Annotated in this window: 52 protein-coding genes (1 of these 52 running past the window's edge); 33 read left to right on the top strand and 19 right to left on the bottom strand. The window is 44.1% G+C overall.

Annotation, left to right across the window (positions count from 1 at the left end; translation table 11 throughout):
* On the bottom strand, nt 1–22 hold the 5' portion of the coding sequence (locus ACTWP7_RS11595) for a DsbA family oxidoreductase (protein WP_443123320.1). 746 nt of this gene lie to the left of the window's left edge; 22 of the gene's 768 nt are visible here — the first part of the coding sequence; its start codon is at nt 20–22; its stop codon lies off the left edge, out of view.
* Nucleotides 23–73: 51 nt separating this feature from the next.
* Here ACTWP7_RS11595 and ACTWP7_RS11590 point away from each other — a divergent pair, with 51 nt between their 5' ends.
* The 3 genes from ACTWP7_RS11590 to ACTWP7_RS11580 all read left to right on the top strand — a co-directional run bounded on the left by ACTWP7_RS11590 (nt 74) and on the right by ACTWP7_RS11580 (nt 2,963).
* Nucleotides 74–454, top strand: a complete 381-nt coding sequence (locus tag ACTWP7_RS11590) for a cbb3-type cytochrome c oxidase subunit I (RefSeq protein WP_443123439.1) — start codon at nt 74–76, stop codon at nt 452–454.
* Nucleotides 455–570: 116 nt separating this feature from the next.
* Nucleotides 571–1,965, top strand: coding sequence for an FAD-binding oxidoreductase (locus tag ACTWP7_RS11585; RefSeq protein WP_443123319.1), 1,395 nt, complete (start codon nt 571–573; stop codon nt 1,963–1,965).
* Nucleotides 1,965–2,963 (top strand): bile acid:sodium symporter family protein, encoded by a 999-nt coding sequence (locus ACTWP7_RS11580; protein ID WP_443123318.1) that lies wholly within the window; start codon nt 1,965–1,967, stop codon nt 2,961–2,963. Before ACTWP7_RS11585 ends, ACTWP7_RS11580 begins: the two co-directional genes overlap by 1 nt.
* A 679-nt stretch (nt 2,964–3,642) precedes the next feature.
* Here ACTWP7_RS11580 and ACTWP7_RS11575 read toward each other — a convergent pair.
* The 4 genes from ACTWP7_RS11575 to ACTWP7_RS11560 form a co-directional block, all read right to left on the bottom strand.
* Nucleotides 3,643–4,560 (bottom strand): ArsR/SmtB family transcription factor, encoded by a 918-nt coding sequence (locus ACTWP7_RS11575; RefSeq protein ID WP_443123317.1) that lies wholly within the window; start codon nt 4,558–4,560, stop codon nt 3,643–3,645.
* A gap of 94 nt (nt 4,561–4,654) precedes the next feature.
* Entirely contained in the window at nt 4,655–6,049 is a 1,395-nt protein-coding gene (locus tag ACTWP7_RS11570) for an MFS transporter (RefSeq protein WP_443123316.1), read from the bottom strand.
* 19 nt (nt 6,050–6,068) lie between these two features.
* Entirely contained in the window at nt 6,069–7,883 is a 1,815-nt protein-coding gene (locus ACTWP7_RS11565; RefSeq protein ID WP_443123315.1) for a glycoside hydrolase family 2 protein, read from the bottom strand.
* A 325-nt stretch (nt 7,884–8,208) separates the two neighbouring features.
* Entirely contained in the window at nt 8,209–9,093 is an 885-nt protein-coding gene (locus tag ACTWP7_RS11560; RefSeq protein WP_443123314.1) for a hypothetical protein, read from the bottom strand.
* Nucleotides 9,094–9,153: 60 nt separating this feature from the next.
* On the opposite strand from ACTWP7_RS11560, the gene ACTWP7_RS11555 reads away from it, so the two are divergent.
* From ACTWP7_RS11555 to ACTWP7_RS11540, 4 genes are all read left to right on the top strand, one after another.
* Nucleotides 9,154–10,008 (top strand): peptidoglycan-binding protein, encoded by an 855-nt coding sequence (locus ACTWP7_RS11555; protein ID WP_443123313.1) that lies wholly within the window; start codon nt 9,154–9,156, stop codon nt 10,006–10,008.
* A gap of 316 nt (nt 10,009–10,324) precedes the next feature.
* Nucleotides 10,325–10,510, top strand: coding sequence for a hypothetical protein (locus tag ACTWP7_RS11550; RefSeq protein ID WP_443123312.1), 186 nt, complete (start codon nt 10,325–10,327; stop codon nt 10,508–10,510).
* Between the two features lie 31 nt (nt 10,511–10,541).
* Nucleotides 10,542–10,844, top strand: coding sequence for a DUF4212 domain-containing protein (locus ACTWP7_RS11545; RefSeq protein WP_443123311.1), 303 nt, complete (start codon nt 10,542–10,544; stop codon nt 10,842–10,844).
* A gap of 15 nt (nt 10,845–10,859) precedes the next feature.
* A complete protein-coding gene (locus ACTWP7_RS11540; protein ID WP_443123310.1) occupies nt 10,860–12,518 on the top strand; it encodes a sodium:solute symporter family protein in 1,659 nt (552 codons plus the stop codon).
* Nucleotides 12,519–12,753: 235 nt separating this feature from the next.
* On the opposite strand, the gene ACTWP7_RS11535 is transcribed toward ACTWP7_RS11540, so the two are convergent.
* Nucleotides 12,754–13,611 (bottom strand): MurR/RpiR family transcriptional regulator, encoded by an 858-nt coding sequence (locus ACTWP7_RS11535; RefSeq protein WP_443123309.1) that lies wholly within the window; start codon nt 13,609–13,611, stop codon nt 12,754–12,756.
* Between the two features lie 189 nt (nt 13,612–13,800).
* Between ACTWP7_RS11535 and gnd the strand changes: the two genes are divergently transcribed.
* Nucleotides 13,801–14,697: a phosphogluconate dehydrogenase (NAD(+)-dependent, decarboxylating) gene (gnd, locus tag ACTWP7_RS11530; protein WP_014644736.1), complete on the top strand. Its 897-nt coding sequence runs from the start codon at nt 13,801–13,803 to the stop codon at nt 14,695–14,697.
* A gap of 29 nt (nt 14,698–14,726) precedes the next feature.
* On the opposite strand, the gene ACTWP7_RS11525 is transcribed toward gnd, so the two are convergent.
* A complete protein-coding gene (locus tag ACTWP7_RS11525) occupies nt 14,727–15,284 on the bottom strand; it encodes a transposase (protein WP_443123308.1) in 558 nt (185 codons plus the stop codon).
* A gap of 220 nt (nt 15,285–15,504) precedes the next feature.
* Between ACTWP7_RS11525 and ACTWP7_RS11520 the strand changes: the two genes are divergently transcribed.
* On the top strand, nt 15,505–16,401 hold the full coding sequence (locus ACTWP7_RS11520) for an AEC family transporter (protein WP_443123307.1): 897 nt from the start codon (nt 15,505–15,507) through the stop codon (nt 16,399–16,401).
* 35 nt (nt 16,402–16,436) lie between these two features.
* On the opposite strand, the gene ACTWP7_RS11515 is transcribed toward ACTWP7_RS11520, so the two are convergent.
* Both ACTWP7_RS11515 and ACTWP7_RS11510 read right to left on the bottom strand, forming a co-directional pair.
* On the bottom strand, nt 16,437–16,607 hold the full coding sequence (locus ACTWP7_RS11515) for a hypothetical protein (RefSeq protein ID WP_443123306.1): 171 nt from the start codon (nt 16,605–16,607) through the stop codon (nt 16,437–16,439).
* 87 nt (nt 16,608–16,694) lie between these two features.
* Complete coding sequence (locus ACTWP7_RS11510) at nt 16,695–16,976, bottom strand: hypothetical protein (RefSeq protein WP_443123305.1); 282 nt, start codon at nt 16,974–16,976, stop codon at nt 16,695–16,697.
* 232 nt (nt 16,977–17,208) lie between these two features.
* On the opposite strand from ACTWP7_RS11510, the gene ACTWP7_RS11505 reads away from it, so the two are divergent.
* The gene (locus ACTWP7_RS11505) at nt 17,209–17,733 is read left to right on the top strand and encodes a sigma-70 family RNA polymerase sigma factor (RefSeq protein WP_443123304.1); all 525 of its coding nucleotides are present in this window, start codon (nt 17,209–17,211) and stop codon (nt 17,731–17,733) included.
* Between the two features lie 7 nt (nt 17,734–17,740).
* On the opposite strand, the gene ACTWP7_RS11500 is transcribed toward ACTWP7_RS11505, so the two are convergent.
* On the bottom strand, nt 17,741–18,115 hold the full coding sequence (locus ACTWP7_RS11500) for a hypothetical protein (protein WP_014644729.1): 375 nt from the start codon (nt 18,113–18,115) through the stop codon (nt 17,741–17,743).
* 153 nt (nt 18,116–18,268) lie between these two features.
* On the opposite strand from ACTWP7_RS11500, the gene ACTWP7_RS11495 reads away from it, so the two are divergent.
* Nucleotides 18,269–18,751 carry a VanZ family protein gene (locus ACTWP7_RS11495; RefSeq protein ID WP_443123303.1) on the top strand — a complete coding sequence of 161 codons (483 nt, stop codon included), beginning with the start codon at nt 18,269–18,271 and terminating at the stop codon, nt 18,749–18,751.
* Between the two features lie 704 nt (nt 18,752–19,455).
* Here the strand turns inward: ACTWP7_RS11495 and thrB are convergent.
* From thrB to ACTWP7_RS11480, 3 genes are read right to left on the bottom strand one after another with little or no spacing between them, the layout of a single operon-like run.
* Complete coding sequence (thrB, locus tag ACTWP7_RS11490) at nt 19,456–20,379, bottom strand: homoserine kinase (protein WP_443123302.1); 924 nt, start codon at nt 20,377–20,379, stop codon at nt 19,456–19,458.
* Nucleotides 20,376–21,431, bottom strand: a complete 1,056-nt coding sequence (gene thrC / locus ACTWP7_RS11485; protein WP_443123301.1) for a threonine synthase — start codon at nt 21,429–21,431, stop codon at nt 20,376–20,378. Before thrC ends, thrB begins: the two co-directional genes overlap by 4 nt.
* Nucleotide 21,432: 1 nt before the next feature.
* On the bottom strand, nt 21,433–22,728 hold the full coding sequence (locus tag ACTWP7_RS11480; RefSeq protein WP_443123300.1) for a homoserine dehydrogenase: 1,296 nt from the start codon (nt 22,726–22,728) through the stop codon (nt 21,433–21,435).
* A 362-nt stretch (nt 22,729–23,090) separates the two neighbouring features.
* Between ACTWP7_RS11480 and ACTWP7_RS11475 the strand changes: the two genes are divergently transcribed.
* From ACTWP7_RS11475 to ACTWP7_RS11420, 12 genes are all read left to right on the top strand, one after another.
* Nucleotides 23,091–23,327, top strand: a complete 237-nt coding sequence (locus tag ACTWP7_RS11475) for a hypothetical protein (protein WP_443123299.1) — start codon at nt 23,091–23,093, stop codon at nt 23,325–23,327.
* Nucleotides 23,328–23,503: 176 nt separating this feature from the next.
* The gene (locus ACTWP7_RS11470; protein WP_443123298.1) at nt 23,504–24,493 is read left to right on the top strand and encodes a LacI family DNA-binding transcriptional regulator; all 990 of its coding nucleotides are present in this window, start codon (nt 23,504–23,506) and stop codon (nt 24,491–24,493) included.
* 177 nt (nt 24,494–24,670) lie between these two features.
* Nucleotides 24,671–26,077 (top strand): sucrose-specific PTS transporter subunit IIBC, encoded by a 1,407-nt coding sequence (locus ACTWP7_RS11465; protein WP_443123297.1) that lies wholly within the window; start codon nt 24,671–24,673, stop codon nt 26,075–26,077.
* 192 nt (nt 26,078–26,269) lie between these two features.
* Nucleotides 26,270–27,229: a mannose-6-phosphate isomerase, class I gene (gene manA, locus ACTWP7_RS11460; RefSeq protein WP_443123296.1), complete on the top strand. Its 960-nt coding sequence runs from the start codon at nt 26,270–26,272 to the stop codon at nt 27,227–27,229.
* 33 nt (nt 27,230–27,262) lie between these two features.
* Nucleotides 27,263–28,969 (top strand): phospho-sugar mutase, encoded by a 1,707-nt coding sequence (locus ACTWP7_RS11455; RefSeq protein ID WP_443123295.1) that lies wholly within the window; start codon nt 27,263–27,265, stop codon nt 28,967–28,969.
* 229 nt (nt 28,970–29,198) lie between these two features.
* The gene (locus ACTWP7_RS11450) at nt 29,199–29,657 is read left to right on the top strand and encodes an IDEAL domain-containing protein (protein WP_443123294.1); all 459 of its coding nucleotides are present in this window, start codon (nt 29,199–29,201) and stop codon (nt 29,655–29,657) included.
* A 269-nt stretch (nt 29,658–29,926) separates the two neighbouring features.
* Complete coding sequence (locus ACTWP7_RS11445; protein WP_443123293.1) at nt 29,927–30,067, top strand: anti-repressor SinI family protein; 141 nt, start codon at nt 29,927–29,929, stop codon at nt 30,065–30,067.
* Nucleotides 30,068–30,150: 83 nt separating this feature from the next.
* Nucleotides 30,151–31,356, top strand: coding sequence for a helix-turn-helix domain-containing protein (locus ACTWP7_RS11440; protein ID WP_443123292.1), 1,206 nt, complete (start codon nt 30,151–30,153; stop codon nt 31,354–31,356).
* Between the two features lie 238 nt (nt 31,357–31,594).
* Nucleotides 31,595–31,828, top strand: coding sequence for a helix-turn-helix domain-containing protein (locus ACTWP7_RS11435; RefSeq protein WP_443123291.1), 234 nt, complete (start codon nt 31,595–31,597; stop codon nt 31,826–31,828).
* Nucleotides 31,829–31,981, top strand: coding sequence for an anti-repressor SinI family protein (locus ACTWP7_RS11430; RefSeq protein WP_443123290.1), 153 nt, complete (start codon nt 31,829–31,831; stop codon nt 31,979–31,981).
* 18 nt (nt 31,982–31,999) lie between these two features.
* Nucleotides 32,000–32,590: a hypothetical protein gene (locus ACTWP7_RS11425; RefSeq protein ID WP_443123289.1), complete on the top strand. Its 591-nt coding sequence runs from the start codon at nt 32,000–32,002 to the stop codon at nt 32,588–32,590.
* Nucleotides 32,591–33,478: 888 nt separating this feature from the next.
* Complete coding sequence (locus ACTWP7_RS11420) at nt 33,479–34,582, top strand: glycosyltransferase family 4 protein (RefSeq protein WP_443123288.1); 1,104 nt, start codon at nt 33,479–33,481, stop codon at nt 34,580–34,582.
* A gap of 126 nt (nt 34,583–34,708) precedes the next feature.
* Here ACTWP7_RS11420 and ACTWP7_RS11415 read toward each other — a convergent pair whose 3' ends face one another.
* Nucleotides 34,709–35,950: an MFS transporter gene (locus tag ACTWP7_RS11415; protein WP_443123287.1), complete on the bottom strand. Its 1,242-nt coding sequence runs from the start codon at nt 35,948–35,950 to the stop codon at nt 34,709–34,711.
* A gap of 334 nt (nt 35,951–36,284) precedes the next feature.
* On the opposite strand from ACTWP7_RS11415, the gene ACTWP7_RS11410 reads away from it, so the two are divergent.
* From ACTWP7_RS11410 to ACTWP7_RS11375, 8 genes are all read left to right on the top strand, one after another.
* The gene (locus ACTWP7_RS11410; protein WP_014644707.1) at nt 36,285–36,590 is read left to right on the top strand and encodes a PadR family transcriptional regulator; all 306 of its coding nucleotides are present in this window, start codon (nt 36,285–36,287) and stop codon (nt 36,588–36,590) included.
* Nucleotides 36,591–36,605: 15 nt separating this feature from the next.
* Nucleotides 36,606–37,805, top strand: coding sequence for a chromate efflux transporter (gene chrA / locus ACTWP7_RS11405; protein ID WP_443123286.1), 1,200 nt, complete (start codon nt 36,606–36,608; stop codon nt 37,803–37,805).
* Between the two features lie 912 nt (nt 37,806–38,717).
* Nucleotides 38,718–41,795 (top strand): GNAT family N-acetyltransferase, encoded by a 3,078-nt coding sequence (locus ACTWP7_RS11400; protein WP_443123285.1) that lies wholly within the window; start codon nt 38,718–38,720, stop codon nt 41,793–41,795.
* Nucleotides 41,796–41,805: 10 nt separating this feature from the next.
* Nucleotides 41,806–42,657 carry an amidohydrolase family protein gene (locus ACTWP7_RS11395; protein ID WP_443123438.1) on the top strand — a complete coding sequence of 284 codons (852 nt, stop codon included), beginning with the start codon at nt 41,806–41,808 and terminating at the stop codon, nt 42,655–42,657.
* 804 nt (nt 42,658–43,461) lie between these two features.
* A complete protein-coding gene (locus ACTWP7_RS11390) occupies nt 43,462–43,659 on the top strand; it encodes a gamma-type small acid-soluble spore protein (protein ID WP_443123447.1) in 198 nt (65 codons plus the stop codon).
* A 175-nt stretch (nt 43,660–43,834) separates the two neighbouring features.
* Entirely contained in the window at nt 43,835–47,254 is a 3,420-nt protein-coding gene (locus tag ACTWP7_RS11385; protein ID WP_443123284.1) for a hypothetical protein, read from the top strand.
* Between the two features lie 45 nt (nt 47,255–47,299).
* Nucleotides 47,300–47,467: a hypothetical protein gene (locus tag ACTWP7_RS11380; RefSeq protein WP_443123283.1), complete on the top strand. Its 168-nt coding sequence runs from the start codon at nt 47,300–47,302 to the stop codon at nt 47,465–47,467.
* 52 nt (nt 47,468–47,519) lie between these two features.
* Nucleotides 47,520–47,744, top strand: a complete 225-nt coding sequence (locus ACTWP7_RS11375) for a hypothetical protein (protein ID WP_443123282.1) — start codon at nt 47,520–47,522, stop codon at nt 47,742–47,744.
* Between the two features lie 113 nt (nt 47,745–47,857).
* Here ACTWP7_RS11375 and ACTWP7_RS11370 read toward each other — a convergent pair whose 3' ends face one another.
* The 5 genes from ACTWP7_RS11370 to ACTWP7_RS11350 form a co-directional block, all read right to left on the bottom strand.
* A complete protein-coding gene (locus ACTWP7_RS11370; RefSeq protein ID WP_443123281.1) occupies nt 47,858–48,733 on the bottom strand; it encodes a PIG-L deacetylase family protein in 876 nt (291 codons plus the stop codon).
* A gap of 16 nt (nt 48,734–48,749) precedes the next feature.
* Nucleotides 48,750–49,772 (bottom strand): GNAT family N-acetyltransferase, encoded by a 1,023-nt coding sequence (locus tag ACTWP7_RS11365; RefSeq protein ID WP_443123280.1) that lies wholly within the window; start codon nt 49,770–49,772, stop codon nt 48,750–48,752.
* A gap of 116 nt (nt 49,773–49,888) precedes the next feature.
* Entirely contained in the window at nt 49,889–50,977 is a 1,089-nt protein-coding gene (locus tag ACTWP7_RS11360; protein WP_443123279.1) for a glycosyltransferase, read from the bottom strand.
* A 25-nt stretch (nt 50,978–51,002) separates the two neighbouring features.
* The gene (gene murJ / locus ACTWP7_RS11355) at nt 51,003–52,526 is read right to left on the bottom strand and encodes a murein biosynthesis integral membrane protein MurJ (RefSeq protein WP_443123278.1); all 1,524 of its coding nucleotides are present in this window, start codon (nt 52,524–52,526) and stop codon (nt 51,003–51,005) included.
* 836 nt (nt 52,527–53,362) lie between these two features.
* Complete coding sequence (locus ACTWP7_RS11350) at nt 53,363–54,835, bottom strand: O-antigen ligase family protein (RefSeq protein ID WP_443123277.1); 1,473 nt, start codon at nt 54,833–54,835, stop codon at nt 53,363–53,365.
* A gap of 529 nt (nt 54,836–55,364) precedes the next feature.
* Here ACTWP7_RS11350 and ACTWP7_RS11345 point away from each other — a divergent pair.
* Both ACTWP7_RS11345 and ACTWP7_RS11340 read left to right on the top strand, forming a co-directional pair.
* The gene (locus tag ACTWP7_RS11345; RefSeq protein WP_014644694.1) at nt 55,365–56,642 is read left to right on the top strand and encodes a nucleotide sugar dehydrogenase; all 1,278 of its coding nucleotides are present in this window, start codon (nt 55,365–55,367) and stop codon (nt 56,640–56,642) included.
* Nucleotides 56,643–56,658: 16 nt separating this feature from the next.
* Nucleotides 56,659–57,372 carry a WecB/TagA/CpsF family glycosyltransferase gene (locus ACTWP7_RS11340; RefSeq protein ID WP_014644693.1) on the top strand — a complete coding sequence of 238 codons (714 nt, stop codon included), beginning with the start codon at nt 56,659–56,661 and terminating at the stop codon, nt 57,370–57,372.
* Nucleotides 57,373–57,671: the final 299 nt, after the last annotated feature.

Below are 57,671 nucleotides of genomic sequence, written 5' to 3'. Positions count from 1 at the left end.
GCTCTCTAAGCGGGAAATCCATTATTCTGATTGAATGTGGACGTACATAGAGTGAAGGTGGGAGGTGAGTCCAATCGGAAAAACATTGATAAAAATCTCAACGATTTATTTTGTGATTGGTACCTTGATCGGTTACTACATGTCCATCGTGCACAATTATGATTTAACACCTGTTCATGTTCATATCAACTTATTAGGGTGGACGGCTTTAACGCTCGCTGGTATTTTATATCATTTATTTCCTCAGCTTGCTGCTTCAACGTTAGGAAAAGTTCACTTCTGGCTTCATAATATCGGCTTGCCGCTCATGATGGCTGGACTGTTTCTAATGATTGCTTTTCAGCTGGAGTCGCTGACCGCCGTTATTGCAGGTGGATCGACGCTTACAACGACGGGGATTTTGATTTTCGCACTGAATGTATGGATTAATCTTAAGGAAGAGGACGCAGTTTAAAACTGTGTCCTCTTTTCTTTATGAGTAGACTACTTTAATCCGTTGTAGTTTTCAGATAATTGTGATAACATAATCCAACAGTTTAACCCTGTAAATGAAGAAAGGAGTCGAATGCCATGAATACAGACAGAGCCATTTTACAAGAGGAGCTGCTTCAATTTTTGAAAGAGAATCAAGTGAGTACCAACGAGACGATTCTCACCAACCATAGTAAGGATGAGTCCTATCATGAAGGAAGTCTGCCTGATCTGGTGGTTTTTCCGGAAAGCGCGGAGGAGATCAGTAAAATAATTAAAGTAGCTGATGCGTCTGGTACCCCGGTTATTCCATTTGGATTGGGATCCAGCCTGGAAGGACATGTAATCGCTTACGATAAAGGGATCACGATTGATTTTTCCTCCATGAACAAGGTTACAGAAATACGGGATAAAGACTTCTTAGTAAAAGTGCAGCCTGGAGTAACCAGGTCCCAGTTAAACAAAGCCTTGAAAAAGCACGGTCTATTTTTCTCAGTAGATCCTGGAGCTGATGCTACGCTCGGGGGAATGGCCGCTACAAATGCGAGTGGGACAACTTCTGTGAAATATGGCGTCATGAAAGACCAGGTACAGGATCTAGAAATTGTTTTACCGAGTGGGGAAATTATCCACACGGGCAGCCTCGCAAGGAAATCGTCTTCTGGATATGACCTGACCAGTCTCTATGTAGGTTCTGAAGGGACGCTCGGCTGTATAACAGAGTTAACATTAAAGGTTTATGGTATTCCGGAACATGTTATGGCGGCGAGAGCCTCGTTCCCAACCATAGATCACGCGGTAGAGGCTGTGATTTCGATGCTGCAGGCAGGCGTTCCGGTAGCCCGTGTAGAGCTGCTGGATGAAGCCTCGATTCGAAGAGTAAATCAGTTTAATGGGACGGATTACATAGAAAAAGCAACACTGTTTCTAGAATTTCACGGCAATGAAGCAGGACTTCAGGAGGACGTCGCTTTTATGGAAGAAATCGTGAAGACTCATGAGTGTGAAGTGATTCATTTTGAAAAAGATAATGCGGCCCGCATGAAGCTGTGGGAAGCTCGTCACAATTTAGCCTATGCCTACATTCATGGCAGTCCCGGTAAAAAGATGATGGTAACAGACGTCTGCGTGCCGATCTCGGAACTTGCGGGGGCGATTCGACATGGGCGAGAAAAAATTGCTGAGCTGAACCTTGAGTCGGGGATTCTGGGCCATGTTGGGGACGGGAACTACCACGCGCTCCTTATGATCGATATGGAAAGTGAAGAGGAGCTTAAAAAGGCTGAGAAATTCAATGAAGAAATTGTAGAATATGCACTTGCTCGTGGAGGAACCTGCACCGGAGAGCATGGAGTCGGCAAAGGAAAAATGAAGTATCAGAAGCGGGAACATGGAAAAGCCCTGCCTGTGATGGAGGCAGTGAAGGCAGCCATTGACCCTAAAGGAATCATGAATCCTGGTAAACTTGTTCAAACAGAGAGGAGCAGCGGTTAATGAAGGTGATCGAATCCATCAGTCGAATTGCTGGAAAATATTTCGCTCTGTGGGTCATAGCAGCAGCTCTCATAGCTTTCTTTCTACCAGATGCATTTCTCGGTCTAGGAGCCTATATTACCATTCTGCTCGGAGTCGTCATGTTTGGGATGGGGCTTACCTTGAAGCCCGTAGACTTTAAACTGGTAGTCAAAAAACCGCTTCCTGTGGTGGCCGGAGTAGCGGCTCAATATTTACTTATGCCTCTGATCGCTTTTGGTATCGCTTATCTGCTTAATTTGCCAGCAGAACTTGCGGCTGGTCTGGTCCTGCTTGGATCCGTACCAGGGGGCACAGCTTCCAATGTGATGGTTTATCTTGCTAAGGGTAATCTGGCGCTGTCTGTAGCGATGACCTCCTTTTCTACTTTGCTCGCTCCGATTCTGACGCCGGTTATTTTACTAATGCTTGCGGGACAGTGGCTTCCGGTGGATCCCGTTTCGATGTTTCTATCGATTGTCCAGGTCATTATTGTACCGATCACGCTTGGGGTCCTGATCAGAAAGCTATTTCCGCAAACGGTGGATAAAAGTGCCACGGCGATCCCGCTCATTTCAGTCCTGGCAATTATTATTATCGTCTGCGCTGTTGTGGCTGCGAATGTGGAGAGCATTACGAGCTCCGGCCTGCAAATCTTTACAGCTGTAGCTCTACACAATCTGTTAGGTCTTTTGCTTGGTTATGGAGCTGCGATGATGATGAAGCTGGATGAAAGTAAACGGCGTGCGATTTCCATTGAGGTAGGTATGCAGAACTCAGGTCTGGGGGTAGCACTTGCAACGGCACACTTCGGCCCTCTCGCTGCCTTGCCGAATGTGGTCGCGGCGGTATGGCATAATATATCAGGACCAATTCTGGCTACTTTCTGGTCCAAGAAACCGGTGAAGGAAGAGGAAGAGTTGGAGTCGGAGTCGGAGAAAGAAGAGGTGGAGAGTAGAGTTCAAAGGACAGGAAATTGAATATCTTTTTTATCTAAGCCTTTGGCAAACTTCCATGTTGATATTAAGGAAAAGCTCCCTATTCTGGAAGACTCAGTTTCGAGATAAATGGGTCCGTTACTAAAATGGGGAGAAGGGTTGGTGGGGAAATAATTCGCTTTCCTGTGGGGGAACTGGTGAGCCTCCTCCGTCGTTTCACTCCCTGCGGGGTCTCATCTAGATCCTTCTCCCACGGGAGTCTCATCATTTCCCCACCAACCCCACTCTATTATGAGGAACGGACCCTTCATTAGTAGAGTAAGCGTTGGAGTTGATCCTTTCTAAATTCAGTAGTATCAGGCTTTTTCTAACATTACCTAGAGAAAACGGGGACTCATGGCATGATTTCTATATTTCCTATCCAAGTGATTTTTGCCAATGTTTCGAGCCTCTCATTTCAGCAAGGTCCGGAGGGGGACGGTGAAGACTCCTGTGGGAAGAACATGATCGGTAAGATCCCGGAAGGCGAAGCCTGAGGAAGCTTACCACATGCCCACGGAAAGCGAAATCGTCCCCCGGAGGACCTTCACGGCAAACCAATATCTCGAAACTGAGTCTTCAATTAACCGGCCCTATTGCGTAATAAGCTTTTTGCGAAAAAACAATAATAAACTATAACAAAAGAGCTTCCCTACTAGTAGGGAAGCTCTTTCTAAGGAAATTAAGATTTCTCATATTTAATAGTCATCATAATCCCCTGATCGTAGTTTCCGAAGTTAGGACCGAATAAATTCATGCCGCCTTTGTTTACGGCTTCCTCCTTGATGCCAAGCTTAAAAGCTACATATGGATAATCATGGAGCTTGAGATCGTCAATGGAAAGGTCAGAGACTTTTTCATTATCAATGTAACAGCCGTCCTCTTTAACTCTCCATTGTTTCAGCAGTCCGTATTGGGTTAAGCTGGTCCGCCACCATTCAGGTGTATGAATGCCGCGCTCGCCTCCAAAATCTCCCGGCGATGTCCATGTCCCGGCTTCCTTATGATTGACCCAGGCGGTGATATCCGAAGGCCAATCCAGTTTATAGTTCGGTGCTTCAGAGCATACTTCTGCACTGAAAATAATTTCTTTTATGCTCCAATCGTAAGGAGTGCGGTTAGGGAAACGGTATTCCACGTACCCATCTCTGAAATAAAGCAGCTGTGCAAGCTTCCGGTCCGTTTCGTAAAAAGAGCGCGGATCATCCTGGTGTCCAATATACTCATCTGTACCTACCAGACCGCAGTTAGGAACAGCGTAACAATCCAGGTAATCTCCAATATTCATCTCCAGCGTAAGTTCCTGTTCATTCGATTGCTCTTCTTTATTAAATAGGTCCATAATAATCCGGTCATAGTTGATGGCACTTACTTTTTGGGTTCCTCTTCCCGGAACCAGTTCCGTCACAATTAATTCGACTTCTTCCAGTTTATTAATATGAGAGGCGGTCGTAGAAAAAGGGAGTTCCAGCTTTTCTGCTAATTCATTTACGTTATGCGGCTTTTCACTTAATAGATTTAAGATATTAATTCTAGTAGGATTCGATAAAACTTTGCTGATCGGCAGCATATTTTCAAAGCTAAGGGACAGTTTTTTCAATGCTTCGGCCTCCGTGTCTAAATAGAATCTTTTCCATAGTATAACAAATTTAATAAAGGAGAAGGATACGAATCGTATTCCTTCTCCTTCCCATTTAGCTTTGAGGGGAAGCCTCAGCTTCCTGTTTTCTAAGATTAATTTTTTCCACCGTTTCTTTATACTCTGTTTCCGTATAAGAGTAGAAGTACATGATGATAAAACGGACGATTGAGCCTAGAGCAGGCAATAAAGCAATGACGAAAAACAGCATGTCGAGCGTAAATTCACTCTGCGCCTGATTGGACTGATAGTTGATGGCTGTCAGAATTAATCCGGTAGCTCCTCCGGAAACGGCTACAGACAATTTGCCGGTAAAGGTTTGCCCGGAGAAAATGACCGCTTCGTTTCGTTTTCCAGTCTTGAGCTCGGTATATTCAATCGTTTCTGCAAGCATCCCTGAGATTAAAGGACCAGTGGTGGTATAAAGCAGCATCGTAATTCCGATAAAGATAAAGGATACTACCACACTGGAATAACCAAGGCTGAACCAGACGATTCGAATCAAAACATCCGCCGCAACGATCACCATAAGCATATGCTTTTTCTTATATTTATGGGCAAGCTTTGGAATAATAAAGAATCCGATACAGCTGGCAAAGCTGATAATTCCGAAAATCGTCATTAAGGAAGCGTTTCCAAGATTGTACGTAAAAAAGTAAATGTTCAAAGCCTGGGTAATATTCATAAACACATTACAGAAGAAGACGACCAGCACCGCAAACATCGGTTTATTGGCTCTAATAGCCCGAACTCCGTCTGAAAACTTCACCTTAGCCTTAGGCGGTTTTACTCGTTCTTTCGTGTTTCGGAAGCCATTTAACATAATCGGCAGAGCAATCGCCATCAATACAATGGTGGCAAGCAGGTAGCCTTGTCCCATGTCACCCCCGCCCAGCCATTCGGTCAGCGGAATGAAAATCGTAGGAGACAAAGCAATCCCTGTAAACACTCCCATATTGGCAAACGTGATCAATTTTGTTCGTTGTTGGGCGTCCTGACTCATAACGGAGGACAGGGACCAGAACGGAACGTCAGAAGCGGTATAAACCATGCCCCAGATGATGTAAGTAGCACCGGCATAAATGACTTTGGTGGTCATGCTTAAGCCATCCAGCGGAATAAAACAGGCAATAGTAGATAGAACGATTAAAAACGGCATGTATTTCAGATAAGGGCGGAACTTCCCGTGCTTAGAATGAAGGGTGTCCATAATGGAAGCCATTAAAGGATCATTGATCGCATCCCACGTTCGTGCAATCAGGAAGATCAGACTGGCGGCTGCCGCTGATATTCCTAAAATATCGGTGTAAAAAAAGAGTACATACGAACCTAATAGACCAAAGCTGATACACTGGGCAAATCCGTAACCGAAATAGGAAGCAATCTCTTTTTTCCGGATATCTTCCTTATACGTTCCCTCTGTCTGCGAATGCTGTTTAGCTGTTTCCACACTTCTCTCCTCCTTCATGTTATTCAAAAATAAACCCATCGGACTGAACGGAAGATAAAATGGAGCGGATTTCCCGCTGATCAAATTTATCGTTATGCTCGTGGTTCAGTAACCCATTAACTTCCTGCTCCACGTCTGTCAACTGTGTATAGCAGAACCCCTGAAATGAATCGGTTTCCATAACCGCTTTCATCAGTTTCTCAAATCTTGCTAACGCTTCCTTTTCCGTTTGAGGTCGTGCGCCGTATCCCCACGTATTGGCGTCTTCCTGAGGACTAAAGGCAATGCCTCCAAACTCGCTCATAATAATAGGCTGTCCCGTGTATCGATAACCGCTGGCAAAGTTCTGCTTTTTACTGGTCTTAGAAGGGCTTTCATCTACATAGGAAGCTTTATCTTTATAAGTTGCCGCTATATCTTCCGCAGAAGAGTTATAGTCGTGAATCGTTAGGATATCCGTAGCGGTATGTTCCCAACCGTCATTGCCAACGATCAGACGGGTTGGATCCTGAGCTTTAGTCTGATAATAGAGAGCGTTTACAAAATTCTGCTGATCGCTGCGGTGATAAATTTCGTTCACGCCCCACGATTCGTTCATAAGTGTATAGACAATGACAGAGGGGTGGTTATAGTGTTTCGTTACCATTTCCCGTGTTTCGTTCTGCATGGCCTGCATGGATGAATCGGAAAACTTAAATATACTTGGCATTTCAGCCCACATGACAAGCCCCAGCTGATCGCAAAGCGTCATATATCTGCGGTCGGCAATTGTCTGATGACGCCTGACCCCGTTGAATCCCATTGCTTTTACTTTCGTTAAATCCGAATGCATCTGCTCGTAGCTGGCCGTCATTAATGAATCTTCATAATAGCCTTGATCGAGAATTAACTTTTGATAAAAGAATTCCTGGTTCAGCAGGATTTTGTCATCTTTCACTTCCATGCTCCGCATGCCGAAATAGCTTTCCGCCTGATCCACGATCTCGTCGTCGACTTTTAAAGAAAAGTAAATATCATACAATTGTGGCTGGTCCGGCGTCCAATAGTAAACTCGAAAATCAGCCTGGTCGGACTCGGCATCTATTTGGAAATCCACTTTTGTTTGATTGGGTTTAATCCAGGCTCCTGATGAATGGATCCATTCATCTTTGAAATAAACGTGTGCTTCCAAATAAGCCTTCGACTGATGAATCGGAAGTTCAGCTTCCACTTGCAGATTGGAATGGGCCAAATCAGGTGTCATCTTCACACCTTTTATATGCAGGGACGATACTTCTTCGAGCCATACCGGCTGCCAAATACCCGTTGTCCGTGTGTACCAGCATAGGAAGTTATCTGATTTCCAGGACTGCTTCCCAAGGGGCTGTTCCACTCCATTATGGTCTTCCGCCCGGACGGTGATCACATTGTTTCCATCCTGTACAACAGAGCCAATTGAAAAGCTGAAGGGCGTATGACCACCTGCATGATCTCCGACAAACTGGCCGTTCACCCATACTTTTGTATAGTAATCTACAGCTTCAAAATGCAGGAGAAGCTCAAAGCCATCTCTTTTTCCCCAGTGAAAATGGAGTTTATACCAGACTACATCGTGCGGTTCCTGTGAATCGATACCAGAATTTTTACTTTGATACGCGTAAGGAACGTGAATCTGCTGGGGGAGGCTTTCCTCCGATTGAGCCCAGCCTTCCTGTTCGCCTTTGTTTTCATCATCCCATGCGAATTGCCAGGTTCCGCTCAAGTCGTACCAATGATTTCTTTTAAATTGAGGTCGAGGGTACTCGACACTGTTGCTCGACTTCTTCTCAAGGCGAGAAATAGAACTCACCACCATTACAACCTCTCCCGTTCTGTATTTAAGTAAGGGCTTTCATAAGTTGTTTTTATTATTACATATATAGTTGTTTTATTACAAGTATTTTAGTAATAAAAATGATTAGATAATTTTTGGATGGCTTTATGAAGGGGTCTCGTTGACTGTAGATGCAGATGGAGAAGTAGAGAGGGGGCTGACCTTGACCAGGTCATAAAGTAAAACATAAAGAAATCTTAACTAATCACAAAAAAGAAGAGCTGAATTTTTATCAGCTCTTCTAATGAGATCTAAAGGTCTAACTCTATTTTAGAAAGAAATAACAATAGAGGATCAGGTATGGAGATTATAGGCTGTTTCCAACATTGACGATTTGGGTTAGAAATTCTAATACAAAGGTACGGACAATTAAATAAGACACAATCATGGATACAGCAGATGTTCCGATGCTCCAGTAGAATGAGCGGGTGGATGCTGTTCGGTGCAGCCCATGATGATAGATAAAAAGGGCAGGAAGGATCGAGATGGTAAAGAATAAAGATAATCCAGCCGTGAATAAGGTAAGTGTGGTATAGCCTGCCAGCCCGAATACGATAGCGAGCAAGTTAAGACAAGAGAAAGGAAGTACTACACTTCCATACTGGGCTATGAGCCTCTTAAAGGACATGCCTTTACCCATCAACAGATTCGCCGTGTACATACAGACTACGGCTGAGCCGACGAATAAGAGAACGAAAAAGAAAATGGATGAGGTAAAATTAATAAAAGGAAGAGCCTGTTGGCTGCCTTGTTCAGAAAATAGGGTTGAGAGCCCGCCAAGCATTGCGGTGTAAATTTTGTTAGCGAGAAAATAGAAACTTAACGCAAAGGTTGCCATGTAAATTCCAACCGATAGCATTCCATAGTAAAAGTGATTATGATCGGATGCTAAAGCCTGCGAGGGGTTTTTAATTATCCGTTGAAAATAGTCCGTGTAGCCACTGAGCCGTTTCGGTTCATTCGCGTTTCTGGAAACGCGGGTTAATAGGGCGCTTTCTGCGGGGGCGTATGATTCAGCAACAGGAATAACCTCATAAATCGCATCATCATACGTTTCCGACTCTCGAAAAGAGCTTCCACAGACCGAGCAGAAGTTCCCGGCTGCTTGTTCACAATGACAGGAGGGGCATAACATAGTATCGCATCCTTTCTTAAGATGAGGACGTGCCTTTTCTATATGTGTATCGTTCATTTCCAAAAACATGACACGTAATCAACGATCCAGACGATTAGTAAAGGGAGGGGGGATTATATGATAGAGGTTCAGAAGCTTAAAGAACGCAGTATTCGCAACATGGGAAACGTACAGGCGGAAGTGAGAAAGCGTGCTCTGGAGTTCATTGAACTAGCTTATAAAAAAAGCATTCCGGTTCAAATATCTTCAGGGTATCGGTCGATGGAGGAGCAGGCCAGGCTTTACGGGCAGGGGCGTCCTAATTATGTCTGGCAGGGGAAGAAATACGGAAGTACGGGGAACATTGTAACGAAAGCTCAGCCCGGGCAGAGCAATCATAATAAAGGCTGGGCGATTGATTACTTCATTGTTTCAGAGGATGGTACAAAAGCATTGTGGAAGGTAGATGAAAAGTGGAGGCAGGCAGCGTCCATTGCTAAAAGCCTAGGATTTTCCTGGGGCGGAGATTGGAAGTCCTTCCCTGACTATCCGCATTTGGAACTCGTGCCGGGGACTGCTCCAATTACAGGGAGCGTATTGAGAAGAGGGATGAGCAGTCCTTCCGTGAAAGAGGTACAACGTGTACTAATGGCACGGGGATATCAATTGGGGAGTACAGGTGCTGATGGACATTTTGGGCCACGAACAGAATCCGCGGTAAGGGAGTTTCAGAGAGACTGGCTGTTTCGTGTTGATGGCGTAGTGGGGAGTGAGACGTCGCGTGCTTTAGAGACAAGTGGCTATCCGGGTTTTCCATTGAAAAGAGGGAGATCAGGGAAGTATGTCAGACAAATTCAAAGAGTGCTCGGTATAGACGTGGATGGAAGTTACGGAAGACAGACTGAATCTTCCGTCCGCAAATTTCAAACGAAGCACAAACTTCAAATGGACGGCATAACAGGCCCCGCAACCTGGCGAAAACTATTTCCATAACCATCCACCTCAGGTCATCCAGAATTTGGATGACCTGAGGTGGAATTTTTATCCTCTTTTTTTCGTTCATTGTTTTATTGGGAGGTTTACAAAAATTTAATCTTTTCCTATGTAGGGCCTGACGAGTTCCCTGTTCCCACTACTGAACGGTTAGTATCTTCATAGGCGATTTCCTTCTAACCGGTTGACATTAATGGATATATTTAGAATAATATCACTTATAATATTCAGTTTATTCAAACTTTTCAAATTAAGGATGGGGGGTCTTTTTTTAGGTCAATTATGAAACCGCATACATAGTAAAGGAGGAACCGATGTGTTGATCCCAATTATATTAGCTCTAATTACGATTCTATCTGTGGTGATGGCTTTAAAAAAGAAGCGGCCTATCTTATTTGCCTTACCGATTGCTTCCATTTTTGTCATCGCAGTTGTGAAGATTATGATGGTGCCTCTCCCGTTTTGGGAAACGGTGCAGTTTATTTTTAATTTAAGAGGCTGAGACAAAGAAACGTGAAAGGAGGTGAAATCACTTGAGAAAAATGGATCCGGATAAAGCAAAGTCTTACGTACGTTTACGAACGATATTGGTTATTATTTATTTATTGATTGGAGTGACCGTTTCCTATGGAGTCGTTCTCTTTACCCAGCAGCTTTCGTCCTTTAGCGTAATGGGGATTCCACTCCCTTACTACATGGGAGCTCAGGGAGCAGTAGTCACATTCATTGCTCTGTTATTTGTGAATGCCATTGTAAGTGACGCTGTCGATCGGAAATACGGCATCAATCCTAAGCATGTGAGCAGCCAGGACGAAGACCAGGCAGCGAATCAATAGGGAAGGGGGAGAAGGATGAACGAACAATTTGTAGTATCTCTAATATTAATTTTAGCAACGTTTGGACTATATATAGGAATTGCCGTATTTAATATGGCACGGGCCACCTCGGACTTTTACGTAGCAGGACGCGGTGTCCCACCCGTGTTTAACGGAATGGCGATTGGCGCCGATTGGATGAGTGCAGCTTCATTCATTGGAATGGCGGGTACGGTAATGGTGCTCGGTTATGATGGTCTGGCATACATAATGGGGTGGACAGGCGGGTATCTGCTGTTAACCTTCCTATTGGCACCTCAGTTGAGAAAATTTGGACGCTATACGGTGCCAGAATTCATTGGGGATCGTTATAAAAGTAATGCGGCCCGGCTGATTGCCGCTGTCGCAACAATTATTATCAGCTTCACCTATTCGGTGGGTCAGCTTTCCGGGTCAGGTGTAGTCATTGGGCGGCTGCTTGAAGTCAACACGGTAATCGGAACACTGATTGGTGTGGTTCTCATTGCTTTTTATTCAGCTTTAGGTGGAATGAAAGGGATCACATGGACGCAGGTCGCACAGTACATAGTGTTGATTATCGCTTACTTAATCCCGGTTATTTTTATGTCGATGCAACTCACGCAGAACCCAATTCCGTGGCTTTCGTACGGGGATGTTATTTCGGAAATGAGGGTGCTGGATCAGGAGCTCGGTATTTCTGAGTATGTGGTTCCTTTTACAGAAGCGACGAAGTGGCAGTTTATGGCTCTCATGTTTACGCTGATGGCCGGTACAGCTGGTCTGCCTCACGTCATTGTGAGGTTTTACACGGTGGCTACCATGAAAGCGGCTCGCTGGAGCGGAGCTTGGGCGCTATTATTTATAGGATTGCTTTACTTGTCTGCTCCTGCTTACGCTGCCTTTTCCCGGTTTATATTAATGACCGAAGTGGCCGGATCTTCTCTCAATAATCTGCCCGGCTGGACGGAAGCCTGGGTGGACACTGGACGGCTTTCGCTTGCGGATGGCAACAGTGATGGAGTTCTGCAGTGGTCCGAGCTTGTCATTAGTAACGACATTGTCGTCATGGCGACACCGGAAATTGCAGACCTGGGAATCTTCGTTATTGGTCTTATGGCGGCAGGTGCTATGGCAGCTGCTCTATCCACCGCGGGTGGTCTGATGATCGCCATTTCAGCCGCTTTGTCCCACGATATTTATTATCGTTCTATTAATCCAAAAGCGACCGAGCAGAAGCGGCTTGCTGTCGGTCGGATCTCTATTGTCGCCGCTACAATAGTGGCAGGTCTAGTGGCACTGAATCCGCCAGGAGCGATTACCCAAATTGTAGCATGGGCCTTTGCACTTGCCTCCGGTTCATTTTTCCCGGCACTTATACTCGGGGTATGGTGGAAGAGGGCCAATGGACCAGGTGTGGTAGCGGGCATGCTCGTAGGGCTGTCGGTCACGCTGGGTTACATTTTCGCTGCCAAATATGGTGGTTTCACGATTCTCGGAATTATTGATACTGGAGCTGGAGTGTTTGGTGCCTCGGCTGCTCTGATCACAAACATCGTAGTCTCGCTCCTGACGCCTCCACCATCGCAGAAATTGCAGGAGGAAGTTCAGGATATGCATTACCCAGAGCAAATCCAATATAAAGACGGAGAAGCCTGGATCAAAGACGCCAAATAGCATAACGGGAGAAGGAAGAAAGTTACCACCTCAGGTCATCCAGATTCTGGATGACCTGAGGTGGATTTATTTTCCATGTAGGGGTGAGGGCGTTGTGATTAAGGATCTGTGCAGAATGCGATATAAAACTAAGGATTCATCATATTCAATGTACTTTCATCCATCTACATTCATCCATATTATTCCACCTCAAGTCCTCCATATATTAGGAAAGGGTGGGGGTGTAGCAGATGGTTTACATCCGCTTTCTGGAGATAGCGTTTCTCATTTTCTGGGTGGATGCTTTCGCTTGTTCCTTCTTTTTGATGCTGTAATTGACAAACAGAGAGTCGATCAGCGTCAAACCGGCGATTCTGGAAGCCAGCGCTTCGGAACGGAATTCTGTTTCTTGTGCAACCGTATAGAGGCTTAAGTCGACCGATTTGGTTAAGGGGGATTTAGCAAAGTTGGTAATGGCCATCACGCGTGCGCCGTTTGATTTGGCGACATCCACAATATCCAGGATATCTTTATTGGACCCTGTATGTGAAATCACGACCGCTAAATCACCTTCTCTCAGCTGTGAAGCCGACATTAACTGCAGGTGAGAGTCTGTATAAGCGTGGGTTTCCATACCTGTGCGTAAAAACTTATGATGAGCATCCATTGCAAGAATGCCGGAGCCGCCGCTGCCATAAAAGAAGACACGTTCAGCTGAAAGCAGATCATCCATAGCTTTTGCTAAGCTTTCATAATTCTGAATGTCGCGCGAGGCTTCCAGAGCTCGGATGTTAGCTTGAAATACTTTTTCTGTGATCTCAAGATCCGTATCGTTTTCTGTAATGGTTTCATGTATATCCTGAATAGGGTTTACGGTTTCTGAGGCGAGAGCAATTTTCATCGCCTGGTAGCCTTTGAACCCGAGTCTTTTACAAAATCTGAAAACGGTTGCATCTGCGACCATAAGATCATCTGCTACTTGATTAATCGTAGAATGGACAATTTGATCCCTGTTTTCTAAAATGTAATCGGCTATTAACTTTTCTTTTTCACTAAATTGACTATAGGATGAACGAATTCGATTGATTACGTGTTTGGTTGGGGCTTCTGCCATGAGTCTTCCTCCTGTCCTGCATCTTCTATTATTACCATTGTAAATGAAAAAAATTTCAAAATAAAGTTATGAAGTGTAAAATATTTTTCAGAAACCCCATTGTGTTAAAAAAATATTATTGTATAATCTTAATTATAGAAAAAAATTTTCAAAAAGAAAATTGTGCGTGATAGAGAAAGGGGTAAAACAATGAAGATTGGATTAATAGGTCTTGGAAAAATGGGTTACAACCTGGGGTTGAACCTGATGGATCATGGACATGAAGTAGTAGCGAACGATGTGAACGCCGATCAAATAAAAGAGATTGCCAATGCGGGAGCAGTTCCTGCCAACAGTTTGAAAGAGCTTGTTGAAAATCTGGAAGCACCTCGCACGGTCTGGGTCATGGTTCCAGCAGGAGAAATTACGCAGTCTGTCCTGGACGAGCTTTCTGGTTTACTTGAAGCAGGTGATCGTGTCATTGATGGAGGAAACTCGAATTATAAAGACAGCTTGCGACGCGCGGAACAGTTTAAAGAGAAGGACATGTTCTTCTTTGATGTAGGAACAAGCGGCGGAACAGAAGGAGCCCGTCACGGCGGCTGCTTTATGATCGGTGGAGACGAAGAGCAGTTTAAAGAAATTGAGCCTATTTTTGCAGATACATCTGTTGAGAACGGTTACCACTATGCTGGACGTGCCGCTAGTGGCCACTTCCTGAAAATGGTCCACAACGGTATTGAATATGGAATGATGCAATCCATTGCAGAAGGCTATGAGATCTTGGAAAAAAGTCCATTTGATTATGATTACGAAGCGGTATCCAAGGTGTGGAACAATGGGTCTGTCATCCGCTCCTGGTTAATCGAACTCATGGAGAGTGCCTTCTCGAAGGATGCGAAGCTTGAAGATATCCGCGGAGTGATGAACTCTTCCGGTGAAGGAAAATGGACACTGGAAACCGCCATTGAGTATGAAATGGCAGCGCCGGTTATCGCTATGTCCCTGATGACGCGCTATCGTTCGCAGGAAGATGATACCTTCTCAGGCAAAGTCGTTGCAGCACTCAGAAACGAATTCGGCGGCCACGCCGTCGTGAAAAAATAACCTATTTCTTCCACCTCAGGTCATCCAGATTATGGATGACCTGAGGTGGTTTTATTTTCCAAATTCACAAAGAAGGCGTATTCTTCAGGATTTTTGAAGTAGGAGAGGATGGTGGAAGTGGTAACGATAGAAGAAGGGTACGGCAGGAGAGATAGGTAGTGAGGGTAGCTGCTCCATTTGTACGTTTCCGGTTTTGAAGTGATTAAAGCCCGGCATGGATTTAAATGAATGTACCGGCTTACTTGAAGAAGGGCGTTTACATCGCCTTGAAGATCTGCTTTATAAGGACCTTGAAAAAGATGACCCACATAGTCATATTTCTTATTAAAATACATGGCATATTTGGAGTGGACGTCTTTCATGAAAGTACCAGGGGGATGGTTAATGGTTTCAACCAGCAGGTGGATGTGATTGGTCATGAGACAGTAAGCGTGGATTTTAAAAGGGTAACTCTGTTTAGCTTCTGTTAAGAACTGCAAGTAACGATAGCGATCACTCGGTTCATAAAAGATATCCGTTTTTCTGTTACCGCGCGCTGTAATGTGAAAACAAGCACGAGGATACCAGATTCGTTTAGGGTTTGGCATACTGATCTTCCTTTCAAATATATTTCCAATACTTTTTATTCGCTGTACATCCGAAATAATCCTTCTTCCATCAAATGTAAAAACCTGTCACCTCAGGTCATCCAGATTATGGGTGACCTGAGGTGACAGGTTTTGGTTAATCGTAAGGTTATGGAATCTGTGATTTTTCTGGTAAACTAATTAAATTGTAATCTAGTTTGTCGTAGCAGGAGGTTGAAAAATGACGATATTCTTCCAGGTTGTTCTTCCTGTCATTCTCGTATTTTTCGCAGGATACGCCTTGCAAAAAATATTACATTTAGAAATTAAATCGATATCTACTGTCACCCTATATATCATGCTTCCCTGCCTGGTATTCAAAACCTTTTATGAAGCAGAATTTAATCAGAGTTATTTAATGATGGTCATCTTTTCTGTTTTATTATTGTTCTCCATTTTGGCTCTGAACAAAATCGCTGCCAAGGTATTTAGATTTGATACGCCTACGGAAAGTGGATTGATACTTTCCACCGCGTTTATGAATGCGGGGAATTACGGAGCTCCTATTGTCCTGTTCGCTTTTGGTGATGCCGGCTTCGTGTATTCCGTGTCGTTTATGGTTCTCCAGCAGATCGTCATGAATTTCTTCGGGGTCTATTATGCGGCAAAAGGCGGGGCTGGCATTGGGATGGCTCTTAAAACCGTCCTGAAAATGCCTCCGACGCATGCTGTCTGGATTGCGCTGCTATTTAAGTATGCATCGATCCCGGTCTCGGATAATCTCATGTCCAGCATCCAGCTGGTGGGGGACGCGACGATCCCTTCCATTATGATTCTTCTTGGTATGCAGCTTGCGAACATAACCGTTAAAAATTTAGACTGGAGTAAAATTTCGTATGCGGCTGTGCTGAGGTTAGCAGGTTCTCCGCTGATCGCCTGGGCGTTAACAATCCTATTGCCTATGAACGACATGATGGCAAGCGTACTTATCGTTTCAGCAGCTATGCCCTCAGCAGCCACGACGACGATGTATGCTGTACAGTTTGACTCAAAACCCGAGCTCGTTTCAAGCATTACGTTAATCACAACACTGCTAAGTGTAGTTACCATTCCGATTACTCTCACAATATTAACGTAAAAAAAGTCCTGCCAGTTGCTGGCGGGACTTTTTGTTTATGTTTCTTCTTTATTCGCGTTCTTTCTGGATTTAGCGTACAAATATAAATTTGTAAAAACCAAGGCTACTGATATCACCGTCGCAAAAGAGGAAAGTTCCACCAGGTCGGTGAAAGTCCCAACGAGCAAATAGCCGACAAAGAACAGGGCAAACAATAGATAAGACACAGGTCTCTTCCTTTCTTCAAAAACGTCTCCTTCAGTATAACATTAGATAAACGTTTGTAGAAAAGAGCCAGAATAATCGAGGTGGTTTTAGAGATGAGGGTACATAAAAAAGCGATAGACCGTAAACTCATTCCCTTGTTCCATCGTATAAGATTGAATCGCAAGTGACGAATACGTCGTTCCATCGTCCATTTCAAAAGATAAATACATAACGTATTCTTTATTTTCCATCAGCGGCAAGGGGTAAGGGTTCACAATTTCGACAATCCACTCATAGGCAAGCTCTTCAAAAAAAGCATGCATGAAGGTAGTAGGGGTCCCATCCAGCCTGATGTGAACAAGAGGATATAAAGATCGTGGCGAATTCAAAAATAACGCCTCCGTAAGTATCATTTAACTATTCAATTGCCTAATTCGGTCAAACATAAACATAGGAATGTATTAGAAAGAAACTTCAAATTCATAAAGATTCAGAGAGAAAAATCAATTTTCGACCTCGATTTTTGTTAAAAATTAAAAAACTTTGCAAAAAAATGACACCAAAATCTAATTATCTCTCGATTATAAGTGTGAAATTAAAAATCGAAAGCGGGTGCCATCCATGATAAAGAATCATGATTTTGCAGATGTAGTGGAGGAATATAAACGATTAATCTATTACCATATTAGAAAACTGAATATTATCGACCGGAACGGTGACTTTTTCGCGGAGGGGCTTTATGCCTTGTGGCAGGCCCACGATACATATGACGAGGATGCGGGTACACTTAGTTCATATATCAATTGGAAGATTCATAATGCACTGATCGACAAAATAAGAAAAGATAATCGGACGGTAGAAGCTGAAGAACGGTTTCAGGATCATATAATCCATATGCAGCTCTATCAAGTGGAGGATGTCGTGCTGGATCCGTATCTATGGAAAAGTATTAGAGGGATGCTTACCGATAATCAGTGGAAATGGATCTATTACTCGATTATCCATGATTTTTCTGTTGATCAAATTGCTGCCAGGGAGGGAGTGACCAGAGACGCGGTTAAGAACTGGGGAAGGCATGCCAGGAAGAGACTGGAAAACAGTTCAATATTCAATAGAAAAGCCCTGGAGAAATACTCCAGGACCTAACGAGAGATTATTTTTCTATGGTAATATTGATTTTACTTAATCCTAATGCCTTCGCTGCTTTAATCATTTTAGCAGCTTCCTGCTCAGCATCCTGAATGTGTACGTCGTTTCTGGAGATACTCAATGCTGTCCCGCCAGACATCATTGTGGGTGTCTCTTCGGTTTCCTCCGTAATAGGAAGGACGATGTTCTCCTTCTCTTCACTGTCCTGCTGATTATGCATGCGGTTTACTCGTCCGCGTATTTTGCGGCCGTGATAGACCACACTAGCATAAGGGCAGCCAGTCTCAGCAGAGATTTCGCGATAGTTTTTATCCGTTTCACCGATTAATCGCTTTACTTCACTCAGGTCGTAATCATATTGTTTGCTTCTCTTCGCCATGTAAAAATCCCCTTTTTTCTAATCTACAAATATATTGTATACAAAATTATCGATATTTAATAGTGTGAAATATTAATTAATGTTTTTAATAGTAGATGGTATAGTAAACTATTAGTATAGAAAGGTACAAATGATAACAGGAAGTGTAATAATATGCTTAAAAATGCCATTTATCAACTATTTCCAATTATAATTATGATCATATTATTTATTTTTTCTTCTCAGCCTTATGAAGAACAAAATATTAAACCAGCGATGAATCAATGGATTCCAATTGAATGGCTGAGGCCTTTGGCAGAGCTTATTCACATAACTTACCACGGGCAAGAGGTAAGTGTGGAAGCTCAAGGGATTGATGGTGTTATTGAATTTTTTATCCGGAAGTCCGCTCATTTCGGCATGTTCTTTTTGCTTATGGTAACTTTATGGAACGCCATCCACCAAAGATGGCGTCTCCCGTTTGGGAAGGAACTTCTGTACGCGCTTGTTATAACCGTCGGCTATGCTGCGTTTGATGAATTTCACCAGTCCCTAACTCCGAACCGGACTCCATACATAGGAGATGTGATGATCGATACAGCCGGGGCACTGACAGGTGTAGTCCTACTAACTATTTTCTATAAAAAATTCCGATAAATCTCTGAGATAGTAAAGATAAGCTCCCGTGTATTGAACACTCAATTTCGAGATATTGGTATATGAGAATGGTCCTGCGGGGAACGATTTCGCTTTCCGGCCCTGCACGACGCAGGGTCGTTCGACGTTGCCACAGGACGTGGCGACTTTAGTCGATCCTCCTTTTTACCAGGAGATTCCTTGCTCGTTTCACTCCCTGCGGGATCTCACCTAGTTCCTTCTCCCACGGGAGTCTCATCATTTCCCCACCAACCCAACTATAATTTTGCAAACGGACCCTTCCAGAAGAGGAAAGTTCTCATCCTTAATCTGTATTAAATGGTGTTATAACAGGTTATTGCGCATCGTTACATCTTGAAAACAGGTACAAAACCACATGGTCTAATTCCTCATAACGCAGGTGATGTTTGAATTGATTTCGAGCTTTTGATTTGTCAAGGTCCGGAGGGGGACGATGAAGACTCCTATGGGATGAACATGATCGGTAAGATCCCGGAAGGCGAAGCCTGAGGAAGCTTACCACATGCCCATGGAAAGCGAATCGTCCCCCGCAGGACCTTCAGCACAACCCAATATCTCAAAATCGAGTCTTCCACAATCCGACCCGTTTGTTTAATAAGATCTCTTATTAAAATCCAAAACATTCCTTAACCTAATTTAACAAACACAAAAGATCCCGGTGATGGTTAAATCACCGGGATCTTTTACTTAGCTTGTCGGCTTGGAAGACTTGGAGAAGTCACTTCCAAGCCTTGACTATCTACTTGTAAAGCTTCGACCTGATAGGCTGGAAGTTCTTTCTGCAGCAGAACAAGTTTTTCTTCACTTAATTGTTCAAATAAAGCAATCATGGTTGGGCCGGCGCCGCTAATATACATTCCGGCTGCATTCAGTTCCTTCACTTTGACGGCTATCGCATCAAAATCAGGAATTAACTCTTTCCGGTACGGCTGGTGCCACTGATCTTTCATCATCATTTTCCCAGCCAGTTCCCAGTTTTGTTCAGCCAGGGCTGCAACGAGTACATTAGCTGTACCACTGGCGTGAACGCCCTGCTTGTAACTGATTTCCTGAGGAAGCAGGCTGCGTGCTTTTTCCGTTTCCAGATGGAAATCCGGAACGATTGCAAGCCAGATCAGGTCCTCGAGTCCTTTGGTGAACTGGACAAAATCTAAATGGTCCCCGTCATAGCTTGAAACCATAATCCCCCCGTAAATGGCTGGAGCGACATTATCCGGGTGGCCTTCAATAGCACAGGCCAGCTGTAATTTATCATAACGGCTAAGGTTAAGGTTCAGCAGCTGGTTAGCGAGTTCTATTCCTCCTACAACAGCGGTAGAGGAACTGCCAAGACCACGGGCAATCGGTACATCATTGATCAAATCAACATGGTACGGCGGCAGTTCGTCATATCCGTAAGCCGTTGCTGTATAGATGGCGGTCATATAAATTAAATTATCTTTTCCGGAAGGGATATGAGGCTGGTCCTCCTCAGGTACTCCGAACGACCACGTATCGGCAGGCTGACACTTTAGCGTCACGTATTTGGAGAGAGCAATGCCGATGGAATCAAATCCTGGTCCTAGATTAGCGGAAGTTGCGGGTACCCGGATTTGAAATGTACTCATGAGCGTACTCCTGAGATGGCCTCGGCAAACTGGTCGATATCATTTTCAATAACCGTGGGTTTGACCGGACTTGTATCAATCGCGGCTGCTGGATCCTTCAGCCCGTTTCCAGTGAGAACATGAACTACTTTGGATCCCTGTGGAATCTCGCCGCTCTTCACTTTCTTAAGCATACCTGCGATCGACGCACATGAAGCGGGTTCAGCAAATACTCCTTCTTTTTGAGCCAGAAGCTGATACGCTTCTACAATTTCATCATCCGTTACTTCGTCAATTAAGCCGCCAGATTCTTCTTTAACCTGAATTGCTTTTTCCCAGCTTGCAGGATTTCCAATTCGAATGGCAGTGGCAAGCGTCTCCGGGTCTTCAATGACCTGATTCCGGACAATGGCTGCTGCACCGCTTGCTTCAAAGCCCATCATCCTCGGAAGCTGATGGCCGTATTTTTCATTATAAACCTGGAAGCCGCGCCAATAGGCAGTAATATTGCCTGCGTTTCCAATTGGAATCGATAATATATCAGGGGCTTCGCCTAAGGCGTCGCACACTTCAAATGCCCCGGTTTTCTGTCCCTCAATCCGATAAGGATTCAAAGAGTTTACGAGCGTGACCGGTTCCTTTTCAGCGATTTCTCTTACCATCTTCAACGCCTGATCAAAATTTCCTTTAATGGAAAAGATTTCAGCACCGTACATGACGGCCTGGGCGAGTTTACCCTGGGCGATTTTGCCATCAGGGATGACCACAATGCAACGTAGGCCGGCACGGGCGGCAAAGGCTGCCGCAGAGGCCGACGTATTGCCGGTTGATGCGCAGATGACAGCTTTCGAGCCTTCTTCAATTGCTTTAGCCATCGCCATGACCATTCCGCGGTCCTTAAACGAACCGGTCGGATTGGCACCTTCGATTTTTACATATCCTTCAATTCCATACTCCTTCGAAATTGTAGGTATGGACAAAAGGGGAGTATTGCCTTCCTGTAAAGACAGATTCGGTGTCTGATCGGTTACGGGAAGAAATTCACGATAATGGTGAAGCAATCCTTGCCACATCTCAACTGCCCCCTTCTACTCGGAAAATACTTTCAACACTTTTCACGGAATGATGCTGTTCAATTTCCTTCATAGCCTGGGAAAAGTCTTCTTCACTAACTTGATGGGTGACCATCATAAGCTCACGCTCTCCATCTTCTTCATAGGAACGCTGGATGATTTGATCGAACGAAATATTGTACTGAGCGAAAATTTTCGTTATTTCCATTAACATGCCTGTTTGATCAAGTACGTGCAGACGGATGTATTTCTTCGTCATCTGCTGGTCCTTCGGCATCACTTGCTTAGGGAATTGAGGCTGCACGTAAGCCGTACCTGTTGTACCTAAGCGGATATTTTTTAATACAGCTATTAAATCGGATACGACGGCTGTGGCGGTTGGAAGCTTTCCGGCTCCTGGACCATAGAACATGGTTTCTCCTACGGCATCACCGTACACATATACCGCATTAAATTCATCGTTTACGGACGAAAGTGGGTGAGCTGCGGGCAGGAAGGTTGGTTCTACGCTTACAGATACACCATTTGCATCATTCTCGGCAATTCCAATTAATTTAATTCGATAGCCAAGTTCTTCAGCATATTGAATATCGGAAAGAGATAAGCCGCGAATTCCTTTCACCTCTACGTCTTCCAAATTAAACGGCATGGAGAATCCTAATATGGAAAGAATGGTCATCTTCCGAGCCGCATCGAGACCATCGACATCGGCTGTTGGATCTGCTTCGGCAAAGCCAAGATCCTGCGCTTCCTTTAATATACTGTCAAAGTCAGCTCCGTCTTGAGACATTTTCGTCATAATATAGTTGGTTGTCCCATTAACAATTCCCATCATTTTTGTGATGCGGTCAGAGGATAAGCCGTCCATAATGGAACGGATAATCGGTACCCCTGCAGCTACACTGGCTTCATAATAGAGATCACTGCCGCTTTCCTGACAGGCGGAGAAAAGCTCGGCTCCGTGCTGGGCAATTAAATCCTTGTTGGCTGTTACCACATGTTTCCCGTGCTGAATCGCTTCTAATAATATGGTTAGCGTGTGATCGATTCCACCCATCACCTCTACAACTACATCGATTTCTGGGTCGCGGGTAATATCTTCGTATCGATCGGTCAGGTTCGTGGAGCCGTCAGGAAGCTCTCGAGGTTTCTCGACATTATTGACCAATACGGATTTAATCGTAACTTCGCACCCCGTTCTGTGCTGAATACGTTCCTTATGGTCATGAAGAATCTCAATTACTCCACTTCCTACAGTACCTAAACCTAATAACCCTACGGTAATGGTATTTTTCATCGTTCACACTCCTTGTCCACTTGAAATATACATTATTCTTTATATAAAGGACATTGTAACGGAAAGGGAAGTCAAGTACAAGAGTGAATTCTCAGACGATTCGAATTTTTATAAAAGATAGGAAATCTACATATTTATTAAAACTTTACAATAGATGTGTTTTGCTATTTTTATTAGTTAAAAGTGAATAAAAGAGGATAATTAATAGGAAAAATTCTATAATTATTAAATTTGATTAATATTTCGACATAAAACGACAAAAATGAAACTATTGTATTAATTTTTAGTATCTTGACTTATTTTGACAAATAAAATATAAATAATTGTACCTACAAAAATAAAAAGGGGGAAGGGCAGCAATGATGGACAGTTTATATTCCGGTCCGCTTCCTGATTCATTAAGGAAGTATGATGCCGTCATCGACCAGATCATCAGAGAGATGGGGGTGGAGGGAAAGATGGAAGAATTTAAGGATGAAGGCAAGCAGGCGGTGTATAAAGCAGAGACGGCCTTTTACTCGATTATAACGGATATGAATAAAGATACGTATATGTACCGTACAATCCGCCAGCGCTTTCTTGAGCTTCTTGGCAGCTGAGAGTGGATTACATATCGTGAAGGACTCTGGAAGTGTATGAATTCCAGGGTCTTTTTTGGCAGAAATGTTTTCGGGTATCGGGATGGTGGAACTGAAATTTTTTACCAAAAGCTAGACAACGCCCAATTTTTTCAATACGATATGATGTGAAAAGGATTCCATGGAGGATGAAACCTATGACAACAATCAATGACATCGCAAAAAGGGCCAACGTTTCCCGGACTACCGTTTCAAGAGCTTTGAACAATAGTGGGTACGTAAGTGAAGAAGCCCGAAAAAGAATTATGAAAATTGTTGAAGAAACCGGCTATATGCCTAATCAATCAGCGAAATCGCTCCGGACAAAGCGTTCAGGCGTGATCGGAGTCATTCTGCCGCGTCTAAGCACGGAAACATCCACTCGTGTAGTGAATGGGATTAATGAAGTGTTAGCTAAAGAAGGCTTTCAAATCCTGTTGACGGATACAGAACTGGACAGGAAAAAAGAGATTGAATATATTCGCTTACTGAAAAGCAGACACGTGGATGGAATTATCCTGCTTGCGACTAATGTGAATGATGAACTGATTCAAACAATTCGTAACGTGGATCTTCCATTCCTTGCAATCGGGCAGGACCTTCCTGAAGTAACGTCGCTTGTTTATGATGATTACCACGCATCTGCTGATTTAACGAATATGCTCATTCATAAAGGGCATCATAAAATTGCTTTCATTGGGGTGAGCCGGGACGACCCTTCCGTTGGGATTATGCGAGAACAGGCTTTTCGTGATGTAATGGAGAGGGAAGGCGGAGAGATCAACGAACACTGGATGGGAACAGGGGATTTTTCGATTGATTCCGGTTATGAAGAGATGAAAAAGATTTTACGAGCAAGCGGTAAAAAAAGGCCAAGTGCGGTATATGCTGTGACGGATCGAATGGCTATCGGGGCTATGGAATACTTAAAGGAACAAGGCTACCGGATTCCTGAAGACATGGCTGTGGTCGGAATAGGAGCTTCCAGTTTGTCTCAATATGTAAGCCCTTCCCTGACTACGATCGATTATTTTAACAAGAGAGCGGGTCAGCAGGCAGCCGAACTATTACTGGCCAAATTAAAAGATGAAAAAGTAGATCAGAAATTTGAGCTAACGTATAGACTAATTTTACGAGATAGTGTATAGTTCTAATTGAAAACGCAATCATGTAATCGTTCACACATTTTAGGAACACAATTTAATCCTTATAGAAATTCGAAACTCGACGCACTTATTCGAAGAAATTATTGAATGTTTTATATTTTTTTATGAAATGTGTGATCGATTACATGCCAAAGCTAATACAAGAAAGGGGTTTTCATAATGGCCGAGAATTCTCAAATCGCAAAAGACGTCATTGAGGCTGCTGGCGGCGAAGAAAATATCGCTTCTGTAGCTCATTGTGCCACCCGCCTTCGGATTATGCTGCACGACAAAGAGAAAGCCGATATTTCTGCAATTGAAGAGATCGACAAAGTAAAAGGTGCCTTTTACAACTCGGGACAGCTGCAGGTTATCTTTGGAACAGGTACGGTTAACCGTATTTACGAAGAAGTGACGAAGCTTAACGTTGAAGGAACAACAAAGTCAGATATGAAAGAAGAAACGAAGAATCAGGGGAACTTTTTACAGCGCTGGATCCGTACGTTTGGTGATGTGTTTGTTCCGATTATACCCGTACTTGTTGCTACCGGGCTGTTCATGGGTCTGCGCGGACTTGTCACTCAGCCGCAGGTTTTACAATTATTTGGACTGGCACCTGAAGATATCTCAGAGAACTTTCTTCTATATACTCAAATTCTGACGGATACCGCTTTTATATTCCTGCCGGCACTGGTTGCCTGGTCCACCTTTAAAGTGTTTGGCGGCAGTCCGCTGCTCGGGATTGTCATTGGATTGATGCTTGTATCACCTGCGCTTCCGAACGCCTGGGATATCGGTTCTGGAGCTGTCGAACCGATTATGTTCTTTGGCTTTATCCCGGTTGTTGGTTACCAGGCATCTGTGCTTCCTGCCTTTTTCACGGGTATATTAGGTGCGAAGCTTGAGAAAGCTTTACGGAAGAAAATACCAGAATCTCTGGATTTAATTCTGACCCCGTTCTTAGTTCTATTAATCATGATTACGGGAGCATTGTTTATCATTGGACCGATTTTCCACGTTGTAGAAAACGGAATTTTCGCTGCTACACGTGTGGTACTTGATCTTCCATTAGGAATCAGCGGTCTGATTATCGGTGGGTTGCACCAGGTGATCGTTATTACCGGGGTGCACCACATCTTCAACTTACTTGAAATTCAATTGCTTGAACGTTTAGGAGAGAACCCGTTCAACCCACTAATTTCAGCAGGTATCGCGGCTCAAGGTGCAGCAGCACTGGCAGTTGGTTTGAAATCAAAAGAGAAGAAAATGAAAGCTTTAGCTCTTCCGTCTTCACTTTCAGCATTTCTAGGCATTACAGAACCTGCAATTTTCGGTGTTAACCTTCGTTATGTGAAACCATTTGTGATGGGTCTTATTGGAGGAGCGGCCGGTGGTTTCTTCGCCTCCCTCATGGGACTTGCAGGAACTGGAATGGCTATCACCGTAATTCCTGGTATGCTTCTATACTTGGACGGGCTGATTCCATTTGCCAATTACATCATTTCGAACGCCATTGCTATTGGCGTAGCCTTCGGTCTAACATGGGCTTTCGGTTACGAAGATGGCATGCTCGACAAAGACAAATAACAACCACTTATTCCAATTCTCCCCACCTCAGGTCCTCCAGTAATTACCAGGACCTGAGGTGGAGGATATGGAAATAACTAGAGGACCAGGTCAAACAGTATTTTCCAGTTTGGCCTGGTCTGTTTTTGTCTTTTTGTGGCAGGTAATGTGGTATAATAAGGGGTAATTATAAGAGAAAGAGGTGAGTTGCACATGTATAAGGAACCTATCTTTTTGCAGCCTGAATTCAAAGAACGGATTTGGGGCGGAACCTCGCTTAAAGAAATTTTTCAGTATGACATTCCTTCCGAGCAGACAGGAGAAGCCTGGTGTATTTCCGGCCATACGAATGGTCCAAACACCATTCAGAACGGACCATTGGCAGGACATACGCTGGCGGAAGCATGGAAAGAACATCGTGAGCTGTTCGCCCATGAAGAAGGAGAAGAATTTCCATTGTTAGTCAAGATTCTGGATTCTGCGAAGGACTTATCTGTTCAAGTCCACCCGGATGATACATACGCACGCGAAATGGAAGGAAAGAATTATGGGAAAACAGAATGCTGGTATGTGATCGATGCCGAAGAAGGCTCTGAAATTATTTTTGGTCATCATGCCTCGAATAAAAAGGAATTACAGGATTTGGTGGAGAATGAAGAATGGGAGAGGCTGCTTAGGCGGATTCCTGTTCAGCCTGGGGATTTCTTTTATGTACCAAGTGGAACGATCCACGCGATTGGCGCTGGCATTCAGATTCTTGAAACGCAGCAGAGTTCAGATATCACGTACCGCGTCTACGACTATGATCGTGTTGGAAACGATGGAGAGAAGCGGGAGCTGCACCTGGATAAGTCACTAGAAGTGATAACGGTTCCACATAGAGATCCCCACATCGATCGATCAGATGCAGTTCAGGCAGACCTCAGACAGGAAACCTTGATAGAAGAAGCGTATTTTTCTGTTTTTCATTGGCAATTGGAAGGAGATAGCGGGGAGCTGAAGCCCAATCCTTATTTGTTAGTAAGCGCTCTCCAGGGAAACGGAGAAGTCAGGATTGACCAGGAGACCTATTCGTTTTCAAAAGGGGATCATTTTATTATCCCTGCTACGGTAGGCACATTCGAATTGAAAGGAAACGCTTCTTTGATCGTCTCCCGTTCCAATAAGTCATAATCATTATAAAACTACAAGAGGAGTGATGAATGGATGTGGAAAAATGAGTACAATCGCTGGAAAGAATTTAAAGAGATGGACGAACAATTATCGTCGCAATTAGAAGAGATTGAAAATGACGAACAGTCTTTAGAAGACGCCTTTTATAAGAACCTCGAGTTTGGTACGGGCGGAATGCGCGGTAAGCTTGGACCTGGTACGAACCGGATGAACATCTATACGATCAGAAGAGCTGCTGAAGGACTGGCTACGTATGTGAATGATCAGGGACTCTCGAACCGCGGCGTAGCTATTGCTTATGATTCCCGTTATATGTCCAAAGAATTCGCAGTGGAAACTGCCCGCGTGCTCGGCTACCACGGAATTCCTTCTTATGTATTCACTTCCTTACGTCCGACGCCTGAGCTTTCGTTTGCTGTGCGTCATTTAAAGACCGCTGCAGGAGTGGTGGTCACAGCCAGCCATAACCCGCCAGAGTACAATGGATTCAAAGCCTATAACGAGGACGGCGGCCAGCTTCCTCCTCTTCAGGCTGAATCCATGATCGGGTTTGTCAATAAAGTAGAAAACGAACTGAATGTAGATGCAGCCGATCAGAAGCAATTGGAAGAGGATGGCCTGCTCAACTGGATTGATGAAGAAGTAGATGCCGCCTATTTGGAGCAGCTTAAATCCGTAACGATTCAGCCGGATATTAAAAAAGATATCTCTCTTGTGTTTACGCCTCTTCATGGAACGGCACGGGACCTTGTACAAAAAGGGCTGGAGCAGAGTGGATTTTCTTCCGTAGGTATTGTAGAAGAGCAGGCGCAGCCGGATCCTGAATTCTCGACCGTTGCTTCCCCGAATCCGGAAGAGCATCAGGCTTTTGCTATGGCGATTGAACAAGGAAAAGCAGCAGGAGCTGACTTACTGCTTGCAACCGACCCCGATGCCGACCGCATGGGAGCGGCTGTACCAGATGAAAACGGTGAATATCAGGTATTAACCGGGAACCAGACCGGTGCTCTTATGCTTGATTACATTTTGGAGCATTCTCCTAATGTACCGGACAATGGACTCCTGATTAAGACGATTGTGACCTCTGAATTCGGCCGGGTAATCGCGGATGCTCATAATATCGGCACGCTTGATACACTGACAGGCTTTAAGTTTATTGGTGAAAAAATTAAAGAGTACGAACAGAGCGGAGAATATGAGTTCATGTTCGGATATGAAGAGAGTTATGGTTATTTAGTTAAACCATTTGCACGTGATAAAGACGCCGTACAGGCGGCGATTCTTATCGCAGAAGTAGGCGCTTATTATAAGAATCAAGGGAAAACATTGCTTGATGCACTGGAAGAGCTTTACCAGAAGCACGGATACTTCCTTGAAGATCTTCAATCCGTAAAACTGGAAGGAAAATCAGGAGCGGATAAAATCAAGACGATTATGGAAGACTTCCGTGACGCAGGCATTACAGAAGCAGGCGGTAAGAAAGTAGTAGCCGTTGAGGATTATTCTACAATGACTCGTTATTATGTAGAGGGAGGCGCTACCGAGGAGATTGAACTTCCGACTTCGAATGTGCTGAAGTTTATTTTAGAGGACGACTGCTGGTTCTGTTTACGTCCATCCGGAACAGAACCGAAGATTAAATTTTACTATGGAGCTAAATCCGGTTCCCGAAAAGATAGCGAGAAGATCCTTGAAGCATTAAAAGCAACCGTCAATGACCGTTTGCATGCTTTGATTTAACCTAAAGTCCCAGCTTTCCATATGGAAAGCTGGGACTTTTTTATTTTGTTCTTACAGGAACGTAAAAAGTAAGTAGAATAGCTGTGATTCCTATCATGAAAGGGGGAGATTCTAAAAATATTTGAAATTCAACCTTGGATTCAAGATAAAAGACTTTCAATTTGTTGACAAATCAGCGATAATAGAATAAAATACTGAAAATTCAGATTAAATTAAAGGGGTGGGCACTGTGTTAAATATTAAAATGCTGAAACCATATTACGTGAAGGAAGATAACCGCTTTATCCGAGTTGTGCTAGCCTACCAGTACTTTTCATTATTTATCGACAATGAACTCTACCAATTCGTTCCTATGGAATCCAGAGAAATCATCATTGACCGTCAACGTAAGCGCGTTCATAATGTATTCGATATTTTCGTATTCCAACGCGGTAAAAATATAGTATATGTATCGGTAGCCGATCTACTACAGCTGCCAGACTTTCTCCAACACCTTCATTCCATTGTCGCACCTTACTATGAAAAGGAAGAGGTAGAACTTACAAAACCGGAAGAAAATGAAACGAATGAAGTGATTCTGGAGCTCGAAAAGAATAACCTCAGGCGTTTGATCGATCAGGCAATTGATTCGGAGGACCGAGATACCTTCCGGGTACTGACGACTACATGGAACCGTATGTATTCTTAAAAATAAGATAAACAAAAGCCGATATGATGCAGTCATATCGGCTTTTGTTTATTTAATTACGTTAAATTACAAAATCCTACATTCTTTTATTAGGAATATTCTAAAATTAAATGTTTATATTTAAAAAATAGTTAAATATGTTCAAAATCAGATTCAAAAAATCAGTTATAATAATAATACATTTCCAAATGAAGGAAGGTTCTTTGATAGATAAAAAAATGAAGAATCTTTAAACAGAAACCTAGAGGATTTTGGGGAGGTTTAGAGAGATGAGAACGCTGCCGAGTGTAAGTAAATTAGATGAGGATTGGGTACATTTATTAAAGCAGGCAAAGGCCATGGGGCTGACGATCGACGAAGTAAGAAATTATATTAAAGGTCCCTCCGATAAGAGGAAGTTATTAGAATAGAGGCACCTCCTAATCATTTAGGGGTGCTATTTTTTTGGATTCAGGTATAATAGTAAAAAAGGATTATACTTGGGGGTATCTATATGACTATGTCCCATCATGAGCTTACCCACTTATTGAAGGACTGTTCGATCGCACTGCAAGTCCCGGTGCTGCTTTTAAATCATAAACGGAAATTAACCTTTCAATTTCCCGACAGCTTTCATCAGCCTCCGGATTTTATGAGAAAAAGCTTCTTCCCTTTTTTAGAAACCAGCAGAAAAAGTCCCAACAACTTAGAAAAATTCTCGGATGAATTTGGACAGAGTATTTTCTTGTATTCTATGAAAATTGGGCACGAAGAACCAGTAGATATCGTATTTGGTCCTTTTTTACATAAAGAGATCGGAAAAAAAGAAATTGATGGTTTTGTAAAAGCTGAGTCAGACTGTAAAGTTAAAAAGGAAAGATTATTAAATTATTATGATCAATTACCAGTGCTGAACCCCGTGCAGATATTGTCCATGAAAAGAATTCTCATACGAATTCTCTCCGGAAAACAGGAAGGACATCGTCCAAGAAAACATTCACCTATCCAGAAGGTGTATGAACATTATCTTAGGAACGAAGCTTCACCGAACAACAACTATCAGCTTCAGGAACGTTATATACACTTATTCAAACTTGGCCAGGCGGAGGCGCTGGACGTCTATCGGGAGTGGAAAAAGCAATTGTTCTCGTCCGCCAGTCATTCGAATGCCGTGAGACCTGAGAAGAATCAACTGATCCGTCTGATAGGGGAATTGAATCAGATGTGCCTGGAAGGGGGAGCTCAGCTGGACGAAGTAATGTCCCTCAGCGAGTTCTTTATCAACTATTTAGAAACGAAGAAAACTACGGAAGAACTTCATGAATTAGAAGAAAATGTTATCCAAAGCTTCATGACACGACTGCAGCGAGCTCAGGAAGAACCGGTGCATTCTCCATTAGTCGAGCGGTCCAAACGCTATATTTTCCAGAACTTAAGCGATGCCCTTTCCCTTCAGGAAATCGCAGCTGCCATGAATGTCCATCCTAATTATTTATCGGGAGTATTCAAGAAAGAAACAGGAATTTCAATATCTCAATTTATTAATATAGAGCGGGTGAAAGAAGCGAAAGAGATGCTGAGCATTTCTGATTTTACTTTGCTGGATATTAGTATGAAGCTTGGGTTTAATAGTCAGAGCTACTTTACAAGAGTTTTCAAAAAAATAGAAGGTATCGGACCAAATGAATTTCGCAAAAAACATCATATTATGGAAGAGTGAAGCCGGCTGAGTTATCGAACAGCCGGTTTATTTTTGTCTTAAAATAGAATATATTTGGAGATATTTGGAGAAAACAAGCGTGTGACGAACGTAGTTGTTCTCTACTATGAATTTTGGCGGTTTTCTTTTTAATAGAGTCGTTTTATAATATTCTTTATAAAGAACAAAACGAATATAAAAAAGAACAAAATGACCAAGGTTTAGATAAATTTCGACATGGAAAAGGGGATGGAGTACATTGGCAACAATAGGGGAAAAGATTCGGGTGCTTCGGATTGGGAAGGGTTTATCGGTGAATGAGTTTGCAAAACTGTCCAATGTATCCAAATCGTATATTAGTAACATTGAACGAGGCGTTCAGAAAAATCCATCGCTCATCGTTATGAGCAAGCTCGCGAAGACCCTGGAGGTACCGCTTGAGGAACTGCTTCCATATCGTTGGGGAGACGAACCAGAAAAGAACGCAAAGTGAATGAGTGTAGAGAGACTTGGCTCTGGAATGTCTGGTCAGATAACGGCACAGATGGACATAGAATGGCTCGAACTTATGAGACAGGCAAAGAAACTAGGGGTAACAGTGGAAGACATTAAACGTTTTCTCGAACAGAAGAAGCCACTCCTTTGAGGCGGGAGGGAAAAGATTTTGAGAGGAAAAGTCCTATTTACAAGGGGAGCGGCTGAAAAGAATATCGTCGTTAAAGGGCTGCCAGAGTATAGGCACGAACCGTATGCTGTTCGTGATATAAGCGTCCTCGTAAAACAATATTCCCAGTTGATCGTAAAAGGTGGCTGGCAGGTGATCAGTCAGCAGGGGGTTATTTATGCGAAATCCGCCGATGACCGATTAAAGCGGGACGCTATGGAAGCTGTGGGAGGAGACGGATCCCCTCTCTCCTATATTCAAGCTGCCTCCTGTTACCACCATCTGTCTGACTACACTAGAAAAGGCAGCTGGCTGAGTGAATCGTCCATTTTAGATGATCCATTGGTCAGGAACCTTGATTTGTTTAAGGAATGGAGCTTTGGACAAGTCCACCGCAGTTTGAATCCCGTGTTCTTTTACGACTCTCTCTTACATCCCGTGGTCATTTTCTTTAGTCATCATAAGGAAGGAATCGAAACCATTCAAAAGAGTATCCATCGCTTTGATCGTGAAAGCTACGCCTTGAAGTTTCAACAAAGAAACTGGGCCATCCAGGACAGGGGAGACGAGCGCTCCTGGTATTATAACTGACAAAGCCTATTTTCTTATCAAAGAAGTAGGCTTTTGTCATAATTTGACACTGTTATTTCACGGATTGAATAACCATTCATATACTATTGTAAATTTTTAAATTATTTTTGAAGAAAAACACTATTCAAATGACGAAGATTGCTATATGATAAGATGATAGATTGGAAGAATTCATACATTATTTGTTGAAAAATTGAAAATGATGCAACTAAAGGGAGATAAATATTTCTTATTTGTCGGTCAGCTGCCAAGCCCCCTCAGAAAAAGATGTTTTCCATCGAAGATTTAAGTAAAAAGGATAGTAAGATACTAAGTGATAGAAAAGGTGGGACGAATGGAAAATTTAAAAGAGGTGCTGCAGGATATCATCCAGCGCTCCGAAACTTCGGAAGTCCTCTCTTCTAAGGACGTTATTGAACAATTAATCCAGCAGCTCCAACGATAAATGAAAATATATTGATATAAAAATCGTCCTTCTACTATTATTAGGGGCGGTTTTTTAATTGGCTATATTAAAGGTAGTGCTGCCCTTTTTATAAGAGACTTATTAAACTAGAACATGATTGGTGAGCTTCCTCTGGCTGCAAAGTCCGAGGAAGCTCACCTCATATAAGAAGTTCGACTAAAATCGCCACGTCCTGTGGCAACGTCGAACGACCCTGCGTCGTGCAGGGCCCCCGGAGGACCTTCCGCTCTACAAATATTTCGAAACTGAGTCTTAAACAACCGGGAGCTTATCTGTAAGAACCTATACGGAGACTTAAAAAGCTATTATGAAAATGATCACCTGGATAAATCTGAAGCCAAAGTCCGACAGATTATTTGCCAGCCTATGGTATAATGTGAACGATGCACCCTTGAATTAACTAAACACAAGTGAGGATTTCTATGAATATATATGTTGATATGATAATAGCGATCGGCCTGTCCATGGCAGTGAGCTACCTGCTCGTATTTCCTGTTATGAAACTAGCCGTAAAATGGAAAATGATGGATTATCCTGAACTCAGGAAAATTCATACAGAAATTACCCCGCGTATGGGTGGTCTCGCCATTTTTGGTGGTGTAGTAGCTGGAATGCTGTATATCAGACCGGATACCCCTTACTTTCCTTCGATCAGTATCGGCGCGACGATAATTGTCTTAACCGGTCTTCTCGATGACCGCTATCAAATCCGCCCGGTTTTTAAACTGGGTGGACAAGTTGCAGCTGCCGGTATATTGATTCTATCGGGGTTAAAGGTTGATATCCTAAGCGTTCCTTTCTTAGGAATGATCTCTTTAAATGAACCGATCAGTATTCTATTCACATTTTTCTGGATTATTGGAATTACCAATGCCATCAACCTGATAGATGGACTGGATGGCCTTGCCACTGGTGTTTCGACAATTTCCCTGATTAGTATTGCTGTCATGGCGCTGGCGATTGAACCACAGATCACCATCGTGTATTTATGTATTGTACTAATTGGAAGTAACATCGGCTTCCTTTTCCACAACTTTTATCCTGCCAAGATTTATATGGGAGATACCGGCTCTCTGTTTCTCGGGTATTCCATGGCGGTTATATCTATGGTAGGACTCTTTAAAAATGTGACATTATTCAGTTTCGTCATTCCGATTATTGTCCTTGCGATTCCTGTGTTTGATACGCTATTCTCCATCATGAGACGTCTTATTAATAAGCAGAAAATCATGATGCCGGACAATAAGCATATTCATTATCAAATCCTGGCGGCGGGCTTCAGCCACCGCGCGACGGTGTTAATTATTTATGGATTCAGTGCCCTGTTCGGTTTACTAGCCATTTTATTCTCTCTTACGTCGATTGGGATCTCGCTGATCATTACGTTTGTACTCTTATTCCTGCTTCACTTATTTGCAGAAATGACAGGAGTGGTGTACCGCGGAAAACGACCGGTGATTGATTTCTTTTCTAAAAATGATAAGAAGAAGGGTAAAGACAAGGATAAAGAACGTGAAGAAGCCTAAAGCCAGAAAGCCCCGGTTCCATTCAGAGGAACCGGGGCTTTCTGGCTTTTTACAGGGGAAGGTGCGTCATCCATTCTCCTTTGGATTAATTTTTCTATCTCAATGTCAATCATAGAGTGCACACGATCATTGAGGCTTTTTATTTAATGTCTCGTCCAACCTGATCATAGAAATCAAACCGGAAAGAAAAGGCAGGGCCCCTACAAGCCCGATTGCCCAGTACACAGATAAGGCATCGGCAATTATTCCGGCTGCCAGCGCTCCAAATGCATAGCCGCTATCCCGCCAAAATCGGTAGACTCCCATAGAAGTAGCTCTCCATTGAGGGTGAGCGACATCACTAATTGACGCGAGAATGGTAGGGTAAACCATTGCCGTACCTATACCCAAAAAGATGGCACCAAGGATCCATAAAGGATAGGTATCGACAAACAAAATAAACCATAAGGACAAGGCTTGAACGAACATTCCGGAAACGATAAGCTTTCTTCTCCCAACCCTGTCACTCCAGAGACCTGTGAACAGCTGGAAGAATCCCCATGCTGCCGGGTACAGGGCAACCACTGTGCCAATTTGTCCCACACTTAATCCGCCCGACGCAAAGAAAATCGGAAACAGCCCCCACGCCATACCATCTTTAAAGTTCGTTGTTAAGCCTGCGAAGCTGCTGCTGGATAAATTGCGGTTTTTCCACGTCGTTCGTTTGAAAACTTCCTTAGTGGATAGGCTCCCTGATTCCTCATCCTGCTGGATAGCCTGCAGATTTACATGCTGAGCGGTATCTTGAACCATCAGTGATAATAGAAAACCAATGATCACCAGCCCGATTCCTATATAAAACGGCTCTGGACTAAGAGAGTAGGAAGATGCCACATAACCTGATATGGCTGCCATTAAAGCCACGCCCAGATAGCCCGCAAATTCATTAAACCCTACGGCAAGTCCTCTCTGATCTGGCTTGGCAAGATCTACTTTCATATTAACGGTCATGGACCAGGTCAGCGCCTGATTCATACCTAAAAGGATATTAGCAGCGACGACCACCCACCATGCATGTGCAAAAATAACCAACAGAGGAACGGTTAACCCTATAGCCCAACCAATGAGGAGGACTCTCTTTCTTCCTATTCGATCGGCAAGGTTACCGGCAAAAAAGTTTACAATGGCTTTTGAAAAACCAAAGCTGACAATAAAGGAAAGGGCGGCACTTGCAGATGCTATACCGAAGCGCTCCTCACCTAATATAGGTAGGATTGTTCTTTCCAGACCTACCATAGAACCTACGAACAAATTGATTATGACTAATAAAAAGAATGGAAGGATATTTTCTTTAATTCCTGACTGAATTTTATTTGAATGGTTATCCACCGCTTTTCACCTCATTTACATCTCGTTATTGTTATAGACAGTTTTCTGCATAGTTCTTTTTTCACTCTTTTAATGGGAGAAGTTCTTAGGAAACTCCTCAACCTATATAGATACAAGCTTCCCGATGTCTGGCAATGTCTGAATAATAGCATGAGGGATAAGCTTGGGGGAAGCGGGATGCATAGACGAAAGGAATGAATTTATCTCGCGGTTTATTAAGATCATGTAAATTATTTCAGGAAGTATTGTTCAATCAAATCGCTTCGTATATAATCTTATCGAAAGTCAATATTGGTTTTCGATATTGATACTCTTTTTAAGGAGGGGCAGGTATTTGGATAATAAAGTAGTAAGGAAACTTTTCTTAGGTTTTATACAAATTCATATTTTGCATCATGCCAAAGAAGAAGCTATTTACGGATCCTGGATGCTTGAGGAGCTGCAGGAGCATGGGTACGAAATCAGTGCCGGTACGTTATATCCTATCCTTCACAATATGGAGAACGACCAGCTTCTTTATCGAGAAGATGTCAATGTGAATGGAAAGATACGCAAGTATTACCGCATTACCGATAAAGGGGATGCCGTCTTACAGGAAGCACGGGCTAAGGCCTATGAACTCTTTAAAGAAATAAAATGATATGAGGTGAATAAATTGAGCCAACAACAGAATAAAACTACTCTACAAATCCTATTAGAAATCTTATTTACATCTACGAAACTGGGCTTGACCTCATTTGGAGGACCTGTAGCCCACCTGGCTTATTTTAAAGATGAGTACATCGACCGGCGCAAGTGGTTAAATGACAAAACCTATGCGGATCTCATTGCGTTATGCCAATTCCTGCCCGGACCAGCAAGCAGTCAGGTCGGTATCTCGATTGGAATATTACGCGGGGGAATACTGGGAGGAATTACATCCTTTATTGGTTTCACCCTTCCTTCCGTTATTGTGCTTGTCGTGTTTGCTTTGCTTTATCAAAATTTCTCCCTGGCTGACGCAGACTTTATTCATAGCTTGAAAGTGGTGGCGGCAGCCGTAGTCCTGCATGCTCTTATCGGGCTGGGGCAGAAACTGACGCCGGATAAAAGCAGAAAGGCTATTGCGGTTGTGGCTGCCTTAGTTATGCTGCTGTATCCTTCTGCCTGGATACAAATTGTCATTATCTTAGCTGCTGGACTGCTAGGACTTTCCTGGTTCAAAGATAAAGCAGAATCAAAAATTGAACCCTTCGATGTTAGTATTTCTAAGAAAACTGGTGTTCTTTCCTTAACCATTTTAGGGGTTTCTTTAGTTTCACTACCGATCATTACCAGCTTAGTGAACAACCCTTTACTCCATATTTTCGATATCTTCTTCCGGGTAGGTTCTTTGGTTTTTGGCGGCGGTCATGTGGTGTTACCTATGATCGAGAGAGAGCTGGTACCGCAGGGTCTGCTGTCGCCTGATGAATTCTTAGCTGGTTATGGGATGGCTCAGGCCGTTCCAGGACCGTTATTTACTTTTTCAAGCTATCTCGGAACAATGATGGAAGGAGTCGCAGGAGCAGTAATTGCTACCATAGGGATTTTTCTGCCTTCTTTTCTGCTTATCATTGGCGCTTTGCCTTTCTTAAGTGAATTGCGCAAGCGTGCTTCTTTCCAGGGGATCCTGATGGGCGTGAATGCGAGCGTCGTTGGAATACTATTAGCCGCTTTCTATGATCCTGTTGTTAAGAGTTCCATCTTTGATGGGGCAGATTTTGCCTTGGGGACTATATTATTTGCTTTACTGAATATCTGGAAAGTACCAGCCTGGATGATCGTTATACTCGGTGTCATCGGAGGCTACCTCCTTAATTTATTAGGTTTTTAAAAATCAGACTTTGTTAAAAACTTCATTTTGAGTCTTCCAGAAAAGCTCCCGATACTGGAAGACTCAGTTTCGAGACATTGGAGGAGCGGAAGGTCCTCCGGGGGACGATTTCGCTTTCCGGCCCTGCACGATGCAGGGTCGTTCGACGTTGCCACACGACGTGGCGATCTTAGTCGAACATCCTATGTGGTAAGCTTCCTCAGGCTTTGCCTTCCGGGATCTTACCGATCATGTTCATCCCACAGGAGTCTTCATCGTCCCCCTCCGGACCTGGCCGAATCAGAAACTCGAAACAGCTTCGTTCTTCACCCGCTTGAGAAGAAATAACAACATGGGCGTATATCCTTAACAGGCTGGAACTACGTTGGATAGCCTGTTATATAAGCATTTCGGGCGGGATAAGGAGATAGGATACTCTCTTTCCGAAGGGTCCGTTCGCCCTAATAAAGTTGGGCTGGTGGGGATATGGCGAGACTCCCATGGGAGAAGGGACTAGGTGAGATCCCGCAGGGAGTGAAACGAGCGAGGAAGCTCACCGTTCCCCCATAGGAAAGCGAGCTATATCCCCACAAGCCCTTCCCTAAATATCGTAACGGACCCAAATTATCTCGAAATCGATTCTTCAACTATATGGCCCTATTGTGGAAGAAAGTTAGTAGAAAAAATTAACATCGCGTTTTATTTCCCCTTATCACTTATGGTGAGGGGATTTTTAATTTCTGCATAATAAAAGGCTGTTCAGAATATTCTTTACTTTGCATGTCAGTCACCTTAAACTATGAATGAATATGAATAATTTTTCCAGTACATAAGCAGAGAGGAGGCGTTGATAATGATCAGGATTGTCAGAGGAATTCAAGGTGCAGGTAAGGTGAAGCAGACCGGTTGATTACGGATCATGGAGGTAAAAGAATGAAAACCTTAGAGCAAGTGAAAATAGTCGAATATCACGATGGTTACGCACAAGCGGTGGCGAAGATGTGGAATGAAAGCAGCGAAAACTGGGGTGGAGATGATTCCGTATCAACGGCGCAGGATATTATCGATACAGAGGCGAAGTCGACCAACCTTCACCTATTCCTGGCGGTTATAGGCGATGAGGTAGTCGGCTATTGTGGTCTTTCTGAATATCGGGAGGACGAAGGGGCGCTTTATATTCCACTGATCAATGTTCATCCCGACTACCAGGGACTGAAAATAGGGAAACGCCTCCTTCTCACAGCTTTAGATAAAACGGTCGAATTAGGCTGGCCTAGACTCGATTTGTTCACTTGGCCGGGCAACACAAAGGCTGTACCTCTATATAAAAAGTGCGGATTCTTCTGGGAAGAGCGTGACGATGCCACCCACTTAATGAACTTCATGCCCACGGTCCTGCAGATCGAGTGGCTGCGGCCCTTTTTCGAAAAGCATAACTGGTACACAACGAGTCAGCGGGTCATTAAAATCAAGCCGGATGGTTTCAAGGCGCAGGATCATACGGTCTATGAGTATAAGTGGGAAGCGGGAGACGAGTACGTCCACATTCAATTCGAACGGACAGGAAGAAGAATAAGGTGGATCGAGACGCAGGACCTGACGGTGGAAATGAATCTTCCCCATTTTAAACTGTTGGAAAATGAACCCCATTACGCAAGTTATCGGATTATCAATAAAACAGAGTCGCCTTTTCAAGTTTCGATTTCAGGCAGTTCCTCAGCCGTCGTCAAGCATGAGGTAGAGGAAACGTTTGAAGTGTTGGATACGTGGAGCGGGGAGTTTCCAGTTCAGCTTGAGATGCCGGAAGTGGAGCCGAATCCATGGAAAACCCACCCGGTGATAGGTGTGGATCTTACCATCAATCAATCGGTTCTTCCTCTTCGAATGGGGGTATTTCCTATTCAACCCGGGAAACTGCACCTTCGTTCGTTGAACAAGAACTGGAGAGTTCCTCATAAAGGGAAGCTTCACCTTGATCTGGAGAGCCAGCTGGATAAAGATTCCAGCTGGATTGTGAAACTTCCCATCAACAAAATGATTCAGTGGGAAGAACCCCAGGTGCAGGCACAGGTGGATGCGAAAGGACGTCTGTCTATTCCGCTCTCTGGGGAGCTGCGCAAGCACGGCTTTTTAGATGAAAAAGTTGAAGTCAAGGTGCAGCGTGAGGACGGCAGGACTTCTTCTTTCCAAACACGACTTGCCCTTGCTTTCCCTGGACCCGGGGCCAAATTTGGCGGTGAGACGGAAGAGTATTGGTACGGTTACAATGGTCCTTACTATGTCAAAATTGAAAAAAGAAATAATGCCGTGAAGATTGGTTCTTTAAGAGCGAAGGAAGATCCGCTCACCATCATGACCCCGAAGCTTGGGAAGCCGTTTAATGATGAATTGTCGAAAACAGCTGCGACTTCGGTGGAACATATTGAACTTCAGGAAGCATTTGTTCTGAAAACCACTCTGGAGTCACACGTTTTTTCTTCGGTTATTCTGAATACCTACTATAAGATTTACGGCGATGGTCTGGTCGAGATCACGCATGAATTGATCAACCATGGATTAGAGGAAAAGAGCAATCTTGCGTTTCTTCAGCCGATTATTATCCCGTTAAAAGGAATGGCGATGCCAATGAAAGATGGGGTGATAATTGGCAATGAAGCAGACATTCCGTTTATTGGAACCATTCATAGCGGGGATCTATCTGAAAGGTGGCTGTTTACTTCTTCTGCTTCAGGAGATACGGCAGGGCTGGCCTGGCAGGAAGACGCTGTCGGCAAACGTGATGATTGGCGATTTGGGGTGATGTATTCGATTGGTACCCTCGAAGCAGGAAAGCTTCAATCGCTAGGACCGATCCAAATCGGCATCAATACCGTACCTGGCTGGCGACAGTGGCGCGAGTTAGCAGCAGGAAACGAAACGAAGAACCTTGAAGAGCTCCCTCTCTATGGATTGAAAGTAGAAAGCGATGGCTTCGCTTCGGAAAAAGGGAAAAAGGTAGACGTCGCTTTTCGTTCGAGGCTTTCTTCCTACCTGCAGGGCCGCTTAACCGTGCATTCTGGAGAGGATACTTTTGAAAAAGAAATTAGAAAAGAAGAGGCCTCGACGAAAATCACCTACCCGCTAACGTACCATACTGCTGGCTTAAAAACGCTGACAGGTCAGTTCCGGAGTCCAGGAAGGAAGGCAGATCTCCTTGCCCTTCACGTTGTAAAAGGAACAGAGCCTGTGGAGGTTTCAAACGAAGAGGACATTTGGACGGTTGATAACGGAACGATTGCCTTCCGGGCCTCCTCCTCTTATTACCCGGGTGTCTATTCAGTTAAGTACAAAGGCAGAGAAACGCTGCACCACTGCTATCCGGAAGCAGGGCCAAAAGCGTGGTGGAATCCATGGGGAGGCGGGATCCGTTATGCGATGCCAAACGTTAGTCCCTATTCAATGCTGAAGGAACAAACGTCGATTGAGGCGGTAACGAAACAAGATCAGTACGGTCATGAGTGGACGGGGATCTGCCTGAAGACGGCTTTCACGGAACATGAGGAGATGAAAGGGGTCGTCCTGTACCAATACGCCCTAACGCTCCCAGAAATCCCGGTTGCTATTTTTTACGCAGAAATCCACCAAGGAGCAAACCGGACCTTTGCTGGTGAAAACCTCAGCCTGGAGGCATTTTTCAAACCAGCGGAAGATTTGAAATCCTGTTATGCCACTCAGCCGAACAGCGGCTTGTTTCATACGTATTACGCAGGCGTCGAAGAGTATGAATTAAACGACACACCTTTTGTTCAGATCGGTTCTGATGATCGGAAGGAGAAGGCGACACTAATCCATCCGAATGCCAGACAGACAGCAGGCGCATATATAAACCAGGAAGTTTTCCTGGTGGAATCGGTTCAGGACTGGGCGGCAACATCCGGAGAACGAACCCAAGTAGAGCCGACCGTCCTATTTTTCGGAGAAGAGACGTATGACAAACTAAACCATCCGTTTCATGGAATATTGTTTAAATAGGAGTTTTTTTATGAAGATCATTGATGCACATATTCACTTTTCAGATATCGAAACGTTCCATCATACGGCAAACGAACTGTCGCGCGTCGATTACTCAGGCAAAGGACTGCAAAAGGAAATGGAAGAGGGAGATGTTGAGTTTGCGGTAGGGATGGGCGTAACGGAAACACCGGAAATGGGGTTCCCAGATCATCATGCCGCCTCTCCCATGGGGCTTAGTTTAGAAAAAGAGCTTCCGGGCCGTGTGGCCGTCTGTCCTGGAATCAACCCTTACCAATTAGGAAAATCAGGGCTGGATGCTCTGGAAAAGGAGCTTAAGAAGCAGCAGGTCGCCGGAGTGAAAATATATCTGGGCTATTATCCGTACTATGCCTATGAGGATGTATATCAGCCGGTCTATGATCTCGCCGCCGCTTATGATGTGCCGGTGGTGTTTCATACGGGCGATACTTATTCGGAACGCGGCTTATTAAAGTATGCGCATCCGCTCACCCTGGATGAAGTGGCTGTGCTGCGGCGCGATGTAAATTTTGTAATGGCGCATTTAGGCGATCCGTGGGTCCTGACGGGAGCGGAATTGGTTTATAAAAATCCGAATTTATTTGCGGATTTGTCGGGCTGGGTCGTTGGCACAAACGAAACCCTCGCCGGGAAGTTAAAAGATAATTACTTCGACCACGCCCGTCATGCTCTAACGTTTTGCGGGCATTATGAAAAATTACTGTTCGGAACGGATTGGCCTCTCGTCCCGATTAAAGGATATGCGGAGTTTATCGGTGATTTTATACCGTCCAGGCATGTAGAGAATGTATTCTACAACAATGCACTGCGGGTCTTTCCGAAGCTTACAAACCTGCGATAATGAAAAAATCCCTCCACGCTAGCATTTTGTGGAGGGATTTTTATAGGCGCTGTTAGCCAACGGTGTTGATTTTTCATAATAGGCTTCTTACACAATCGGGCCGTTTACTGTAAGACTCAGTTTCGAGATGTTTGATTATGCTGAAGGTCCTGCGGGGGACGATTCGCTTTCCGGCCCTGCACGACGCAGGGTCGTTCGACGTTGCCGCAGGACGTGGCGATCTTAGTCGAACTTCTTATATGTGGTAAGCTTCCTCAGGCTTCGCCTTCCGGGATCTTACCGATCATGTTTATCCCACAGGAGTCTTCATCGTCCCCCTCCGGACCTTGCGATATTAGAAGCTCGAAATCACTTTATATATCACCTGCGTAATGAGGAATTAGATCATGTGATTTTGTACCTATTTTCAGGATGTAACGATACACAATAGCCTGTCATCAAAGCATTTCATACAGATTAAAGAGGAGAACTTTTCTCTTCTGGAAGGGTCCGTTAGCAATTTTAGAGTTGGGTTGGAGGGGAAATAGTGAGACTCCCGTGGGAGAAGGATCTAGGTGAGACCCCACAAGGAGTGAAAACGACTGAGGAGGCTCAACAGTTCCCCCACAGGAAAGCGAGTTATTTCCCAACCAACCCTAGCCCGGATACCTGAACGGACCAGAATTATCTCGAAACGGAGTCTTCAAGTAAATGGAGCTTTTCTTCAATACTCCATTATATTACCAACGCCCTGCTGTTCAAGGTCATGTAACTTATGAATAAAAACAGTGGAGAGGAGAAAGTTAATACGAGGAGGTGTTTCCTATGGCAAAGTCCATGGAGCCTAATCGCAATCAGAAAAACGTCACCAGTTCAGGAACAGATATTGATGAGGTGAAACGTCAGAACGCGAACTCAGGTCTTTCTTACAACCAGGCAAAAGAATTACTAGCCAAACAGACCGCTGAACGTGAAATGGCTCAAAACGATTATGTTCATGAAGTTGGAAAAGAAAATTTATAATAAACGATGCCAGTATTCTAAAATAGATGCTGGCATTATTTATGATTAAAAGCTGTTTCATAATAAATGGACGAAAATCACATTATTTTGTTATAAAATTCCAAAAAAGGTTGAAAACGAACATGGGCAAGTTTACCCTTACAAGTAGGTACATATTCGTGAGGGAGGGAGAATTTTGGCCCATTTACCAGAAGACGAGAAGCGGCAAGTGTTTAAAACGCAGCTTGAGCATTTACATAACAATGGATATTTAACCGATGAAGCCTACCATAAAGTGTTAGAAGCTGATCGTACATATAGGCAAGATAAGAATAAAGAAAAAGAGCAGCTTTATAAAGCTCCACAAGCCACGGAAGCGCGCGATTTCGTTACAGAGCAAAAGCCTCCTGTGAAACCGAAGAAAGAGAAGAAGACGAAATCCAAAGAGGAAATTCGTGAACGTAATATTACGTGGTCACTTATTCTTGGCGTTTCCCTGCTTTTGATCACAGGTCTGATTGTTGCCACAAGTCAGTGGGATCAGATGGGTCCAGGAATGAAAGTATTTTCCATCTTCTTTGTCTCTTTGTTTTTTCACGGATTGAGTTATGCGACAGGGAAGTTTCTGAACATCGAAAAGACGGCCTTTGCTTTTTTAACATTAGGAAGTCTGCTGATACCGATTGCTATTGTTGCGATTGGATTCTTTGGATTGTTCGGAGACTATCTCTCTCTATTCGGGGAAGGGCGATACCTCTTAGGTCTGCTCGGTACATTGCTTCCATTGCCGCTATACATCAGGCATGCGATTGTACATAAGTCCCGTTTATATGTATGGATCTCCTTTGTATTTTTATCGCTGTCGGCAGGATTCAGCCTTGGCGCCCTTCCTCTATCGATGGACGCGTTCTACATGGGTTTAATGCTTTTCAATGCGCTTCTGCTTGGCGGTTATATCTGGTTTAAGGATTCGGACAGATGGGCGTTATTTATAAAAGAATTGCCGCTCTATGCGCAGATGAACTTAGTCCTTTCAACCGTGCTCATGCTGTTTTTCTTTGAGAGTGAAGTCTTTTACAGCTTCAATCTGCTGCTGACGGCGAGCATCTATATGGCGATGGTTTTCATCTATCAAACGAAAGAGTACCAATTCGTTTTTTCGGTGATGATCGTGTACGCTATCTATCAACTGGTAGAGAATTCACCTCTGCAGTCTGTCGATCTTACCGTTTATGCGGTGGTTGGGCTGGTTTACTTAGGTTTTGCTTACGCCTTTAAGAATCATCAATTCGTGGAAAAAGTGTTTCGTTATACGAGCGGAATCGTCTCCTTTTGTGCTTTTGTTTATATTAGTTACGAAAGTATCGTGTTTAGAGGGGAAGAGGGTTCGTGGCTCTTGCTGATCGCTTACGCCCTGATTACTGTCAATTACTTATTGCTTTCGAATTTGACCAGCTACGTGGTTTTCCAATACATGACGCCTGTGTTTTTCTTTATCACTCTTTGGCAGCTGTGGGAAATGACGGAGATTGGCCCGCTATTTCTATTCCTTTTTATCGGAGCAGCGGTGTCTCTTCTCTACATCGGGTTATGGACGAACCTGGCTTGGCTCCAGGCTGTGGCTCCGAGCACGATCTATACATCGATATCCGTCATGGCAGGCTGTATTGGGTACAGCGTGTATGATGAACGTCTGGCCTATAGCTCGTTCATGTTCCTGATGATCAGTGGTCTTGCTTATCCTGTGAAAAGAACGTACAGCCAAGTGGATATCGGAGAAACAGCGGTATGGGTGCATCCTGTGGCTTTGTTTATTTCATCAGCCATTTTATATGAACCGCTCATTGGATGGTTTCCTGCTTATCAAGAAGGTTTAGCTTTTCCATTTCATTTGGCCGTCACAGGAGTCTTACTTTTGATGGTCCATCTGTTATGGAAGAAATTTAACGATCAACAGCTTTCATCGGCCAGTTTTTATACCGGACAAGGTTCTTATATCCTGGCTATGGTGACCCTGGCAGGAAACTCTCGGGTGGATCCTGTTTTGATCCGTCCTATGATTCTCTTCGTCGGCATTGGCATGATGGTATGGTTTGTGCTGTATGCTAAAAGAGCCTTTCTCTGGCTATTCGTGTCGGTTACGATGTTAGCTTTTTATATCTCTTTACTTGATCCATTATCGTTCGCTTCGTTTGCTTCGTTTGCTTCGTTTTTTACTTATATGATACTTGCACCTGCTCTGCTCATCTTTCTTGGAGATGTGAGACTTGGAAAATGGGAAGAAAGACAGCCCTATTTTTATTGGCTGGCTCATGCCATTCAGCCTGTCCTGATCGCTCTTTTCCTGCTCAATTCACTGGGCGGAGATGCGATGCACCCCTGGGTACTGGTGATTCCTCTTAGTCTGTATGTTTACAGCACCTTAAAAGCCAAACGAGAATGGGAAATCAAGCTGATGCTTTATGCAGCTTTAACGACGCTGTTCTTTGCAGTGTGGACGGTCCCTGGCTACTTCGGCTGGTGGGATGCGGTTCCTGAAACATATGCCTGGCTTGTGACCAGTATAGCCATCGCAGGAATCTGGATGGGGGTACCAGCCAAGTGGAAGAAAAGAACCGAATGGTATCTCATTCCTTTTTCCATTTTTGGATTGTCTCTGTTTATCAACCGACTGGAACCGTGGGCACCGTATGAATGGCTTCTTGCCGTTGGGTACGTCATCCTGATCCTCTTCTTTATGCATCGCAGAAAGTGGTCGCTCGCCCGATTTATTCCCTTATTACTCAGCCTGGCGTTATTGAATGAGGTCAGCCATGATTGGGAGCGTTCAGCGTTCGTTACGGTGATGGTCATAAGTTTCGGTATTCTGCTTGCGGCCGGCCGCTATTTCCATCGTTTATTGATCGGTCCCAAAATAGAAGTCGATACCTATTCCTGGACAGCGCTCTTTTATATTGGCTATTTGAACCTGACGACCATGATGGATGAGAACGTCTGGATAAGGGTCATTCCCGTACTATTGTTGAGTGTCTGGTTCCTGTTTAATGCTAAAAAATGGGCGCAGCCGCTGCTTGGCAAATCGTTCATTACATTGGGAGCCGGGTGTTTATATGCTGGGTATATCATTGTATTGCTGGATTTTCATGCACTGATTCCTGACTTAATTGAAGCTGAACTGCAAGTGCTTCCCGTTCTTGGTGTTCTTTTCATACTGCGGAGAAAAACCTGGCGTGAATACGCAGTGATTCTGAATCATGTGCAGCTTGCGGTTCTCCTTCTGATTGCTGCTTATTTAGTCGTTGATGGCATCCAGAGTCATACAATCTGGGACGCTTGGATTCTTGGCGGATTGTCGCTGCTATCGATGATTGCCGGCATGCAGTTCCGGATTAAATCTTACTTTTTCGTCGGCATGGGTGTGCTGATCTTCAATGTTCTTTACCAGACCAGACCCTACTGGGGCAACCTTCCGTGGTGGGTGTACCTGCTGCTTGCAGGCCTCATTCTCATCGGAATAGCGAGCTACAATGAATGGCAGAAACAGCAGTCCGATGATCGCAAACCTGTAGACCGGAAGTTGAAACGGCTGTGGACAGCCTTGAAAAAATGGGATTAAAAGAAAGAAGCTCTCTCGTAAGTGATGGTGCATAGGGGGGATTCAATGGTTGAATTTATTATTTTGATAGGGGTGTTCATCCTTGGCGGTGGTGCAGCCCTTCTCGGCTTCCTGATTATTATAGGGCGGAAAGTTACGCAGCCAGATCATGAATTACAGCAGAAAATAGACAGGCTTGAAAGGGAAATAAAAGATATGAAGAACGAGCCATAAGTTTAAAAATTCTCAAAGCGATTGGGCAGACCTTTACTGGGAGGGTTTACGTATGAGAAGATTTTTCATTGAATTATCAGCCATTCTTTCCATTCTATTAATCTATGCTGCTGGCAGTCTTTTGGATCTAAGCTGGCTGCAATTCTACTACAGTAACGAATATTCACCAGAAGACGGCAGAAGCATCCATGTCGGTGGTTCCATTCTGCCTATTATACTCGGAATTGTGGTCTATTTTATCGCTGCAAAAATGATACCGAAGAAGAGTAATACGTAGAACAGGAAATTTTCTGCAAAAAAATCAACGTCCAGCTCTACTTGACTGGACGTTGATTATATTGGATTAACTATTACTTTACTGATTTATTTAACAGAAGAATGAAGCTGAACCTATTTACGGCTTTCTGCATATACCTGCCGCTTAAACGTTAAATTCTTGTACATCGCATAGAGCAGTGTCACTTCTTTGTTCACCTGTTTGAAATGCTCGCTGTACGTATATTTACCCTGAACCCGGTCGAAGCGGCTGCGAAGCTCTGCCGGTGTTAATTCAAGGAACGTTTCGACGGCTTGTACCGAACCGGCCACCAAATGACGCTTCAACTTCTCCAGTCTCTGAAAGCCGTCAAAATCGATAGCCTGAGATTGGAACACAGCAATCGCTTCCTTCTTCCGGCTGACATACGGGGAAATATCTACGATGCAGTTCACTTCTTCCTTAGGCAGCAATGTATTAATCTCATACAGGCGGATTGTGATGTCTTCCCGTCCCATTTCCTCAAGCGTATCGCGGACGAGCTGGGCGGTTGCGATGTGGTCCGCATGACAATCGACGAATACGGGGGCATAGATCACTTCAGGCTGGACCGTTTCAACCTTCGCTTTGATCCATGCTCTTGTCCGTTTGTCACTCGTCAGCTGTCCATCTTTTTCATCGAAGAAGTCGATGGAGGTAAGGTTAAGCAGTTCCTTTACTTTCCGTGCTTCCTTTTTACGGGCTGCCACTAACTCATCGGCCGCGCCCTTGCTTTGGCTTCCAGAGCCATCTGTTAAGAAAGCTACGTGCGTCTCTGCTCCACTGGCTGCATGTTTCATTAACGTGCCGCCAGCTCCAATCGTTTCATCATCCACGTGCGGTGCAAACAGCAGCACGCGCTGTTCGGTTACATCGTTCAACGGTCTGTCGGCCTTATAATAGCGGCTGATGATCATATGATTCGCGGGAGATAGAACGGGCCGCGCTAGTTTGAGAATTTGTCGCTTCATAAATCAGTTCTCCTTTTTAATACGAATCCACGTCGCCTGGGGTAATGTACCACTTGCTCGATTGATTTAAGAAGCGGAGGGATTCATTGATCTCTTTACCTACTAAAGGCATTGGGCTGTCTTTATGAGTAAATCCATTGTTCTTCAGATGGGTAGCAAGAGGAGTGTGTGAAAGCGCCCATGTTTGGATGACATCGGTCTGTTTCAGCACATCAAAGCTCTTCTGAAGCAGCGCTTCCCAAATCTCTTCCTCATTCGCAAGCATATCGACAATTAACCCATTTTTAAATCCGCTGCTGGTGGTGATTTTCGTTACCACGTATCCCTGGAGTATTTCTTCGCGATATACCGCATGAATTTCATATTCGTTTTCGGGATGGGACAGGTAGCGCCAATTCAAATAAGCAGCATCTCTTACTACAAGAGCCGGGGCGATGTGGCGTGTTTCCTGTGCAAGATCGTCAAATTCCGGACCACACTCTGTGATATTTTTCCAATGAAGCGAAGAGGAAGTTGGCTTATACGGATTTTTCCACTTTGCATACGCCAGATCAAGCGGCCTGAGCAGTTTCAGCGGCGCGAATTTAGAGGCGAGTACGGAGACAGGCCGCTGAACGTACATCCAGCGGGGCATGTCTGTCAGGTGGACAGCATCTGTGTATTGAATAAATAATTCCTTCGCTTTTGGAGCGGGGAATCCGTACAAGTAATCGATCCCAGCATCGCTTGCTTCTCTCAAAAGGGCTTCATTCAGTTGTTTATAAATGCCTTTGCCGCGTGCATCCGGATCAACCATCGTATCGACGCGCAGGCCGATGGTTGATTTTTCACCGGATAGATAAGCCTCGGTCACCCACAAACTGATATGGCCCTGTATCGTATCGTTCTCTTCCCAGACTAGAATAAAGGGAGAGTCAGATTTAGGGTTTTGTTTAAATTTCCAATTCCATAACTCATAGGAACGTTCCTGCTTGAACGTCTTTTGGAAAAGGGTTTGGACCTGATTCAAATCTTTTGGGTGGTATTTCCTTACGTTCATGTGAATGTTTCCTTTCTGCACTTTGGGGTTCCTATACGAATTATATCAAATAATAGGGGAATTCCGTATCTTCCTAACAGAAAACTCAAATCAGGTGATTTGAGTTTCTGAGGTTCTTATTGGTTATAGATGTCGATAATCTGTTTGATCAGGATTTCCTCATTGTTCTCTTCCGCAATCCGTTCCCCTTTTTGAATCATGGTTATGCGCCGTTCAGGATCATCGATGACTTCGTCGATTCCTTTACGCAGAGAAGCGGCATCTTTCGGTTTAACGAGTACGCCTGCTTCATCACTCAGGAGATAAGATAAACCACCTACATCGGAAGCGACGACAGGGGTATGGCAGGACATGGCTTCCAGCGCTACCAGTCCAAATCCTTCGATATAAGAGGGGAGGACGAACAGGTCGGCAGCAGCCATCCATTTCGCCAGGTTCTCCTGGTCCTTAACGCCGTGAAAATGAACTACCTCTTTGTTGTCCGGCTGAACGCTTTCTTTCAGTTCGGACAAATACCCAGCATCCTTCATGCTTCCTATAATATGAAGCTCAAGATTCCGCCGCTCTTGATTAAGAGACTGGAAAGCTTCCAGCAGCTCTGTCAGCCCTTTAGCTTTAATTAAATTTCCCACAAACAGCAGATGGAAATGATCCGGGCTCAGGTTTAACTCCTGCTTCATCAGTTCCGAACCTCTCGGGGCGAAAAGCTTCCGGTCGACACCCATGTTAATGAGAGAGACGCGTTCCGGGGATACCCCGTACTGACCGACGACCTCCTGCTTTAAAGCTTCCCCGACGACAATCACATGATCGGCCTGCTTCAGAATATACTTCGTCATCGACGCGATCCATTTATTCTTTTTCGCCATCTGATCGAGATCACCGCCGTGGGACGTTACGATCAGTTTGCTTTTGAACAGCTTTTTAAAAAGTAAGGCCGGCAAGCCGCTCGGAAAAATATAGTGAGCATGCACCACATCGTACTTACGGCCGTTTGTAATCAGCTTCGTTAAAATGCGGAGCAGCCACGTTCCATATTTCATAATCAGGTTCCTCTTGCCGCCGCGGTTATCCTTATTTACGGCAATATCCATGTTCAGCCCCTGCTCACGAAGAGCCTCGACCTGATTTTTCACAAATATTCCGTAGGTAGGATTGAGCTTACTTGGATACATATTACTGATGACGAGTACGCGTTTCTTCATAAGAAACTCCTTTCTCCATGACCGGTCAGGCTTCTGAATTCTTTCCTCGCTTCCGGATGTTGTTAAGTAAGAATAAGAAAGCATTGATTTTCATAACAAAGCTTGCACCAGCAAAAACGATAGCGCCGACAATCGCCACGATGATGATCTGAACGAGGTTCGGCAGCCCTCCGATCAGCTGCTGAATTCCAATAACCGCTCCGCTCATGATGATCACGGCGAAGGTGATTTTTCCATAATCAACGGCGAGGTATTTAAAATCAATCCCACCGACCAATCGCACAAAAATGATCAGACAGGCACCGGTATAAAACAGGGCCATTAATGATGCAGCGAGCGGGATGCCTAAATAGCCAAGCCACGAAGCGAACAAAAAGTTGAATAACACGTTAATCAGGATCGATCCGATACTGATGAATAAGATAAGATGACCTTTATTCATCGTGTAGAACCCTTTATTAATTACGTTATTCAAGCTGAAAAAGATGACAGAACCGAAGTACAGGTACGCGACATTCGTCGTGGCCTGCGTCGCCTCATTGTTAAAGGCCCCGCGTTCGTAGAGAAGCTCGATAAGATTCGGCATAAGAAGCATCATCCCGATCACAGAAGGCAGCAGGACGAGATACATCGTGGTGAGCCCTTTTTCGATACCCTTCTTAAACTGAGGCGTATCATCTTTCGTAATGGCTTTTGACAGCATCGGAAAGATAATAGTCGCAATCGTAACTCCGAAAATGGCCTGGGGCATGTGCACGAGATTCTTGGCGTAGTTAATGTACGTAACAGCACCTTCGCCCTGTCCGGAGGCAAAGATCGCTCCGACCATCAAGTTAACCTGGCCGACAGCCACGGTCAGACCGACAGGCAGGAAGATCCAGTAGAACTGCTTCACTTCCGGCCATTCAATTTTCTGCTTTACATCCATAACTTTTCGCGGGACCACAAGGAAAAGCTTAAAGATAAGCGACAGAATCGTTCCGGCCAGATAACCAAGCGCAAGAGAGTAGGCTCCGATCTGGTTAGCAAATAAGAAGGCCGCCAGGATGGAGCTCAGAATAACGATGATCTGGGAGACGATCGATAAAGAAAACTTGTTTTCCGCATCAAAAAAGGCTTCCAATACCGCGTTCATTCCGACAAAGGCTATACAGGAGAAGAAGATAATCGTTACCCACGTGGCAATTTGCGTTGCCTCGGGGCTGAATTCCGGATAGAGAAGCGGAATCAGGAACGGAGCGAGCGCCATGCCGATAATGGATAGAATAAAGGCGAGCACAAGCGTTCCTTTAAAAACTTGTCCTAAGTATGTTTTGCCGCGATTTTTCTCAAGCGACTGAATATAAGTGGGGACAAGGGCATTTTTCATGCCGTTTGTCATAAATAAAATCAGCATATTCGGGATAATGAATGCGGCGAGATACGCATCGGCCACATAGCTGTCCCCGAAGTAATAAGCGATAACCATATCCCGGATGAGTCCGGACACTTTGAGGAGCAGGGTAGCTCCGATGAAGAGTATACTTGCCAGTCCTAGTTTTGATTTCAATTGATATACCTCTTTCGACTAGACTTTGAATCTACGATGTTCGACGATTTCAACTATAAATCATATCTTTTTATTTTACCATAACTCTTTCGCATTCTTCCTAGGCGGGTCACAGACACAGAAATCCGCTAATCTATGTTTTAGTCAGGTTAAGCTTAATAGTTATATTTAAGTAATATTTCACAATAGGGCCGGTTAGTTGAAGACTCAGTTTCGAGGTATTTTATGAGAGGAAAGCTCCTGCGGGGGATGATTCGCTTTCCGCGGGCATGTGTTGAGCCTCCTCGAGCTAACGCTCTCCGGGGTCTCACCGAATCATGTTTATCCCGCAGGAGTCTTCACCATCCCCCTCCGGACCTTGCCAAATCAGAAGATCGAAACTACTTCAAACATCACCTGCGTGATGATGAATTTGAGTAATTAGACCAGGTGGTTTTCTACCTACTTCCAGGATGTAATGACCCGCAATCGCCTATCATAAAAGCATTTAATTCAGATTAAGCAGGAGAATCTTTCTCTTCTAGAAGGGTCCGTTCGCAACATTATAGTTGGGTTGGTGGGGAAATGATGAGACTCCCGCGGGAGAAGGAGCGAGGCGAGACCCCACAGGGAGTGAAACGACCGAGGAGGCTTGCCAGTTCCCCCGCAGGAAAGCGAATTATTTCCCAACCAACCCTCATCCCCATTTTAGTAACGGGCCAAACTATCTCGAAACTGAGTCTTCCTGTATCGGGAGCTTAAACTGTAAGATCAACATGTAATTGTAAAAGAGTTTAGGATTTAAAAACCGGACATCCACGGCTTAGTAAAGCAGGTGGATGTCCGGTGGGGTAGAGCTATTTGGATGAGGAGGCGAGTTGTTTCGCTTCCCGGTGATCGTTTTGCATTTTTAACATATTGATGATGAGAAGCGACATAGCCACAGCCAGATAAATGCTGACAGCCGGAGCATAGAGCACATGACCGGCGATAAAGGCGATGCCGGTACCAAAGCCGATTGATAAAAGAATCAGCAGATTCTCCGGATGGAGCAGTCGACCTGGAACCTGGAACAGCAGCTTAACAAACAGACCGATAATAAATAAGAACGGCAGAAGGATTAAAGTAAAGCCTAAGATTCCGTAAGAAAAGAATAGATCAAAGAAATCCATCTCGATTAATTTTCTGTCCTCCATGTCTGTATAGTTTCCCGCATACCCCATACCAAATGTTTTCTGGACGATGTCCGCGTTCGTATAATCTTGATAGAGTTCGGCGAAATACAGATTACGGGCGCTTAAAAGGATTACTAGAATCGGAGAATCCATCAACTTTGCCTGCTCTTCTTCCTGTTTAGCTTGATCGCTATCTGAAGAGCCTTCACTTTCTTTATCTCCCGGATCCTGATCCCCGGTATCCGATGGTTTATCCTTTTCCTCTTGTTCCGCTGTTTTCTCCTCAATGGCCCCGATATCCCCAGCTACGTTAGAGAATGCAGGAGAAAACGGGGATACAGCCGCAAACAGAAGCAGGAAACAGAAAGAGAGCACGAGGCGCAGCGTGAGCAAGGATCCTTTTTGTTTCTTTTTCCATTGAATGAGCCAATAAATAAGGTAGCTGAAGAACACAATCACCGCTGCCATCAGTACAGCAAAATAAGGAACCTTGGTTCCAATCAGAATCGATACGATGGCCAGTAATACGACGGGTATAAAAAGGTAAGAATTCTTCAAGCTTTCAATTTTATACAAAGCATAAAGGTAAACAAGAGGGAAACTGATCGATACGATGGATCCCAGTTCATTTCCCGCAAAGAACCAGCCTTTATAGCCAAACTTATTCCACTCGTAGGTTTCCGTTGAAGTGCCTGTTAAGATCGCTACTAGCAAGGAAATGGAAACGATCAGCATGGCCGCTGAAATCGCTTGGAGAATTCTAAGGCGAACGGTGGAAACCTTCTCAATAGTGGTGAACAACAGCAAATAAGAGCCAAGCATAATTGAGAAATAAGCGGTCTTAGCTACGAATTGCAGTTCTGTAAATGGATCAAAAATAGGTTTGGCGAAGTAATTGTACACAAGTCCAAATCCAAAAGCAGCGGCGAGGGAAGCTAAATAAAGAATAATCGGTTTCTTATAACGGCTCGAATTGCCGAACAAAATAAACCATAAGGAAAGGGCCATGAACAGCACACGCACAACAATGCCGATGGTTAAACTGGAGTCCGTCCAGCGAATGGATAAGAACGTAAGGATGTCTAATACAGGTTGAAAAATAATGAATAAAAGTAATAATTTCGTGTAAAAATCTTTATGTAAAATTTTAGGCAATAGTGAACACCTCAATGTTTGGAATATTCTAAGATATGACATATTGAAGTATAAACCATTACTATTCGACTGTCTATGTGTGATCAGGGATGTTTACAAGATTGATAAGAATGTAATAGCAGTTGAATGTAAAGGTCGCAAAGCCGTATAATAAATTCATGTGAAGACATGATCATAATAGCTTACCAAGCAGAAATAAGGTACAATAAGAAGTTGAGAAACTGGCTTTTTATCTAACGCTTGCAGCAGGATCTATCATGTTTAAAATTGCCCTGCTAAGGAAAAGCATTCCCCGAACGTCATAAACGGAAGATTGCAACCGAACTATGTAGAGTGTGCCCGCTTGCGGGGATTTTTCATGACGATCCAATCGGCATACATAATTTAATATAGCAGGCAGTCTGAATTTTAAATCAACCTTATTTTTTAAAAGGAATAAATAGATAAATGGAAAAAACACCCCATAATATCGCCCGCATAGAAGTCGATATTAATAGGAATGGTTCAGATAGAGAAAGGGAGTATGGTTATGAAGAAGTCACTCTGTGTCGTCGGGCTTGGTTATATCGGCCTGCCTACATCAGTTATGTTTGCGATTAACGGTCACCAGGTTCATGGTGTTGATGTCAATCGGAAAGCTGTAGAGATGGTAAATGCTAAACAGCTTCATATAGAAGAAAATGGTCTTCAGGAGCGCCTGGAAGAAGCGGTAGACAGCGGAAAATTCACGGCCTCTCTCGAACCAACGGAAGCGGATGTATTCGTCATCGCGGTTCCTTCTCCTATTCGGGAGGACAAAACAGCGAATCTTGATTACGTGAAAAAAGCAACTGAGTCGATTGTGCCGTTTGTAAAGGAAGGGAATCTTGTAATTTTAGAATCAACGGTTCCGCCAAGAACGGTAGAAGACGTTATGCTTCCAGTATTGGAAGAAACGGGACTTACGATAGGAGAAGAGTTATTCGTCTCCCATTCACCTGAGCGTGTGATCCCAGGTAAAGTATTTCAGGAGCTGGTGGATAATGACCGCATTGTCGGAGGGATCAATGAGAAGTCTTCCGAGATGACCAGGGACTTGTACCTGTCCTTTGTAAAAGGAAATATCCATTTAACCGATGCTACAACGGCGGAAATGGCCAAAGTAATTGAAAATACGTACCGTGATGTGAATATCGCTTTTGCGAATGAGCTGGCGTTAATCAGTGATCAAATCGGCGTGAATTCGTGGGAAGCCATTAAGCTGGCCAATTATCATCCGCGGGTGAATATTCATACACCTGGACCAGGCGTCGGCGGACACTGTATTGCCGTGGATCCATGGTTCCTAGCCGAAATCCAGCCGGATCTTTCAAAGATCATACAACTGTCCCGTAATACGAATGATCATATGCCGGTGTATACGGCAGGAGAGGTCGAATCGTTCCTGAAAGAACAGCACATCCAGGATCCAAAAGTGGCCCTGTTTGGTCTTTCTTTCAAAGCGAATATCGATGACCAGCGTGAAAGCCCGTCCTTGAAAGTAATTCTGGAACTTGTAGAGAGAGGCATCAGCTTCTCCTCCTACGATCCGCATATTAAAGAAAATGTCGCTTCCAACCAGACTCAGAGCATGGATGAAGCTCTAGAGGGAGCCGATATTGTCGTAATTCTCACAGATCACGATGAGTTTAAACAGCTTGACCCTGCACACATACAAGGTAAAATGAGAAGTAGACTTGTATTTGATACGAAAAATGCACTATCGTTAGACGAATGGAAAGACGCAGGATTTCTCACAAAACGACTGGGAGATTCAAAAAACGGATAGGGGTCCAGGTGAAATCATGAAGGAACAGTTCTTAGGAGTCGACGTAAGCAGTTATTCTTACGAGGAACTCAAGCAAAACACCATAGCGGATATTGAACAGAGAAGGCAGTCCTTTATTGTAGCCATTAACCCGGAGAAGATTCTACAGGCTCAAAAGGATCCCAATTTAAAGAACTTATTAAATAAGGCTACGTACCAGATTCCTGATGGGGTTGGGGTTCTGCTCGCTTCAAAGATCAACCGGGGGGATATCTCAAGCCGCGTGACCGGCATTGATATGCTTCTTGCCTTGTGCGAGCAGGCATCGACCCATGATAAATCGGTGTTCCTTTATGGAGCGAAACCAGGTGTAGCTGAAAAAGCGAAAGACGGCCTTTTGAAAAAGTACCCTAACCTTAAAGTGGCGGGCGTTCTCGATGGTTACGAGAAGGATCAGGAGCATGTGATCCAGACGATTAACGAGGCGAAACCGGATGTTCTTTTTGTAGCGTTAGGAAGTCCGAAGCAGGAATATTGGATTGTGGATCACATGAAGGACCTGGATGTACGGATATTCCAGGGAGTCGGTGGTTCGTTTGACGTTATTTCCGGCCGGGTGAAGCGTGCGCCAAGGTTCTTCCAGAAGTTCGGTATTGAATGGCTGTACCGTTTAATTACAGAACCCTGGAGGCTCAAGCGTCAGATTAAACTGCCGACGTTCCTCTATAAGGTCTGGAAAGAGCGGAAATAAAAGTATAAGCTTACTTTAGAGTGCTGGATCATTAAACGATCCAGCACTTTTTTTAGTTTGAAACTCAAGTACTTACAGAAAAGCTCCCTTTTCTGTAAGACTCAGTTTCGAGATATTTAGGCTGAGAGGACAGTCCTTCGGGGGATGATTTCGCTTTCCGTGGGAATGCGCGGAGCCTCCTGATATGAACGAAACTGTCAACCCCTCACACTTTTGACCATCTTTAAGAAGAGAAGCATTAACGCTTCTTTTTTAAGGTCTTCATTCAGGTTTTCCTGGTAAGGGGGTCAAGTGCTCTC

The organism is Halobacillus sp. B29 (assembly GCF_052246755.1).
Lineage (GTDB): Bacteria > Bacillota > Bacilli > Bacillales > Halobacillaceae > Halobacillus > Halobacillus halophilus.
Note: the sequence above shows the minus strand (reverse complement) of the source record. Positions and strands in the feature narration are given on the sequence as shown.

Bases quoted from the DNA above. Each gene is read 5' to 3' on its own strand.
- ACTWP7_RS11585 (WP_443123319.1), top strand. From the start codon at position 571: ATGAATACAGACAGAGCCATTTTACAAGAGGAGCTGCTTCAATTTTTG.
- ACTWP7_RS11580 (WP_443123318.1), top strand. From the start codon at position 1,965: ATGAAGGTGATCGAATCCATCAGTCGAATTGCTGGAAAATATTTCGCT.
- ACTWP7_RS11565 (WP_443123315.1), bottom strand. From the start codon at position 7,883: ATGGTGGTGAGTTCTATTTCTCGCCTTGAGAAGAAGTCGAGCAACAGT.
- ACTWP7_RS11560 (WP_443123314.1), bottom strand. From the start codon at position 9,093: ATGAACGATACACATATAGAAAAGGCACGTCCTCATCTTAAGAAAGGA.
- ACTWP7_RS11555 (WP_443123313.1), top strand. From the start codon at position 9,154: ATGATAGAGGTTCAGAAGCTTAAAGAACGCAGTATTCGCAACATGGGA.
- ACTWP7_RS11540 (WP_443123310.1), top strand. From the start codon at position 10,860: ATGAACGAACAATTTGTAGTATCTCTAATATTAATTTTAGCAACGTTT.
- ACTWP7_RS11535 (WP_443123309.1), bottom strand. From the start codon at position 13,611: ATGGCAGAAGCCCCAACCAAACACGTAATCAATCGAATTCGTTCATCC.
- gnd (WP_014644736.1), top strand. From the start codon at position 13,801: ATGAAGATTGGATTAATAGGTCTTGGAAAAATGGGTTACAACCTGGGG.
- ACTWP7_RS11525 (WP_443123308.1), bottom strand. From the start codon at position 15,284: ATGCCAAACCCTAAACGAATCTGGTATCCTCGTGCTTGTTTTCACATT.
- ACTWP7_RS11520 (WP_443123307.1), top strand. From the start codon at position 15,505: ATGACGATATTCTTCCAGGTTGTTCTTCCTGTCATTCTCGTATTTTTC.
- ACTWP7_RS11505 (WP_443123304.1), top strand. From the start codon at position 17,209: ATGATAAAGAATCATGATTTTGCAGATGTAGTGGAGGAATATAAACGA.
- ACTWP7_RS11500 (WP_014644729.1), bottom strand. From the start codon at position 18,115: ATGGCGAAGAGAAGCAAACAATATGATTACGACCTGAGTGAAGTAAAG.
- ACTWP7_RS11495 (WP_443123303.1), top strand. From the start codon at position 18,269: ATGCTTAAAAATGCCATTTATCAACTATTTCCAATTATAATTATGATC.
- thrB (WP_443123302.1), bottom strand. From the start codon at position 20,379: ATGAGTACATTTCAAATCCGGGTACCCGCAACTTCCGCTAATCTAGGA.
- thrC (WP_443123301.1), bottom strand. From the start codon at position 21,431: ATGTGGCAAGGATTGCTTCACCATTATCGTGAATTTCTTCCCGTAACC.
- ACTWP7_RS11480 (WP_443123300.1), bottom strand. From the start codon at position 22,728: ATGAAAAATACCATTACCGTAGGGTTATTAGGTTTAGGTACTGTAGGA.
- ACTWP7_RS11475 (WP_443123299.1), top strand. From the start codon at position 23,091: ATGGACAGTTTATATTCCGGTCCGCTTCCTGATTCATTAAGGAAGTAT.
- ACTWP7_RS11470 (WP_443123298.1), top strand. From the start codon at position 23,504: ATGACAACAATCAATGACATCGCAAAAAGGGCCAACGTTTCCCGGACT.
- ACTWP7_RS11465 (WP_443123297.1), top strand. From the start codon at position 24,671: ATGGCCGAGAATTCTCAAATCGCAAAAGACGTCATTGAGGCTGCTGGC.
- manA (WP_443123296.1), top strand. From the start codon at position 26,270: ATGTATAAGGAACCTATCTTTTTGCAGCCTGAATTCAAAGAACGGATT.
- ACTWP7_RS11455 (WP_443123295.1), top strand. From the start codon at position 27,263: ATGTGGAAAAATGAGTACAATCGCTGGAAAGAATTTAAAGAGATGGAC.
- ACTWP7_RS11445 (WP_443123293.1), top strand. From the start codon at position 29,927: ATGAGAACGCTGCCGAGTGTAAGTAAATTAGATGAGGATTGGGTACAT.
- ACTWP7_RS11440 (WP_443123292.1), top strand. From the start codon at position 30,151: ATGACTATGTCCCATCATGAGCTTACCCACTTATTGAAGGACTGTTCG.
- ACTWP7_RS11430 (WP_443123290.1), top strand. From the start codon at position 31,829: ATGAGTGTAGAGAGACTTGGCTCTGGAATGTCTGGTCAGATAACGGCA.
- ACTWP7_RS11420 (WP_443123288.1), top strand. From the start codon at position 33,479: ATGAATATATATGTTGATATGATAATAGCGATCGGCCTGTCCATGGCA.
- ACTWP7_RS11400 (WP_443123285.1), top strand. From the start codon at position 38,718: ATGAAAACCTTAGAGCAAGTGAAAATAGTCGAATATCACGATGGTTAC.
- ACTWP7_RS11395 (WP_443123438.1), top strand. From the start codon at position 41,806: ATGAAGATCATTGATGCACATATTCACTTTTCAGATATCGAAACGTTC.
- ACTWP7_RS11390 (WP_443123447.1), top strand. From the start codon at position 43,462: ATGGCAAAGTCCATGGAGCCTAATCGCAATCAGAAAAACGTCACCAGT.
- ACTWP7_RS11380 (WP_443123283.1), top strand. From the start codon at position 47,300: ATGGTTGAATTTATTATTTTGATAGGGGTGTTCATCCTTGGCGGTGGT.
- ACTWP7_RS11375 (WP_443123282.1), top strand. From the start codon at position 47,520: ATGAGAAGATTTTTCATTGAATTATCAGCCATTCTTTCCATTCTATTA.
- ACTWP7_RS11370 (WP_443123281.1), bottom strand. From the start codon at position 48,733: ATGAAGCGACAAATTCTCAAACTAGCGCGGCCCGTTCTATCTCCCGCG.
- ACTWP7_RS11365 (WP_443123280.1), bottom strand. From the start codon at position 49,772: ATGAACGTAAGGAAATACCACCCAAAAGATTTGAATCAGGTCCAAACC.
- ACTWP7_RS11360 (WP_443123279.1), bottom strand. From the start codon at position 50,977: ATGAAGAAACGCGTACTCGTCATCAGTAATATGTATCCAAGTAAGCTC.
- ACTWP7_RS11345 (WP_014644694.1), top strand. From the start codon at position 55,365: ATGAAGAAGTCACTCTGTGTCGTCGGGCTTGGTTATATCGGCCTGCCT.
- ACTWP7_RS11340 (WP_014644693.1), top strand. From the start codon at position 56,659: ATGAAGGAACAGTTCTTAGGAGTCGACGTAAGCAGTTATTCTTACGAG.